Source organism: Bradyrhizobium sp. 164 (genome assembly GCF_023073715.1).
Taxonomy (GTDB): Bacteria; Pseudomonadota; Alphaproteobacteria; order Rhizobiales; family Xanthobacteraceae; genus Bradyrhizobium.
This window is the reverse complement of record NZ_JADPKA010000013.1, coordinates 1-57,671: the sequence shown is the minus strand read 5'-3', so window position 1 is coordinate 57,671 and position 57,671 is coordinate 1. Positions and strand designations below refer to the sequence as shown.

The window sequence follows — 57,671 nt, the reverse complement described above, 5'->3', positions numbered from 1 at the left end:
CGGCTGCCCGCAACTCGGTGCTGAAAATGCTTGCCTCGCAAGCTGCAACTGCGCTGGAAAACAGCCGGTTGTACAGCGAAGTTCAGCAACGGGAGTCAAAAATTCGGCGCTTACTCGACGCTAACATCATCGGAATATTTATCATTCGCGAAGGAGGCGAGATCATCGAGGCAAATCAAACCTTCCTCACGATGGTTGGATACGACCGAGAGGATCTCGTCGCGGGGCGAGTGAACGGTCTCGACCTGACACCGCCAGAATGGCACGAGCGCACACTGGATGCTGGAACAGAAGCAAAACGGACCGGAGCCGTTCAGCAGTTCGAGAAAGAGTATGTCCGCAAGGATGGCAGCCGCGTGCCGGTGCTAATTGGCCTCGCCGTCTTCGATGCGCGAGACGACCAAGGTGTTGGCTTCGTCCTCGACCTGACAGGGCGAAAGAGAGCGGAAGCGGAAGCCCGTGAAAGCGAACGACGGTATCGCGAGACTCTGATGGGGCTGGCACACGCCAATCGGATCACGACAATGGGACAGCTGGCCGCCTCAATCGCCCATGAGGTCAACCAGCCGATTGCCGCGATCAGCAGTAATGCGGGGGCGGGGCTAAATTGGCTCGGTGCTCAGCCGCCAAATCTGGAAGAAGTTCGGCAGACCTTCGGTTTGATCGTCCGTGACAGTATGCGTGCAGGGAACGTGATCCGTCGGATCCGCGCTCTTATGAATAAGGCTCCTATGCAAACGGAGCTTCTCGCAATTGACGAATTGATCTTAGAGGTGCTGGCCCTAGTTCGCGCGGAACTTGCGAAAAATGATGTATGGGTGCAAACGCGACGGACTGAGGCGTTGCCGCTCGTCCGCGCAGATCGCGTCCAAGTCCGGCAGGTGATTCTCAATGTGATCACGAACGCCATCGAGGCCATGAGCGAGATCAACGAAGGTGACCGCGAGTTACTGATCAGTGCGCGGACAGATGACTCGAATAACGTAGTGGTCACTTTTCGGGATACGGGTCCAGGACTTGATCCGAACAGCGCTGACCGCGTGTTCGAGGCGTTTTACACCACCAAGTCCGAAGGGATGGGCATGGGGCTGGCCATTTGCCATTCTATTATTGAGGCGCACGGGGGCCGGATGTGGGCGGGCGCCAATGATCCTCGCGGGGCGGTCTTTCAGTTCAGCATGCCGGTTGCGCCGGAGGGCGTGGATCGGTCGGAACAGGTCGCTTCACCGTCTTAGGCTCGAGTTCGATATCGAGCAGGGCGCTCCGGGAGCCCCGATCATCGTGACACAAGCGAGCGGCGAGACCTCGAGGATTTGAGACATTCGCGTTTCTTACTGCCCATCGAGGAGTGTCGGAGCGAGCGACAGCAACCTCGATCCCGCGGTCTCGCAGATTTTCGCGAATAATCAGAAGATCTACAGTCTGACCGTAACGTCAGATTCAGGACGCTTTGAGGGCTTCCTGCAAGTCTCTTGAGACTTGCAGGGCGTCAAGCGGAATCAGACGAAAGCTGCACACGCAGTGTTCGAGAGAATGACGGCAATCGCCCTCCAAAGCATCTTTGTTTGAGTCGGGAGAGCGACATGATTTACTTTATAATGCATGCAATCGTCGCCTGTGGCTGCGCAGAGTCTCGGTGTGGCTGATCAGCTCGAGCCAATCCCAAGTGCTAAAGTGGTTTAGGAAGGGTTGCTTTGATAACAGTGGAGCCAGCGCAGCACCCTTGAATCCGATCTCAATGCAGAGCATTCCTGTCATGCGCCCCGAAGCAGGCCCCGGATTGCAACCGGTGTACCGCTCTTCTCCGGAGTTGGCCTCAGGGCCTCGCGCCGCTGCTGCCGCTCGCAATAGGCGACGCGCAAGCGATGGCGTCGTGTATGGTTTTCTGTGCTCTGTAAAAGCGCCTGACCCGAGCAGGAACCGACCGGCGCCGGCGCATCGCTGCGCAGAAGGAGAGCAGTCGAGGATATGGAGAAAATGCAGGTGATACCGCGTCGTTCACAATACGTCGTTCGAGTTCGTCATCCTTTCGCAATGAGGTGAGCCACACGACGGTCTTCGTCACGGTCGCTCTTCGATAACCCTTCGATGACGCCGGCGCGATCCGCCGCGTTGCGGTTCTGGCTCATCTTCCGCGTGCCATCGAGGCGTGTAATTTGCAATCGCAGACCGACAATCCCCTTAAGCTCCGTTTTGATGAAATCGGCAGGGGCGTCAGAAACCGCCCAGCGGTCTTTGCCCGAGCGCTCATGCACATCGGTCAGCCGCGTGACCACCGTTCGCAGCCGATCGGCGTCATCGAAGAATTCGACCGCCCCGTAGGCATGCACAGCGACATAGTTCCACGTCGGTACGGCCTCGCCTCTCTCGTGCTTGGTCACGTACCAGGAGGGGCTGACATAGGCCTCCGCTCCAGCGAAAATGGCCATCGCCTCGCCAGTCGGTGTCAGCTTCCACTGCGGATTCGCACGCGCCACGTGGGCGTAAATCGTGCCCATGGAGCCTTCGCGCTCGTCGAGTACTACGGGCAGCATCGTTCTAACAAGCCCTTCGTGAGTAGCGGTGATCAGTGTCGCCGAGCGTGCCTGGCGCATCGTCCGATGAACGTCGGTGATATCGACAACTTGGAAGGAGGGCGGCGTGTACATCGACGAAGCTCCCCGGCAGCCCGAGGGAAAGCCGGGCGACTCATGATTCGGACTGGGGTACACCTCATGCTGGATCATAAAAACGATCAGTTTTGGTGGGTGGTTTCATTCCTCCGCGCGCGCTAGGCCCTGGGGGCAGCAAACCTATGATGCGTCAAAGGTGCAGGTGCACATCGGAGGGTGCGTTTGCACGCTGGTCAGCCGTTGCCTTCTATGCGCCCGCTTGCAGACGAATTCGGCTCTTCGTGCCGATGACTGCAGCACATGAGCAGCTTCACCTTAGGGCTGTGAGTGGGGACGACCAGAATTGCGGCTGAGCCCTGCCGCATCAGCTCGAAGCGCCGCGAGTCGCAGGTTGGCGGTGACTGGCTGTGCTAGATCCGCCCCTGGCACTGGACAGACAATCAAAAACAAGGAAATCGTAGCCATTCCGGCGGCGTGATGATTGCCGGTCATGAAATCGATAGGAGGCGTCCGTCCGTGTGATGTGTCTGGCACGCGACATACGGGGCCAATCTGGCCCATCTATATCGCAGAAGAAGGGGGCCTGACATCCGACGTGCAATCCAGGAAGACGACGATCCCAGCCGCGCCGCCTATCTGTTTCCCGCGGATGCGAATTATCATGCATCACGCGTTCTGGCGCTGGTCGAAAATGCCGAAGAGCTCAAGCGCCTCCCGCCGGTCCAGCAAAACGTCAAGAGCGACGGCCCATCCTCCCAGGCCAGACGTGTTGCGCGCTACAGTATTCCGCTGACGGGGCCTCGAAGCATCGACCGCTGCTTTCATCGGCCGTGATTGGCTCTATGGCTACCCAGATCCATCACAGCTGGCGCGGAGCCTGCGGCTGCACACTTCGGCTGTTGCGTAGCATGGTTCCGATCTTCCGATCCTGCCTTATTGAGGACGATCTGATCGCGTTAACGCCGCATGCTGATGGCCTATTCCAGTTCAGCATTTCAGTTCGAGAGTTCAAGTCCTCGTGCGGATTTTCCGGGTAAGAGAGAGCATATGCCTATGAAGGACACGATGAGCACATCAAGCGGTCGTTGCGCGTGCTCGGTGGACTTGCTGTCGTCGTCGGCGTCTCTTCCGTGCTCGGATCGAACAATGTGCGATCGGAAGCCCTCAAGGGCTTTGGCTCTGCAGCGACGGGCGCCCTTGGAGGCGAGGTAGTTCAGGTCAGATCAACCAAAGCTCTGAAGTATGTGTCGTTCGTACAGCTACGGGCACTGCAATGACAATAGTCCGCGCGAGATCCAGGTAGTCGGAAAGGTACGGAAGGGAAAGGCGAGGGGCAGGGTTGCCAATACGGCCGTGCTTGTTCGGCACCTTACAAGAGTGAGTCCCTTCTCCTTATAGACGGCAACGATGCGCATTGCGATGGCAAGGAGAAGACATTGGTCGGCTTCGACAGGGCCGGCAAGCGCCCGCTGGAGATTGGCTCAAACAAGACGGTGATCGGCGTTGGCCTGAGCGCTACAATCAAAGGGAAGGGGCTACGCCTAAATGGGGTCAGCAACGTCGTTATTCGCAACCTGACCATCAGTGATATCAATCAAGGCGTGATATTTGCCGGCGATGCTATTGCAATTGCACGAGCCGACCTGGTTAGGATCGATCACAACCGATTTCACAATATCGGGCGGCAGATGATTGCCGGCGGTTTTGGCCCTACGACGAATATTACGATTCCTGGAACGACTTCGATGGCAGCGATACCTATTCCTCCTATTGTAACGGGGAGCACCATTGGAATCTCCTGTTTCTTGGTGTCCCGCAGACGATCACCATCGCAAATAACTATTTCCATGAGATCTCAGGGCGGGCGCCGCACATTGACGGAGCGCAGGCTATTATTCATCTCCTTAGCAATTACTTCCGCAACACGAATGCGCAACAGAGCGGCGGATTCTTCCATGCAGTGGATGCTGGACCATCTGTGCAAGTACTGATCGAGGGCAACTACTTTGACAACATTGAAACACCTATCAAGACTGGTAGTGGACATATCTTTGGCTTGTTGAGCAAACCGAGCCGGACCGTGCAGAACATCTGCCTCGCCGTGCTCGGACGTCTGTGCATCGAGAACATCGCGATCCCAGTGCCGCGGATCAATGGCTTTCGCCTCAGCCGTAGTTCATCGTTTGGAGCTCTTCCAAGGTCATCTATTCCTCTTCCATTTCCAGCCGATGATGTTTCGGCAGTGATCACGGCCAGGGCAGGTCCCGGACACCTTGAGAGCCGGTGACGGCCCGTTCGCAGAGGCGGCTCGAGACTGGCCGACTTCCGCAAACTGTTGAGCGGAGGGCGCATACTGGACGAGAACAGCACGCACAGCTGGCTGCCCGACGTTGCACGAGGACCGTATGGCCTTTCTCTTCGGGTGCCGAGCGGTACATTTCTTGTCGATTATGTGCCCTATGCCTTTCGCCGCCAACCCGGGTGGCGTTGGCAAGAGGGTGGAGGTGGCATCGAGTTCCTGGCAAACTGTTTGACTCGAATCCGATCCTGTACCTGACGGACGTTCACAGCTCCGTTTTCCGACTGGCATGGTGCTTGCTCGAGAGTACCCGTAGCGCGAGGCTCGCCTTCGAAACCGAGTCACACGCGCCCTTGTCCGCTTGAAGAATCTGCAAAGCTTGGAAAAATTCGCAATGAAACAAACGGCTTCGACCGAGAGTGTCATTCCACTGACCGACGTCGTCAAGCGCGCACCGCGCATCGGTGTTGAAATCAGAAATATCACGCTCTCGGGTGATTTACCGAGCCAAACTATCGCTGGGATCAACAGCTTGCTGCTCGAACACAAGGTGATCTTCTTCCGTGATCAGGGGCATCTTGATGACGCGGAGCAGGAGCGCTTTGCTGCTTGTTTGGGAAGGCTGGTGCCGCATCCGACACTCGGTACGATCAATGGAACGACCTCGATCATCGAGCTTGATTCCGCGCGCGGAGGTAGCCGGGCTGATGTATGGCACGCCGATGGAACCTTTCTCGCGGCGTATCCTAGACTTGCGGTGCTGCGAGCCATTGTGGTCCCATCGTCCGGTGGCGATACGATTTGGTCAAACGCTGTGGCCGCCTATCTGGATCTTCCGCGGCCGCTCCAACGGCTTGCCGACGAACTCTGGACCGTTCACAGCAACGCCTTCGACTACGCCGGGACCTGCCGTGTTCGCGAAATCGACCAGAAGCATTTTGATGAGGTCTTTACCAAAACGATCTATGAGACGGAGCACCCGGTGGTCCGTGTACATCCCGAGACCAGCGAGCGCGCGCTGGTGCTCGGCGATCTGGTGCAAAGGTTTATTGATATCCCAAAACGCGACGGTCAGAAGCTGTTTGATCTATTCCAGTCTCATATCACGGCACCCGAAAACACCGTACGTTGGAGCTGGAAAGAAGGCGATGTCGCGATCTGGGATAACCGCGCAACGCAGCATTATGCGGTCAACGATTACGGTGACCAGCATCGCGTCGTTCATCGTGCCACAATCGATGGTGACGCGCCCGTCAGCGTCGACGGTCGATGCAGTGTAACGCGCCTCAAGACGACGAAGCACCCGTCCACGAAGGTTGCCTAGCAAGGCTCGGCAAATTCACCGATAATGCACTGCTCTTATCGCATGTTCGCGCGAATAGATGTTTGAGAAGAGAAGGAACCCAGCAGAACGCCACGCGCAATTGGATGGGAGGGCTAACGCGCCGCAGACTCGGGAGGCGACCTCCTTGCTGGAGTAAGATGCTAAAGCTCGTCTCGACCGGCGAAAATGAGTCAGCATTCGAGTGGCGCACGTCATCCGGCCGCGTCCGGTCGATTTGCCGCCGAAGGGGGGCACGTGTCCGCCGACCTCGCGCATCGCCTTTCGGCCAGCGCCACGACCGTCGGACAGATATAGCGATTGCCGTAGTTGGGTAGCTTTGGCACCTGTGTCGCGGTTCCGCTTACCACACCTCTTCGGCGTGAACTAAGCTCCGAGGGCACGATTTCGGCTTGTCATGGCAGAGTACGAGCTCGGACGCGAGTCTGACGAACTGCACCAGCAATCATCCAAAAGCAATGTCGCTGCCGCAAGCTCAGCACTCAATTGAACAAATGAGCATCGAAGATCATTCCGCGGCCGGAGGGTATAGCTCTTGCGCAAGTACGATGTCGGCCTATCGCTCGTAGACCGAAGCAGCAGGCTCTAACCTACCATTCCCAACAGCATGCTACGTTGGATATCACGGCTCAATTTTACGGGGTACCCGGCTTCGCGTCAGGAGCACAGCGGATACCAAAATCGCCGTGATGGGTGGCCCACACCGTTGAAAAGGGCGAGTGGGGATATCGACTACATGACGGTCCGCGCAGTCCTGAGAGCCTAGAAGAATACCGACGTAGATACCAATATATTCAGGGCGTGTCCTGTTTGCGGCGTGTAGGTAATGCTTGTCGGGTGATTGATGTACGTCAGTCCTACGGTTGTATATATCCCGGGCGCCAGATGCGCCGTATACAGTCCCGAAATTGCTGTGCTGTCCCGGTGCGCCAGCTGCTCTTTCGCCAATGCAGCGTCCACCGCGAAATGGCTCCAGATGGTGTTGTTGACAACAAGACTCATCTGATCAGTGGGCCGGCTGTCAAACAGGCCCTTCGCATACAGGCGAAGCTCGTAGTACTGACTAGCCCTATTTAGGTCAGGCGGAGCGTACATCGCAGAGAACCCGCCATAGATTCCGCGAGATGCCGAGCCATGGACGGCAGACTGCCAGAATTGCCTATCCGCAGCTACATAGTAGACGCTGTTCGCCTTGGCTGTCGGTTGCGTCGGATGCTGTAGGTCCGTGTAGCTGCTGTTGTTAAAGCCCGCGCCAGCCCGCAGCCAAGTCTCGGGTACCCCGGGAGCAGGCTTGTTCTTATAGCAAACTTCATCAAGTAAAAGAATGCCCGCGTCGCGCGTGCTCCAGTTCAAGCCAGTGGGATTTTCGCTTACATGCGTATATTGACCGGCTGGACTAAGCGAGCGCTGGATTGAGAGCTTGTTATATAAGCGATCGTCAAAATTGTACTTCAGATTAAAAGCCGGCGTTGGCGCCCAATTGTTGCTCATGCCTGCTTGGAACAGCATCTTCGACGAGGGTCCAAAAACTTTTTCTCCGGCACCCGCAAACTCATGTTGGTTCCTGAGGTAACCCACTTTGAGTTCGATCTTCCTTTCGAAGAACGTTTGATAGTAGGAAACTGCATTAATTCCCAGTCGGTCTGGCCCGGCGCTCTTCCATGTCCAATATTGATGCTCGGCTCCCACGACGATCTGACCGTCGGGAATTCCAAACCGAGCGAGGTCATAGGTCACGATCATAGAGTTGACCGTACTAAATGTCGGATTCTGGCCGACATATTGTTGATTGGCGATGGTGCTTCTGGCGGCATTACCGAGTTGATTGTTGACGAACGTGTTTAGGGTCCAGCCGGCGAATCCAATCCCGAGATCCGAAAGCTCGGATCTGACAGAAGCTGTATCCTGATCTATGGTGTCCGCAGGACCAGGCCCAGTGAACGCCGCACCTTTTTCGCGGAGCTTCTCGAATTTTGCGAATGGGTCAATCTGCTTTTGACTTCTGCTCTTGGCGGTGACCTCCGCACTGTCGCGCGTTGTGGTAGACCTAGCTGCTTTTGGCAGCGAGTTCCCAGAAAGGCGCGCTGCTCCTTTGGGCCGGCCGCTTCGGAAGGTTACAGCCGGATTCGAGATTGTTTGGCTTCTTGCTTCGGCGAGCTCATCGGGGCTGTGACTTCTAGGGCCAGAGATATCACCAGGTTCTGCCTCCGCCGAACTGCAGGCGAGACTAGCTATCAGGGAAAGGAGAATACGCCCTCTTGACTTCGCACTTGGTCGAGAGATGAAAGCAACTTCGCCAGCCGAGTATGTCCGCATGGATACTGGCGCTATACCGCAACAATGCATCGTGATTTCCACGTCCGTCGATTTGAATAAGGTGCACGTCCATCTGACGGTCTAGACCGGTTCGGGATCCTAGTGCTCAAGGCGGACTAGGTGACGCTTGAGGCCAGGCGGCATCTCTATGCCAACGAGACCCGCTCAGCCTTCCGCGCTATCACCACTGCTGGCGCAGCTTGGCCAACGTGGTGGTACCCAGCGCGACGCAACCCAGCCGCTCGATCGCTAATCGAGTGCAAGCATCTGCTGCACCGTGTCGAGACGGGGTGTGGCCTGCTCGATGTGACGTTCGCTGGCAAGAGATTGGCGGCCAGCGCCGGAGCCCAGGGATTCTCGCGACAAATCCGCTGCCACGAGGATGTTCTTCAACAGAGAGCCGCGCTAGCTGAGCTCGCATAAGAACACGCCGGACCCTAGAAACGCCCGCAGCTCGGTCCATGGGATGAAGCACAGGCGGGCAGAAGGGGCTAACATCTTTTGACGCCCGTAAGCTCGCTGAGGCCGGCACGAGGCCTTGATTGGCTCTCATGGGAAGATGGAGAGCGCGATTGGAGGCGTTTTGATAGCTGCGGGACCAGACAGAACATCCATCAGCTCGATTGGAGTTACCGGATCTATATCGCATCGCGACTTCGTCCTTGATGTGGCCCGAGCGAGTTTCACCGGCACTGACTGGCATGTGTCCGTCATCTCCATCAATTGCTAGGTTTGGTAGGTTGACCGGGCGCGGGACGTCGGCCTCGCTGTGCGAATCTGTCGTGCCGCTCGGCGCGAGACCGTCCCGGCGTCAGGGACGAACTCCGGTATGGCAGCATCGAGGGGTGCCATTCGGGAAGGTCGCTTCGATTGCGGTTGCGCGAGGCTCTTACGGGAAACTTGTTTCGATCCCGCGGGATCCGGTTCTAACTGTGGTGCTCGATTATCGTTGGCGCCGTGTCGCGCCGGCGCCGGTCCTTTTGTGCTCTTTGGTCTAGCTCATCGCGTCGACCAGCTGCTGCTCTGGATTGCACGCAGCGATCCGTAGCGATTCCGGTCGAGCGGCGACCATGCACATCAATAGGATCCGTCGTGCATCACCACGAAGCGCTCCTCTTTGCTGGGAGTTCGTATCCAGCGTAGACCGCAGGCTGATTGCGGTATCCCGGGCTGCCAGCGCTTGAGGAGGTCGAAACATCCTCGTACATCCGGACGAGCTCGATCAGGTTTTCGATACCGAAGTCGCTGAACGCCTACATCTCATCTTCTCCGACGCGGTAGACCCAAATGAAGCGATCGCCATTTTGTTGGCGACGTCCCGCAGCCAGTCGTCGTCCTGGTCGAGGTCCGCGGCCACACGGGCAATGGTGGTGATGTGATGAACTTTGTCGGTCACGCCGCTTGAGCGGACTGCGTTGCAGTCGGGGGCGTCCAATTCCCGGCAGCAACTCGCCTAGCTGACTTCGCGGCTAGGGCCGGGCCGGCTCTCGTCGCACAGCTGCGCACGGCGTCCTTTACGAATTTGGCGCTGTACGTGAGTGCACCAGGTGAGCGAAACTCGTTACCCGGGCTTCTGGGCGCGTAACGGAAGGTAATGCATTCATACGATCAGCGCTCCTTGGCTGGCCTTAACAGAGCGGCGCGCCGAGATAAGCATCGAATGCGGCGGCCACAGCGCGAGTTAGAAAACGATGCTCCTGCCTCACGCGGATGAATCCCTTGTCCACCTCCACGATCCCATCCTCGGCGAGCATTGCCAAGCGTTCGGGTGAACCGAGGAACGGGACCGGGTCAAATCCATGAGCAATGCAAATTGCCGGCACGTCGACCTCGAAATCGCACATCAGCCGCTCGATGATTGCGGCCCGGACGCGGTCTTCGAGGCTGAGACAGTAGCCCTTTGACGTCGCCAGACGGCCGGCTTTGATTTGGCCGCTGTAAGAACCCGCTGCAACTTCATTCTGGACGTAACCATCGCCAACTCGGCCGATGGCCGACGGGCCGAAACCGATGACTTTATGGCAGGTGTCGGCCGAGTAACCCAGTGAGTTCCGCCGCAGGCGACCGGCTTTCTGCGCCAGCGCGAGCTCATCGTCCGGCAAGGCGAAATGGTCAAGTCCGATTTGGCGGTAGCCCGCAGCAATCAGTGTATTGGCCATTGCCGCGGCCTGTTCTGCACGGGCAGGGCTGTCTGGCAGCGCTGCCTCGTCGATCAGGCGCTGATTCTTCTTAAAGGAAGGAACGTGCGCGTAGCCAAATACCGCAAGCCGGTCTGGTCGCATGGCCACCGCCGTAGTCGCGGTCTGAACGCAGGACTGCACCGTCTGATTTGGCAGACCGTAGATGAGGTCGAAGTTGATGCGCATTACTCCATGCTGCCGCAGCATTTCGACAGCGCGCTCTGTTTGTGCCTCACTCTGAACGCGGTTAATGGCCTTTTGAACAATTGGATCGAAGCTCTGGACGCCCAGGCTCGCGCGGTTCACGCCGGCAGCCGCTAACGCTTCGGATGTGGCGAGCGTGAACGTGCGCGGGTCGATCTCAACAGCGATGGCGGCCGTTTTCGAAACCGCAAAGCGGCGGCGCAGAAGTTCCATCAGTGCCCCGAACTGCGCGGGCTCGATGAGGGTCGGCGTTCCACCGCCGAAGTGCACGTCGCTCACAGGCAGCCGTTGCGGCACCTGCGCGGCGACCAACTCGATCTCCTTACGAAGAACCGCCAAATATTCTAGGATGGGTGAATCCCGGCGAGTGATGCTTCGAGCGAAGCCGCAATACCAGCAAATCGATCGACAGAACGGAACGTGGAAATAGAGCGACACGGACTCATTAACCGGCAGGCGCTGCAGCCATTTCTCAGAGGCTTCGGCGCCGACCACCGTGGAGAACTGGGCTACAGTTGGATAGATGGTGTACCAAGGAAGGCGAGCATCGCAATACTTTTCCAGGACCGAGGTCTGCAACGATTGTTATCCTATGTTTACGAAGTTTGTGGTCGCAAGCGAAGTCTTTTGCATTCCTTTTTGCCGACAGTAGTCCGGAATGTCGCTAGACAATTGGAAGCTTGCGTGACGGCCGATCTGCTGACGAAACGCGGTGTGGGATAGCAAGCCGTTCCTCTCGAAGACAGAGAACAACTGCTGCAGGCGAGATACTCGAATCAACACGGCCACGGCGGGGCCCCAGATTCAACTCCGCTTCGCTAATCTCCGACGTTCGCCAACGAGACATCCACCGGGGCTGTTGACGCTGCTAGAGCTCGAACTGCTCCACGACCTGACTCGTGCGAGGTTCATCGATCAAAATTGATACGTCGCCTCGCAATCTTCATCAACTTACAAGGTTTGGTAGTTGACTTCTGCCTGGCGTATTCCCCATCCACCCAGGGATCCTGCGCCGCCTCGGGGACATCCCGGTACATAGTCGAACTTCACCAATGCGAGGATCGTCGGTGTCGCGCGGCGCCACGGCTGTTGGCGTGAGTGTGTTCTCGCAGTTGGTATGGAAAAAGTAATGAGCCGGGTAGGCGAGCGAGAAGTGATCGATGCAATTGAACAGCCGTTTCAGACTTGCCACCGGGTGCACAGATCGTCAAGGCACCTATGGTGGGTGGTGGTCGTCTTCGCGTGTCTGGGCACTGCAGGAGTCTATTTTTGACCGACGTCAGACAATATGTCGAGAGCTCGGCGGTCCGTGAAGTTGCTCCAAGGCTGAGCTTGTCACCGACGCCGGGGCGGTACCTGTCGGAGGTTCCATCGGGACAGGCTCACGGTCAAGCGGCTTCACCCGAGCTCGCGTCCTCGTCGGGCACGGAGTGTGCAGAAACTTCCAAACACGGCGCAACCAGGACGTCGGGCCCCGAAGACGCATAGCCGAAAACGAGGCTCAAGAACCAGAACGCATTCTTCTTCTAATTCAGTGCATCCAGCCTCTTGAGATTGGATGACTTGACCTACGATCGAGCCTCCGCCGCGAACATTCTACTCGACGCCACTGTTCGTCCCATAGCCACAAAGCGCGCAAACCAACAAGCAAATCGTCCGGATGGACCAAGTACGGCGCATAGCCCGGGAGATCGCGGCGCGCCTGATAGTTCTACGCGGTATTCCTGACTGCCTCAGCTAGCATCGCGTAAAGCTGCCGCTTGCTCATTTCCTGAGGCTGGCTATCTAGCGCCTTTTGCGACAGCTTCTTTCCGACGCAATCGCGACCAGCCGCCATCGCCGTCGGCCCTCGCTTCGGGGCGGGTCTAATCTTGGGTTTTGCTGTTGGTGGCTTGTGACCTCGAGTGAGGCCCAACCGAGCTAGCCTGCCGCAAACTGCGTTGCGACTGCACTCGAGATGACGCGCGATCTGCGCGGCACTCCGTCCCGCGGCCCAGAGCTTTTCCAGCTGTGCCAATTCTCTTTTATTCCAGCGCATGGACGCTACTTTAGTGCCAGTTGTGACGTCAGGTTAGTTTACTCTTCGTCCGGCTCGCGCACGATCGCCGGTTTGGTCTCCTGTTCATTCATTCTACGAAAGCCCGCATCGCGAGTGAAGGAAACGAGTGTCCTTGGCAAACCGCGCTCTCTTCTTAGTCCCTACCGTGATTAGGGTCCCATCTGCTCGCGCAATATAAGTAGTCGAGTGGCAACCGGGCGTGCCGCTGGGTGCCATCGCGGCGAGTGCTTGCGCCTGATGTTGACTACCACAAAAGCGAGTTCGCGCGCCTCCCCAATCTTGATAGGGGAGCTTCGCTCGCCTTTCCACTATTCTTTATCGACGGGGGCCGAACCAAGTTCCCAAGTAACTTCGGCCGTAAGGTAATTTCAGAGTTCTGACGATTGTGCGAGCTCTCGCGAAGCCGAGCCATGGACATGCGTCACACATTGTTACTGTAGGGCCCAGCTCGTTGTGTTTCGACCGAGCTTCCATGCGAGTGCAAATAGCGCATGAGCCGAGCTTTCAAAATTGCCGCCAATGTCCGCGAGACAATCATGACAGACTTATCGGCAGAGAACGCTTGCGAGGAGGCTGACATCCCGCTGAGCCGCCTTGATGTAAGCGAGCCCAAGCGCTTTGAAGATGATACCGTTTGGTCTTGTTTCGAGCGGCTGAGAAGGGAAGATCCCGTCCATTATTGCGAAGACAGCCCGTACGGTCCATATTGGTCGATAACGAAATACCGCGACATCGTAGCCGTGGATTCAAATCACACAATATTCTCGTCAGAGCGAAGCGTCACAATTGTGGACCCGCCGCAGAAGTATTGGAGTCCCAGTTTTATTAAGATGAGTCCTCCTGTCCATGCTCAGCAGCGTAAGACTGTCAGTCCGATCGCGGCATCGGAGAACCTGGCGAAGCTTGAAGGCTTGATCCGCTCGCGGGTTCAGAAGATCTTGGACGGTTTGCCGCGCAATGATACCTTCAACTGGGTCGATAGAGTCTCCATCGAGACGACCCAAATGCTGGCCACGCTGTTCGACTTTCCATTTCAAGATCGACGGCTGCTGACCTACTGGTCGGACGTAGCCGCCTTGAGTCCACAAATGGGCCACCAGATCGACAGCTGGGAAAAGCGAAAGGCGGTGCTGTCCGAGTGCTTGGACTATTTCACACGGCTTTGGAGCGAACGGGCAAAATCCGAGCCGCGCGCTGACCTAATCTCTATGATGGCGCATTCACCGGCGACCCGAAACATGGAGCCATGTGAGTTCCTGGGCAACCTCATTCTGCTGATTGTTGGAGGTAACGATACTACGCGCAACTCAATTACGGGTGGCGTCTTGTTCATGAGTCAAAATCCGTCCCAACTGCGAAAACTCCGCGATGATGCTTCGCTAATGCCGGGGGCGGTATCCGAGATTATACGATACCAAACGCCTATCGCGCATATGCGCCGGACCGCTGTGGACGATTTCACGATAGGGCACAAGCAAATCAGGCGAGGCGATAAAGTTGTGATGTGGTACATCTCTGGCAACCGAGACGACGACGCTATTGCTAGCCCCAACAGCTTCATCATCGATCGAGAACATGTACGGCAACATCTCTCTTTTGGCTTTGGGATTCATCGTTGCATGGGTAGGCATCTTGCAGAGCTGCAGCTGAAAGTCCTGTGGCAGGAGATGCTGAAGCGATCTCTGGAGGTAAAGGTGGTCGGCGAACCGGAGCGAGTTCAATCCAATTTTGTGCACGGTTATTCCGCACTGCCGGTGCAGATTCCAGGTTAGTCTCGGTTGCGAGCGACATTCAACACTGGTTATATCGTGCAGAACCAGTTAGGACCTCGTGGAGACCAGTTGTCTCGGTAAGTTCACCGGGGTTGCCTTGCGGGCTTCTGGGTGTTTTGACGATTGCCGGCAGGGCCACAGCGTCGCTATCCCGCCGAAGACCTGGCCGGGCGGTTGCGATATTCATCGCGCCACCCCCTGGTGCCACCTCCGACGGCCTCGCTTTCTGTGTCCTGGTTGTGCTCCGCCGAGCGGCCCTCTCGCCTTGTTCTGGGCGAAACGGTCGCTCGCGTTCACCTTGGAGGGATGGTGAGCGGATCGGCTCTCTCCGAGAAGCCCCAAGTGGCGGACCGATCCGTAATGGCTTTGTTTCCATGGGCGATCGCCTGCCGGAACTTTCCGCCCCGGTCGCTTGGCTTCAAAAAGCGCGTCCCACCCGACAGTTCTGTCATGCGATATCCCCTCGACATGCCTGAGCGGGCAAGGCCTTTTTGGCGGTAGGCTGATCGCGCTTAAGCGGCGTGAGCGGCGCTCTGAGGCTGTTCGATGCCCAGATTGACGACCGGGTGCTGATGGAAGCTTGCCGTGAGGCCGCGTCGTGGAACCGACTCTTGAGGATCGCCGTCAACGTCTCGGCCGCGCAATTCCGCAGGGAGAACCTCGATGCGCAAGTCCGAAAGGCGCTGGGCGAAAGCGGGCTGTCGCTGGCCGGCCTCGAGCTCGAGATCACCGAAGGCGTGCTGATCGAGGATGTCTTGCGCGCGAAGAAGACGATGCAATCGCTCAAGAGCCTCGGCATCCTGATCGCGCTGGACGACTTCGGGACCGGGTATTCCTCGTTGTCCTACCATCGAGGCCTTCCCTCTCGACCGGATCAAGATCTATCGGGCATCCGTTGCCTCGCTTGGACAGAACGAGCGATCGTTGGCCATCGTTCGCGCTGTCATCGGCTCGCTCAGGGTCTTGGCGTGCCGGTGCTTGCTGAAGGGATCGAAACGAAGGTCCAAATGTCGCTCCTTGTCCAGGAGGGCTCTGATGAGATGCAAGGCTACTTGATCGGACGCCCGTAGCGTCTTGCGGCGGAAAGTCGGTCCAAGCCGAGGGTCCCATCTGTCGTCCAGTCGGCCTCATAGGGGAGATTGCGGCGGGCTCGACAAAGTTGTCTTCAGGATTCGGCATTGAAGGACCCGGACTGAGATCCAGACCAGCGTCACTGGTGCGAGAGCTGCCAGCAGGCCCAGTACCGCGAAAATCAGGATGATCTAGAGGACGTCAACATCCGCGCCGCATTCGCCTGCGCGCACCGTAACGTCAGGCCGGCTGCTAGGCCACAACCTGATGGGAGAGGTCGAACCGGTTTGGTCGTTTTGGGCTTCAACTCCGCCGGAGCAGTTGGCACACGTTTTGGCAACTCTGATCCTCTTGGCCGGAAACGCAGCCCGCGGCTTGATTGCGGCAAGAAAGGCCCACCAAAATGCGTTCGGCGGGCCAAGTCGGAGAGGAGAAACGCGGCCGGGTGAAAGCGATCAGGCATCGAGATTGTGCAGGCGCTGGCGGTTGCGCAGTACGATCTGGCGGGCGCCGGAGAAGCCGAGTATGCGCTTTGCGTGAAGCTGCGAGAGCGCGCGCGACACGGTCTCGAGCGTGAGGCCGAGATAGTCGCCGATATCGCGCCGACACATCGGCAGTGCCATCATGCCGGCGACGGCGAGGCGGCGATCCATTTCGAGCAGGAAGGTTGCAACACGCTCCATCGCCGTCTTGCGCCCCAGCAGCAACATGTGATCTTCGGCGTGACGCAGCTCGCCCGCCGTCATGACCCAGAGCTTGCGCGCGACCTGTACGTCGGTGCTGGCGGACCTTTCGAGGCTGGCTCGCTCCACGAGGCGTACGCTGGTAGCGATAATCGCTTCGGCCGCAAGGCGATGCGTCTGGCCGGGTTCGAGGCCGAACACGTCACCGGGAAGATGGAACGCGCCGATCTGACGGCGGCCGTCGGAGAGCAGCTTGTAGCTGCGCACCGCGCCGGAGACGACCTGATAGACATATTCGGCGGGCTCATCCCCGCCATAGATCTCCTCGTCCTTGCGATAAGAGAACTCGGTGGCAACGAGGCCGGCATGTCCGGCGATCGCGCCGAATTGTTCGGAAACGGAACGCGCGGGAGCGATCTTACCGCCGGTTTGCGTCTTAATCGCCTGGGTCTTGAGCGTCTGGGTCAGCATCTGCGCCATCTCCGTTGTGATGGTGCATTGGTACGCGGGATCGCGCGATCCGGAAATTTCGAGCGATATCTTAAGGAGGTTTACCTACGGAGAATCCCGTAGGTCAGTGGCCGCGCCTGTCCTGGATGGCGTGGCGGATGCATTTCGCCAGGTTTTCATCGAGGAGCGGCTTCAAAATCACGTCCGTGATCCCTGCCGCCGCTGCCTTTACCGAGATATTTCCGTCGGGATAGCCGGTGATCAGGATCACGGGCCTGTCGGCGTCGGATTGGCGCAGCCGCCAGGCCAACTCGATGCCATTGATGTCAGGCATCTTGTAGTCGATCACGTAGCAGTCCGCGCCGGGCGGGGTCGTCGCATTGAGCAGCGCCGGAGCGCTCCTGAAGGTCCGCACGGCAAAGCCCTCGGTTTCCAGCAGGAAGCGCAGGGATCCCAGCACAGCGGCATCGTCGTCGACCACGTAGACGGTGGGCTTTGCCGATGCGCCTGGGGGCCGCTGATGGGGCGAGCCGATCTCGATCATGCCTGCGTGGCTACCACAGGCCCGCACACGTGCCTTGACCTGCCTCAATCCTTCAGCATGCCGGCGCGCATCGCCAGCCGGACCAGTTCCGAGAGGCTGTTGGCCTGCATCTTGGTCATCACATTGGCCCGGTAGACCTCGATCGTGCGCGGGCTGATGTCGTATTCGCGGGCGATCAGCTTATTGGAGAGACCTGCGATCAGCCCCTCCATGATCTGGTGCTCGCGCGGGCTCAACGAGGCCACACGGGCGGCCATATCCTGCGCGATAGCCTCGTTCTTGGCGACCGGTTCGGCCCGGCGGATCGCGGCCTCGATCATGGTGACGAGGCGGTCGTCCTCGAACGGCTTTTCCAGGAAGTCGACCGCACCAAGCTTCATCGCTTCGACTGCGAGCGGCACGTCGCCGTGACCGGTCATGATCACGATCGGGAACGGACTGTGCTGCGCCTTCATGCACTTGAGAAGCTCGATTCCGTCAACGCCCGGCATGCGGATGTCCGAGACCACGCAGCCGAAGGCGAGGCCGGGCAGGCCGCCGAGGAAGCCTTGCGCATTGTCGAATAGGGTGACGCCGAAGCCGCAGGAATCCAGCAGGAAGTTCAGCGAGTCCCGCATCGCCTCGTCGTCGTCGATGACGTAGACATGTCCCTTGGTTGTCATGAATCAGTTCTCGTCGGCTGCCGGGAGGGTGAAGCGGAATGTTGCGCCACCCGATGCGTTGCTCTCGGCCCACATGCGGCCGCCGTGAGCCTCGATGATGGAGCGGCTGATGGACAGTCCCACGCCCATGCCGGTCTCCTTGGTGGTGAAGAAGGTTTGAAACAGGTTTGAAATGACGTCGCCCTGGAAGCCGGACCCGCTGTCGGACACCTCCACTTCGATCACATCATCGGCGATGCGGCTGTTGCCAATAACGAGCTCGCGCCGCGGCGACTGCGCCATCGCTTCCAGCGCATTGCGAAACAGATTGACCAGGACTTGCTGGATCTGCACCCGGTCGGCGAGGACGAGATCGGCGTCCGGATCGAGATTGAAGCGGAGCTGCACGTTCTGCTCGCGGGCGCCGGCAAGCCCAAGCGCGCCGGCTTCCTCGATCAGCTTGGACAGGCTCTCGACCCGCTTCTCGGACTCGCCGCGAGACACGAAGTCGCGTAAGCGCCGGATGATCTGGCCGGCGCGCAACGCCTGTTCGGCGGCGCGGTCCAGCGCGCTTTCGATCTTCCGTGTGTTCGGATCGCTGCTGCCGGCGAGCAGCCGTCGTGAGCCCTTCATATAATTGCTGATCGCCGCCAGCGGCTGGTTGAGCTCGTGGGCGAGCGCAGAGGCCATCTCGCCCATCGCGGTCAGCCGCGAGACATGGACGAGCTCGGACTGCAATTCCTGGAGCCGCGCCTGGGTCTGTTGATGCTCGGTGAGGTCGCGGATGAATCCGGTGAAATAAGGCTCGGCGCCCGACTGCATCTCGCCGATCGCCAGATGCATCGGAAAGGTGATTCCGTCGCGGCGCTTGCCTGTCACGATACGCCCGATGCCGATGATATGCGGATCTCCGGTGGTGCGGTAGCGCGCGATGTAGCCGTCGTGGCGGGTGCAGTCGGGCTCAGGCATCAGGATGCTGACGTTCTGGCCGATGGCCTCCTGCTCGGGCCAGCCGAACAGGCGCTCGGCCGCCGTGCTGAAGAGCTGGATGATGCCGTGGCCGTCGATGACGATCATTGCATCGGGAATGGTCTGGAGGATCGACTGGAGGTGAGTCTCGCGGGTGCGCAGTGCCTCCTCAACCTGTTTCTCCTCGTTGACGTCGAGAAAGATGCCGCTGAGATGGCGGGCGGCACCGGCGTCGTCCCGGATGAGACCTGCCCGGGCGCGAATCCAGCGCCCCAGGCCTGAGGCATTGGCAACTCTGAAGGATACGTCGAAGCCGCCGCCGTGGTCGACGACATGCTCGATCGCGCTCTCCAGGCGCGCGCGGTCCGCGGGACCGAGGCGCGAGAGAAGGAGTTCATAGCTCGCCGGTTGATTCCGTTCGATGCCGAGCAGCATTCTCGCGGTTTCCGACCACTCCAGCTCGCGCATCCTGAGATCGAGATCCCAGGTGCCGACGCCAAAGCCTTCGATCCGGACGCCGAAATGCTCGCCGCGAGCGTCCTCTGGCGGATGCGTTACGCGGCTCAGCGACAAGCTATTGCTCCCATTCTCCCGCGGAGGGGTCCCGTGGCGGCAATTTCGCCCAAGGCCGGACCGGAGGCAAGTTCGGATGTCTGATCGGCGGATTTCTCCCAACTGGGCGCCGAAAATTGATCTACCTCATCCTGCCTTGCGTCGGCGCGGCTAGATTTCCACAGCAACGTACTGCCCGGAGGCTCCCGATGACATATCCGACCGTGGTGGTCAGCCTGGCGCTCGATCAGCCCAACGAGGCACGTCTTCAGGTCGCGGGCGAACTCGCCGAGCGGTTCGAGGCGACCATTGTCGGCGTTGCCGCGGCGCAGTTCGCTCCGCCGCTCTATTTCGCAGATGGCGCCGAGGCCCTAGGCTGATCGATCGGGAGCAGGCTTCCGTCAGGAACGCCTTGCCGAGCTGGAGGCGCAATCCGCGCCGCGACGAAGGCGCGCGGCGGACACTCGGAATGGCGCAGCGCCCTGGATTTTCCCAGGCGGTTTGTCCTGGCGCAGGTGCGGTGCGCCGACATCGTCGTCAGCGGCGGATATAGCCCGCTTTCTCCGATGCCTTTTCGCTTGCAAGCCTGAAGGATCTGGTAATGCAGGCTGGCCGGCCGCTCCTGATGATAACCGACGGAGTCAACTGGCTCGATGTGCGTAGCGTGCTCATAGTCTGGAAGGACACGCCCGAGGCACGGCGGGCGGTTGTCGATGCATTGCCGAGGCTGCGCAACGCGAAGGACATAACCATCGTCGAGCTTTCGGAATACGCTGGCGACGGCTCGGCCGCGATGGGGCGCGTCACGGACGTTGCCACATGGCTCGCTCGCCACGGCCTCGCTGCGATCGCGCGCATCCCGGAAGCCGCGAGAAACCAAACCGCCGCCGCGCAATTAGAGAAGATCGCCTATAACATCGGCGCCGGCTTGATCGTCGCCGGCGCCTACGGTCATTCGCGCTTCCGCGAGCTGATCCTCGGCGGCGCCACGCATCATCTGATGACGCAATCGGCCCGCTGCATGTTCCTGTCGCACCGACGGCCGGCGAACCCAGACCAATCCAGGAGGACGCGCCGTGTACAAGTCTCTTGAACAGACCGTCGGCGGCTACATGACACGCAACGTACGGACGGCTCAGTGCGATCTCGACCTGCTCGAACTCAGCGAGATGTTCGAGCGCGACGATTTCAACTCCTATCCAGTCGAGGATGACGGGCAGGTGGTCGGCATCGTCACCAAATTCGACATCCTGAAGTGTTTCGCCTTCACGCCGAGCCAGATGCTGCCGCGCTATCCCGACCTGATGAGCCGCAAGATCGGCGACGTCATGACGCCCGAGTTCATCTATGTCAGCCCCGACACAACGCTGACGCGCGTGCTCCAGATCATGGTCGAGCATCGCATCAGGAGCATCATCGTGCTCGACGGCGCAAGGAAGCTGGTCGGCATCATCGCCCGCGAGGACGTCATCGCGGCGCTCAAGGCGACGGCGCGGTACTGACGAAACTGCCTTGATTCCCGCGATTTCAAGCTCCGTGATCTCCCGGAGGCAATGCTTCGCGGTGTGCGCCGTGCCGTGCGCAAGCAATTGATACTACTCCCTGATCCGCATCGGTCTCACGTCAACGGAAATCCAGCTAGCTTGATTTCAATCAATTCCCCGCGAGGGCGGATGTGGTTTCTGGCGGCGTGTTCTTTCAGAGAGAATCCGCATGAGCCAGCCCGCCCTCTCCAAATCCATGACGTCAGGTGAAAGCGGCCTGGCTGTCGTGTTCGCAATCACCGCCTTCTTGTGCGTGATCGCCTCGGCCAAGGCGCTCGACGCGCCCTTCGCCTTCCACGCTGCGCTCAGCGCGGCGGCGAGCCTGGCGGCGGTGTTCTGCATAATCAACCGGTACTTCGATCGCCCGGCGGCATTGCCGCCGGCGGAGATCAACGGCCGCCCCAACTACAACATGGGCCCGATCAAGTTTTCCTCCTTCATGGCGATGTTCTGGGGCATCGCAGGCTTCCTCGTCGGCCTGATCATCGCCTCGCAACTGGCCTGGCCGGCGCTGAACTTCGATCTGCCCTGGACCAGCTTCGGCCGTCTGCGTCCTCTGCACACCTCCGCGGTGATCTTCGCCTTCGGCGGCAACGTGCTGATCGCGACGTCCTTCTACGTCGTCCAGAAGAGCTGCCGCGTGCGCTTGGCCGGCGACCTCGCGCCCTGGTTCGTCGTGATCGGCTACAATTTCTTCATCCTGACCGCCGGCACCGGCTATCTGCTCGGCGTCACCCAGTCGAAGGAATATGCCGAGCCGGAATGGTACGCCGATCTCTGGCTGACGATTGTGTGGGTAGCCTATCTGCTCGTCTTCCTTGCCACCATCATCAAGCGCAAGGAACCGCACATCTTCGTCGCAAACTGGTTCTATCTCGCCTTCATCGTGACGATCGCGGTCCTGCATCTCGGCAACAATCCGGCCCTCCCGGTCTCGGTGTTCGGCTCCAAATCCTACGTCGCCTGGGGCGGCATCCAGGACGCCATGTTCCAGTGGTGGTACGGCCATAACGCGGTCGGCTTCTTCCTGACCGCCGGCTTCCTCGCCATCATGTACTACTTCATCCCGAAGCGCGCCGAGCGGCCGATCTATTCCTATCGGCTGTCGATCATCCACTTCTGGGCGCTGATCTTCCTCTATATCTGGGCCGGTCCGCATCATCTGCACTATACGGCGCTGCCGGACTGGACGCAGACGCTGGGCATGACCTTCTCGATCATGCTGTGGATGCCCTCCTGGGGCGGCATGATCAACGGCCTTATGACGCTGTCGGGCGCCTGGGACAAGCTGCGCACCGACCCTGTGCTGCGCATGCTCGTCGTCTCCGTCGCCTTCTACGGCATGTCGACCTTCGAAGGCCCGATGATGTCGATCAAGGTGGTCAACTCGCTCAGCCACTACACCGACTGGACCATCGGTCACGTGCATTCCGGCGCGCTCGGCTGGGTCGGCTTCGTCTCCTTCGGCGCGCTCTACTGCCTGGTGCCGTGGGTCTGGAATCGCAAGGGCCTCTACAGCCTGAAGCTCGTCAACTGGCACTTCTGGATCGCAACCCTCGGCATCGTTCTCTACATCTCGGCGATGTGGGTGTCGGGCATCCTCCAGGGTCTGATGTGGCGCGCCTACACCTCGCTCGGCTTCCTCGAATATTCCTTCATTGAGACGGTCGAGGCGATGCATCCCTTCTACATCATCCGCGCCGCCGGCGGCGCCCTGTTCCTGATCGGCGCGATGATCATGGCCTACAATCTCTGGATGACGGTTCGCGTCGGCGAAGCGGAAGTCCAGAGGCCCGTCGCTCTTCAGCCGGCGGAATGAGGAGTTTTCCATGTCGTTCTGGACACGCCATCAAGTCTTCGAAAAGAACTCGATCATCCTGATCGTCGGCATCCTGCTGGTGATCGCGATCGGCGGTCTCGTCGAGATCACGCCGCTGTTCTACCTCAAGAGCACGATCGAGGCGGTCGACGGTGTCAGGCCCTATACGCCACTGGAGCTCGCAGGCCGCAACGTCTACGTCCGCGAAGGCTGTTATCTCTGCCACTCGCAGATGATCCGCCCCCTGCGCGACGAGGTCGAGCGCTACGGCCACTTCTCGCTCGCCGCCGAGAGCATGTTCGACCACCCGTTCCAGTGGGGCTCCAAGCGCACCGGTCCCGATCTTGCCCGCGTCGGCGCCAAATATTCCGACGACTGGCACGTCACCCATCTCACCAACCCGCGCGCGATCGTGCCGCAGTCGGTGATGCCGGGCTATCCGTTCCTCAGTCAGACGGAGGTCGATCCCGACATGATCGCCGACCACATGCGTACGCTGAGAACCGTCGGGGTGCCCTACACCGACGATCAGATCGCGAGCGCCGGCGCCGATATGAAGGCCCAGGCCGATCCGGACAATTCCGGCAGCGATGCCTTCAGCAAGCGCTACGCCAAGGCCGTCGTGCGCAATTTCGACGGCAAGACCGGCACGCCGACCGAGATGGACGCGCTGATCGCATATTTGCAGATGCTCGGCACGCTGGTCGACTTCAAGATCTACAACGAGAAAGCCAATTTTCGCTGAGAAGGCATCAACGATGAAAGCCATCCTGACACTCGACAATCTTGCGTCCGGTCTCGTGACCACGATCTGGACGCCGGTCTTCATCGCGATCTTTCTCGCGATCATCGCCTACGCATTTTGGCCTCGCAACAAGCCCGCTTTCGACGAAGCGGCACACCTGCCGTTGCGGGAGGAGTGAGAGATCATGACCGATCATCATAGCGACATCGATTCCGTCACCGGCAGGTCCACGACCGGGCACGAGTGGGACGGCATCAAGGAGCTCAACACGCCGCTGCCGCGCTGGTGGGTAGTCACCTTCTACCTCACCATCGTCTGGGCGATCGGCTACTGGCTCGTCTATCCGGCCTGGCCGCTGATCTCCAGCAACACCACGGGCATGTTCGGATTCTCGTCCCGCGCCGACGTCGCAGTCGAGCTCGCCAATCTCGAGAAGATCCGCGGCGACAAGATGGTGGCGCTCGGCGCGGCCTCACTCGCCGACATCGAAAAGGATCCGGCCTTGCTGGCGCTTGCCCGCGCCAAGGGGAAAACCGTGTTCGGCGACAATTGCGCACCGTGTCACGGCAGCGGCGGCGCCGGCGCGAAAGGCTATCCGAACCTGAACGACGACGACTGGCTGTGGGGCGGCACGCTCGACCAGATCATGCAGACCATCCAGTTCGGCGCGCGTTCCGGTCACGCCAAGGCGCATGAGGGCCAAATGCTCGCCTTCGGCAAGGACGGCGTGCTGAAGGGCGACGAGATCGTCACCGTCGCCAATTACGTGCGGTCGGTATCGGGCTTGTCGACCCGCAAGGGCTACGACGCGGCGAAGGGCGAAAAGATCTTCGCGGAGAATTGCGTCGCCTGCCATGGCGACGGCGGAAAGGGCAACCCCGAGATGGGCGCGCCGAATCTCACCGACAAGATCTGGCTCTATGGCTCGGACGAGGCGAGCCTGATCGAAACCATCAGCCTGGGCCGCGGCGGCGTCATGCCGGCCTGGGAGGGGCGGCTCGATCCGGCCACCATCAAGGCCATGGCGGTCTATGTCCACTCGCTGGGCGGTGGAAAATAGCCCATTGACGGAAGACGGGGGCGAACAAAACGCCCCCGTTTGCGCTGGATCAATGGACGGCGCCGCGTCGGGTCTAGGTTTAATCGCACCTGTCAAAAAGTACCAGGCGATGAACAAGATCGTGAACCCGAACGAACTCACATCGGACGACGATTACGGGCCGCTCTACGCTGCCCGGAAGAAGGTCTATCCCCAGAGCGTCTCCGGCACGTTCCGCCGGATCAAATGGGGCCTAATGGCGTTCTGTCTCGGCTTCTACTACTTGCTGCCCTTCGTGCGCTGGAACCGCGGTCTCGGCGCCCCCAGCCAGGCGGTGCTGATCGATCTGCCCAACAGCCGCTTCTACTTCTTCTTCATCGAGCTGTGGCCGCAGGAGGTCTACTACTTCACGGGCCTGTTGATCGTCGCCGCGGTGGCGTTGTTCCTGATGAACTCGGTCGGCGGCCGCATCTGGTGCGGCTATCTCTGTCCGCAGACGGTCTGGACCGACCTGTTCTACGCTGTCGAGCGCCTGATCCAAGGCGATCGGCGCGAGCGGATGAAGAAGGACAAATCGTCCGATCCGATGAGGCTCGAGCGCATCTTGGAGATCGTGCTCAAGCATTCGATCTGGCTCCTGATTGCCTGGTGGACCGGCGGCGCCTGGGTGCTCTACTTCAACGACGCGCCGACGCTGGTGAAGGAGCTCGTCACCTTTCAGGCGCCGATGATCGCCTACGCCTGGATCGGCATCCTCACCGCGACGACCAATGTGCTCGCCGGATTCATGCGCGAGCAGGTCTGCGTCTATATGTGCCCCTGGCCGCGGATCCAGGCGGCGCTCACCGACGAATGGGCGCTCAACGTCACCTACCGCTACGATTGCGGCGAGAAGCGTACCTCGGTCAAGAAGGCCGCCGAGCTGCGTGCGCTCGGCGAGCAGGTCGGAGATTGCATCGACTGCTACCAGTGCGTCGCGGTTTGCCCCACCGGCATCGACATCCGCAACGGACCGCAGATGGAATGCATCCAGTGCGGGCTCTGCATCGACGCCTGCGACAACGTGATGGCCAAGATCGGCCGGCCGAAGCGGCTGATCGGCTACGACAACGACATCAACATCCATCGCCGCCAGGAAGGCAAGGCGCCGGTCTACCGCATCGTCCGGCCCCGCACGGTCGCCTACAGCGCGATCATCGCGGGCGTCGGCGGCATCATGATCTACACCCTCGCGACCCGCAGCCTGCTCGATGTCAACGTGCTGCACGACCGCAATCCGGTCGCGGTCAGGCTCAGCGACGGCTCGATCCGCAACGCCTACACGGTCCGGCTGCTGAACAAGAGCGGCTATGACCGCGTCATCGCCATCGACGCCAACGGCCCAGTCAACGCGACCATTCACGTCATCGGCGTCGACTCCGTGACGCCGGACCGGCCGATGATCGTGATCCCCCGCGACTCCACCAGCGAGCTGCGCATGCTCGTGACCGCGCCGGCGCAGAGCAATCCGGAGAAGTCGATTCTCGTCCGCTTCCACGTCACCGATATCGGGCTCGGCGAGGCCGCATCCGCCACCGACAATTTCGTCGCGCCGTAAGTCCAGGAGACACCCATGGCATCCAAGCCGCTCACCGGGACCAAGGTGTTCCTGATGCTGGTCGCCTTCTTCGGCGTCGTGATCGGCGTCAACGTCACCATGATGAAGCTCGCGATCGCGACGCTGCCCGGCACCGACGTCGACAGCCCCTATGCCGCAGGCCTCACTTATGACCGCGAGATCTCGGCGGCGCAGGATCAAGCCGCGCGCAAATGGCAGGTTAACGCTCATATCGAGCGGCGCGCCGATGGCAATGCCGTGCTCCAGGTCGAAGCGCGCGACGCTGCCGGGCAGCCGGTGAGCGGGTTGAGGTTCGGCGGACGCCTGGAGCGGCCGACCGACAAGCGCGCTGATCTCGCCGTCGAGCTCACCGAGGCGGGCATCGGCCTCTATCGCGGCGATGCCGCGTCCCTCGCGCCGGGCCAGTGGGACCTGGTGATCGCGGGTGAGGCGCGGGGGACGCGCGTCTTCCTGTCACGCAACCGCGTGATTCTGAACTGAAGGATTTCGCCATGCGGATCACGCGGGACTTTTCGCACTACGTCCGGACCGCGGGCGAAGGCGTCCAGCACATCGATCTCGCCGTCGACGGCGTTCACTGCGCCGGATGCATGGCCAGGATCGAGCGCGGACTGTCGGCGATTCCCGACGTCACGCTGGCGCGGGTGAACCTCACCGACCGGCGCGTCGCGCTGGAATGGAAGCAGGGCACGCTCGACCCAAGCCGTCTCATCGATCGGCTGGAAGAGCTCGGCTACAAGGCCTACCCTTACGAGACCGAGAGCGCGGAGGCGACTGAAGTTGCCGAATCGCGCTTCCTGCTGCGCTGTCTCGGCGTCGCCGCGTTCGCCACCATGAACGTGATGATGCTGTCGATCCCGGTGTGGTCCGGCAATGTCTCGGACATGTTGCCGGAGCAGCGCGACTTCTTCCACTGGCTGTCGGCGCTGATCGCGCTGCCGGCGGCAGCCTATGCCGGCCAGCCGTTCTTCCGTTCGGCCTGGCGCGCGCTGTCGCACAAGACCACCAACATGGACGTGCCGATCTCGATCGGCGTGTGCCTCGCGCTGGGCATGTCCGTGGTCGAGACCATCCACCACGCCGAGCACGCCTATTTCGACGCGGCGATCATGCTGCTCACGTTTCTTTTGGTCGGCCGCTTCCTCGACCAGAACATGCGGCGGCGGACCCGCGCGGTCGCGGGCAATCTCGCCGCGCTGAAGGCGGAGACCGCGGCGAAGTTCGTCGGCCCCGATGAAATTTCGCAGGTACCGGCGGCGGCGATTCATCCCGGCGATATCGTGCTGTTGCGGCCCGGCGAGCGCTGCGCGGTCGACGGCACCGTGATCGAGGGGCGCTCCGAGATTGACCAGAGCCTGATCACCGGCGAGACGCTCTATGTCACCGCCGAGCAGGGCACGCCGGTCTATGCGGGATCGATGAACATCTCGGGCACGTTGCGGGTGCGGGTCTCGGCGGCCTCAGAGGCGACGCTGCTCGCGGAGATCACGCGGCTGCTCGACAACGCGCTCCAGGCCCGCTCGCGCTACATGCGGCTCGCCGACCGCGCCTCGCGGCTCTACGCGCCGGTGGTGCATGCAACTGCGCTCTTCACCATCCTCGGCTGGATCATCGCAGGCGCGGGCTGGCATGATGCGATCGTGACAGGCGTTGCCGTCTTGATCATCACCTGTCCCTGCGCGCTCGGCCTTGCGATTCCCACGGTGCAGACTGTCGCTTCCGGCGCCATGTTCAAATCCGGCGTGCTGCTCAATTCCGGCGACGCCATCGAGCGGCTGGCCGAAGCCGATCATGTCATCTTCGACAAGACCGGCACGCTCACCCTGCCCGATCTAGAGGTGACGAATGCGGCCGACATCCCCGCAGACATGTTCGACCTCGCCGGTCGACTTGCACTGTCGAGCCATCATCCGGTGGCCGCCGCGGTCGCGCAGGCCGCCGTCGCCAAATCGCCGATCGTGGGTGCAATCGAGGAGGCCGGGCAGGGCGTGCGGGCAACGGTCGACGGCGTCGAGATTCGTCTCGGCCGTCCGTCGTTCTGCGGCGCCGATGCCTTGGTCGGCGACGGTGCCGGTCTAGATCCCGAAGCCTCCAGCGTGGCTTTCTGCAAGGGGGCCGAAAAATTCATCCTTTCGGTGCGTCAGGGCCTCCGCCCGGATGCGCAAGCCGTGATCGCGGCGCTGAAGGCGCGCAACATCGGCGTCGAAATTCTCTCCGGCGATCGCGAGCCGGCGGTGAGGGCGGCGGCCTATTCTCTCGGCGTTCCCGAGTGGCGCGCCGGCGTCACGCCCGCTGACAAGATCGCGCGGATCGAGGAATTGAAGCGGCGCGGCGCCAAGGTGCTGATGGTCGGCGACGGCATGAACGATGCGCCGTCGCTAGCGGCCGCTCATGTCTCGATGTCGCCGATCTCGGCCGCGCATCTCAGCCAGGCGACCGCCGATCTCATCTTCCTCGGCCGGCCGCTGGCGCCGGTCGTCGCGGCCATCGATTCCGCGCGCAAGGCGCTGCGCCTGATGCTGCAAAACCTCTGGCTCGCGATCGCTTATAATGTCCTGGCGGTGCCGATCGCGATCAGCGGCGTCGTGACGCCCCTGATCGCAGCAGCCGCGATGAGCGGCTCGTCGATCCTGGTCATGCTGAATTCGCTGCGGGGGCGTAGCGCGTCGCGGGAGATTGCGTGATGGAAATCCTGGTGATCCTAGTCCCGCTGGCGCTGGCACTCGGAGGTGCAGGCCTCGTCGCCTTCCTCTGGTCGCTTCGGAGCGGTCAGTATGACGACTTCGACGGCGCAGCGTGGCGGGCAATTGCCGACGACGAGCCGCCGCAAGAGGCCCCGGCTAAGCCGTAAAGCGGTAGCCTTCCGCACGAGGTGCGGCGGACTTCCAGTGAATGGGAGAGCATCCCTGTCGTCGTTGATAGACAGGGCTCGCGAGACCGTCTCCAAGATGAGGCCGATATAGTCGCCGATGTCACGGCGGCACTCGGACGGCCATCAGGCCGGCGGCCGCGGTGCGGGATGTCCGTCTCGAGCAGGAAGGTCACGACCCTCCATGGCGTTCCTGCGGCCGAGCAGCAGCATGTGGTCCTCCGCGGTGGCCGCCGATCGGCAAGGAACCCGGTTATGCCTACGCTTACCGAGTCCTCCTGAACACATCGAGGCCCATCGGGCCGGATCCTGACGGGCGCGCCGGCGTTCCGAGCCAGGCGCCATGGCCAGGGCGTTGCGGCGGGCCCGCGCAATTGACCCTTCTCCTCAAGGATTCAAAATCGAGCTGCGTCATCGAAGGCGAGAAGCCGCCGCAGGATCTTATCCAGCGGTGGGATAGGGTCATCGGCGAAGCAGGATGGACGCCGCTCGATGAGACGGTGTTTCTTGCGGCTGCACCGCATTGTCATCGGTGATGAGCGTTTCGTGAAGCTCGGCTTTCGGAAGGAAGGCGGTTTCGTCGGTGAGCATGACCACGAGACGCAGAGACCCATTCCGGACCATATCAGCGCGCATCACGAAGATATCGCTTCCCTCGTCCACGGATTGATCGCGTTCGACCAGGCCTCGTCAATTGAGCTTGACCCCGTCGTGGCTGCCGCCGTGCTGGCCTTCGAGTTCGTCTACATCCATCCATTCGAGGACGGCAATGGCCGCACCGGGTACGACGGATTCAATCCGCCGGCATCCACTTTCCGGTTTTTCAGCCGCCATCCTAAGACAAAATCGCCGCACGCGGAGTTTCTGTACGAATGCGTGCAGAGGACCATCGAACAGGATCTTCCGAAGGAAATCCGGTTCTTGCGGAGCTTCGATACATTCCGGGCGGGCGTCGAAAACATGATCGACATGCCGGAGCGCACCCTCAACAATCTCTTCGGATTCTTGCAACAGAATGAAGGGCGACTCAAAGCGCGCCCGTGACAACGAATTCTCCCAATTAACGCCAGACGAACGAAGATTGAGGAGCTTTATCAAACGGCCTTCTCGAACGACTCCGGAACAGCGAGCTGAGCCTCTGTCATCCCCATTGGATCATAGCCTGGATGTCGAATCAGAATCCTCTTCAGCGGCCGCCACAAAATGATCCAAAGGCTCGCCGCGTGCGTGAGTTTTGATCCTAGACGAGACCGACGAGCTGGTCGATGCCCTCATCGTATTTTCCGACTACTCGTCGATCGTGCTCCAGAGCGAAAGCGATGAGTTCGAGAAGCTCTACGCATTGCCGCCCCCTCACGTTCGATCCGATGAGGTGCAGGCTCAGACAGCCGAAGAAATCGACCGCATCAGGCGCATGGCGGCGGATGGTCCGCGCGTCCCGAACAGATGAAGACTCAGATCGCCGAAACGGAAGCAAGCATTGTGGCCTTTGCTGAACAAGCGAAGTCTGGGGAGACATTCGCGGAGCGCGATGAAGGACGGATTGGTCTCTCACAGGCCAAAGAGCGTTGATCAATGAGCGTGCCGCTCTGAACCGCGAGCTTCCAAGCCGACAGGTCGGGTATCGCCGATCGATCTGTGGAGCAGGGCTGCTCCCATGAGACCAGCCAAGCTGGCGACCGGCATTGAACAGGCCGATGCCGGATGCGCGGTTGCGGTCATTGAGGTTGCTGAAGCGATCAGGGTGATCGACAGGAAAACGAAATGACCGATCGTCGACATGAGCGGCTTCGGGGTCGACAGATTGAACATCAGCCCGAACCGACCTTCGGGACCAGTCTTGTCCAGCTCGTCCATCAGCTCGTAGAGATCGATCCACTCGATGAACGAATGCTGAGAGAACTTCGCCAGCATCGCATCTAGGTTTGAGTTACAGGCCGACATCGAGGCAGACGTCGAGGTGTTGACGAAGGGTGCGTCGTAGATCTCGGCGCCGTTCATCTCATTGATGGCGACTGGAACGCCGTAGCTCGATAGCTTTGTGAACAGGTTGAAGTTGGGACGAACTCCGCCCCCAGTAGTTCGTCGGGTCCACGCCGGCATGCTCGTCTAGTGATAGCCGAGCACATCGATCTTGACGCCATTCGCCTTCATGAAGTCGATGTAGCTGAACATCGTCGATGTGGTGCCGACGATGCGCCGAAGGTTTCTGCCGGTGTCGCGGCGTACCTGCTCGATCGCGTCCGACATTCCCCGCAAGAGATTGGCGAAGTCGGCCATCGACGGATATGCAGCGAACTCGGCAGAGGTCCATCCCTTGCCGAACAATGGAGAGCCGTTGCCATCACGGAAGGTCAGATTGATCTCGTTACCAAGTTCTCAGTCGCCGACTGAAGATGCGAACTGGCGAACGAATGCCAGGGTCCGATTGTGGCCCTGGGAGTAGATCGCAGCAGCGTCGCCGGCAGGATACTTGCCAGCATCGGTCTTGTCGCCCCACGTTAGCGGAAGCGCCAGAACAGGTTCAAGAATGACGCCATAGTTGGCGGCAAGGCCTACGATCGAGGTGAAGCGCGTCGCTACCCATGGATCAGTGTCAGCCGCCAGAGGAATAGTCAGGCGGTATCGCTTGAGTTTATGTGCGGCGAGCGTCTTGAAGACGTCCTCTCATTGATCTGGCGGTACGCTGGTCGTGGCCGTCGGCCTTGCGCCAGCGTCGCCGCCTCGCTGTGCTACAATTTCTTCTTCCTGCCGTCGGTCTACACCTTCATGATCACCGAACCGACCAACGTCGCCGCCTTCTTCTTCTTCATGCTGATTGCGATCCTGGTCTCGAATGTCGCGGCGCGGGTCCGCACCCAGGCGGTTACGGCGATCGGCAGGCTCCGCACCACCGAATCCCTGTACGCCTTCAGCCGCAAGCTCGCGGGCACCGCGACACTGGACGACGTGCTGTGGGCGACCGCCTGTCAGACCGCGCTGATGCTGAAAGTACGCGTCGTGCTGCTGCTGCCGGAAGACGGCGTGCTCACCGTAAATCCGGCTATCCGCCCGAGGATGAACTCGACAGGGCCGACCTGCAGCGGCGAACTGGACCTGGTCCAACGATCGCCCGGCCGGACGCGGCTCGGATACGCTGCCGGGCGCCAAGCGGCTGTTTTTGCCGATGCGAACCGGCCGCGGGCTGATCGGCGTCATCGGCACCCTCGTCGACTGCGTCGAGCGGCCCGACCTGGCGGCGGGCACCGAAGAACTCTCTAACGCGCTACCGACCGTGCGCGCCCTCGACGTGACCAAGCTCGTCGAGTTGACGACAGCTCGCGAGAACCAGTCGCTCGCTGGTATCCTCGGTTGCTGGCTGGAGAGCCGTCGCGAAGACCTCTTCGTCGACGACGAGATGCTGAAGGATTTTGAAACGGTTGGCACCGTCGTCGCCGCGCGCGGTGCTAGGCACGACGTCCCAGGCCGGCGAGGCGCATCCGGAATGGAACGTGGTGCTGCCTAGCGAATTCCACATCCTTCGTTCGAAGGTGGCTCTCCGGAGATGGCGCCATGATCTCGGTAGAACCCCTGGAGAAGCTTTCCAATGAACTGTCGTTCGAAGCCGCGACAATCGAACGCGTGGTCCGCTCATAGACGTGCTCGACCGACTCACCAAGGACAGGGAGATCGGCCATCTGTTCGCTTTGAAAGGAGGTACGGCGCTCAACCTGTTCTATCTCGGTCTCGATCGTCTGTCGGTGGATATCGACTTGAACTACGTCGGTGCCGAAGATCGGAAAAACGATGCTCGCCGACAAGGCGCTCATCATGAAGCGTCTGCCACTCCTTATGGGGAACTACAGCTACGAACTTTTCCGAACCCCGCGCGACGAACACGGCGGCGAAAAGTGGCGCTTCAGGTACGTTTCGGCCCATCGGCGGCCCGGCACGATCGAGGTCGACGTCAACTACATGTACCGCACGCCGTTCTTCGGGACGTCGCTAATGAATTCCGTTCCTCTGGGCGGCTACACCGCGAAGAAAATCCCCGTTGTGGATCTGCGCGAGATCGCCGCCGGAAAAAGCGTCGCGATGGCCGCGCGCTGCGCATCGCGCGATCTCTAGGACGCATCGCGCCTGCTGCACGTCCGCGGGCTGGATTGGAAACAGGTCAAGCTCGCTACGCTCGCGATCGGGGCGGACCTGAACTGGCGGACGGCCTCGCTGAACGGATATAGCTACGACACCAACGAACTCCGCGGAAAATTGCTGACCGTCGTGAAGAGCGACATGTTCGACAAGGACGGCCGCCCGGAAGCCTGGTGCGAGCTCGTGCTGGCCGAATGGCAAGAACGACTGGCGCCCTTGTTCGAACATGATCGCGGCGAGATGTCGTTCCTTGATGCTCTCTACGAAGAGGGACGGATCGACGTCAGCAGTCTCCAAGGCGATGCCGCCGTCAAGCACGCGATAGGGAACTTCCCCCGCGCTGCAATGGAAGGCTCTGAACATCAGGAATCACAACGCCAGTCTTCCGCACTTGTGGGCAGGGTCCGACGTTACGCCAGAGGGAGAGTAGAATTTCTCCTTATTTGTCACACCAGGACGAAACGGGAGGGCGGGAGAACGGCGGCGGATGCCCGTTTCAGCCGTCAGCGGGTTCGTGCACCGTTAAACCGAGACGCCTCGCATGATCGAGCAGATGCTCGACCGACGAGGCCGCCCATTGCCAGCCGCCGCGCGGCGTCCGCTCCCGCATTGTCTCGAGCTGTGCCGCGATCGCCCGCAGACTGAGGTCCGGATCGGCAATGGCAATGCGGGCGACGAGTGTCATCAATCGATCCTCCGGCTGTCGTCGCGGCGCGCGCTGGACAAGTTCAGGCTTCGCGAGGCCTTCCCGCACAGCGATGCATCGGTCGAGCAGCCAGGCGTTGAGTTCCTCCAGGTTTTTGAAGCGGAGCCTCGGCGTGAAGAAGCGCTCGCGCACAGCCCGACCTGGTTCTCGACCTGGCCCTTCTCCCAGCCCGACGCCGGCGTGCAGGCCACCGGCTCGACAAGATAGTGGCGGCGCATCTGCTGGAAGCGGCGGTTGTATTGCCTCTCCTTCCCGATGAAGATCGTCTCCACAGCCGTCTTCATGTTGTCATAGATGCCGCGCGTGCAGGTGCCCCGGAAGAAGGCAAACGCCCGATCCTGCGCGTCGAACACCATCTCCTGGCTTTCGCGCAGATAGCCCTGACGAAGAACATCCGGCTATGGCACAGCCGCGTATGCGCCAACTTCACCGTCGCGTCACCCCGTTCAGAACAACGATCTCGTGGCTCCAGTCGAACTGGTAGGCTTCGCCCGGCGCGAAGATTAGCGGAACATACGCATCGGCGGCGGCGCTGCCCCGTTCTTCCTCAAAGGCCCGCGTATGCCCCCAGACCGAGCTGTAGCTGCCGTCATAGCCCAGATCGCGAAGCTGCTCAAAAATCCGGATCAGCGTCAGCTGTTCCCGCGACGGCTTCGTCGCATTGGTCGCCAAAAGCCGCTCAAGCTCATCGCGCCATGCACCCACCCGAGGCAACGGCTGGTGCTTGCGCACGTAGCGGAACTCCGTTTGCCCCGAACGCAGGACCTTGCGGACCACCTCCCGAGAGACCTTCAATTCCCGGCAGATCTGCTTGATCGATTTGCGCTGAACCAGCGAAAGCCGGCGTATCTTTGCAATCGGCTTCACAACCAACATCAAAACAAATGCCTCCGATGAAACCGGAAGCAGTGTCGCGCCCCTGCGTTAAGGGGGGGTCCCGTTTGGATGAAAACGACCCCTCAAGCAGGGTCCCTATCCATGAACAATCACACTGCGGTCCTATTGAGCGGCGAAACGGCAGGTCATGCCGGATGCCGAGCACCGCGCACAGGGGCTTCAACAACAGGGCCGAGAATTCCCATGTGCCGCTGCGAAAGCGGGAGCGGACGATGCAGGGCTTCCGTTCGCCGGGGAAGCCTGCAGCGCTTCGTCTCGATATTCTCAACCTTCCGTAATCTCTTCGTCCCAGCCAGCTCAAGACGCTCCTCAGATAGACAGCGCCCGATCGCAGGCCCAGGCGGCCTGACCTGCGGCCTTCGCCGGCCGGTGTAGGCCGCAGCCCGATTCATCAACGCTTGAGCCAGGTCTCGGATTTTCTTTATCGGTCCGGGAGAACGCCTTCGTCAGCCAATCGTCAGCCAGGCGGTCTATCTAGGCCTGCCGCGCCTCATCAGCCCGAACCCAATGCAAACGCAGGAGTGCGAATCATCATGTATGGTCGAATTGGTGCCTCGTTCGATGTCCACTAGAGTGGCGAAGCTGACGAAGCGAATCAGTCGGGTGCCCGGATGCATTTAGCCGGAGTGGTACTACCGGCAATTCATCTTCGCGTACGTGGACGAAGAACGGTCCCGGTGAATGGCAGCGAAAACTGAGGATAGCGAGTGCGGCGCGATGCGATCGCGTGCCAGTCTCGGCCGATCTTGGGCTGCTGGCGTGTACTTTGGCCAGGATGTAGGCCACGCCGTCTTGGGTCCGGGCTGACCATGACGGTTGACGAAAACATGCCGCAGGTTCCTCAGACCTCATGCCATGCGCCATCTGGGCGATTGCACTTATGGGCCAAAGCCTTGATACGCCATGGCTGAGCGACATCAGCCCGCAACATCATAAGCAGCGATTCTCGCCTTTATCAGAGATGGAATATGACGGGCATTGGCCGATCTGGCAGATCGCGCATTGGGGATGCTGGAGCCGGATCGAGCAGTTCACGCTCGCACTCAAGTCTAGCCCCTGGGGAAGGCAGTCAATCGTTCGATTCCGTCGTGGAGCGGATGCGCTCTGGGCCTCAAGATAGAGGCACGCCCTCCGCTAGCATGGCGCGCGGTGCCGACGATGCTCTTGGCGACAGGTCTTCCGGTCTCTCGGTTGGCCCAGATCGAATCCTAGGCGCTGCGCCACGTGCAGCCGCTGCGCCACGTGCAGTCACTGCGCGGCGGCGCGGCTTTCCCTCAGTGTCGGAGGGTGGAGACACGACGCCGGTCGCCAGCCAGCCGCCAACTTTGGGTGTGGCAGTCTCCATTTCCTCATCAGAGGAAGAAATCAACGCAACCAAGCGACACAGGGATTGCCTGGTTGAGGAACTTGACGCTTGCCGTAATGCGGCCATGCACGCCCAGAACCCGGAGGAGGCGCAAGAGCTGACCGATCGGTTCGTCAAAGCAGGCTCAGCAGTTCTGGACTACTACGCGAGCCTGCGCCCGGCCGTGGCGCGGAGCATTCTGTCCGACGCTGAGGCCCGTGGATACCGCTATGCCGTGCTCGATGCGGCCCACCAATGCAACGCACTGGCCTCATCGACTATCGCCGCCTTGGAAGAGCGCAGAAAGAATTCGGCAGACCTGTTCCAGCGGATTTTCGAATCTAACGCTACCCCCGACCAGCTGAGCCGAGTGGCTTCCAGTGTGGCGAAGGAGCATGTGGCTTGCATGGAGTGGTGGGGAAAGAAGCTGTTGCGCTCGGAACGGATGGTGTCCGTCTGCGAGGCCACCGCCAACTTGCCAAGCACGACGCCCGAGATGCGGAAGCCCGAAGAGGCCGCACTACGCCTGAATACCGGGTTGGTACTTCATGCGAGGTACAAGTGTCTGCAATCGCGGATTGCGCTCGCGCGACTTATGATTGAGTCTCAGGCGAGCACGTTTGAACCAGCCGTGAGGGACGCCCTCATGGGTGACAACGGGGGGGTGCGTCTGCTCGGGACTTTTGTCGAGGATGTTTTTCCGGCATTCCTCTCGACGGAGGAAGCCGTTCTGCACAAGGACGGAGCGGCACTCGACGCAGAGCACTGCACCGTTCTGGAAGGAGTCATGGAACGGCTTTCGGAATTTGCGTTGTCGTTGCACGACGACATCCTTGCCAAGCTAAGCGATAACCGAACAGGTGCCAGCCTCCCATTGGAACTGTTGGGCCAGATCGTGGACGACTCACGGATCACTGCGCACGAGGTCATGCACTTCCTGGCACTGCAGCTGAAAACGTCAGCCATCATTGCACCGCCGGCCGACGCTGGCGCTACGATACCGGCCGACACTGCCGGCAAGGCAGCGGTGGCCAAAGGCACCGCTGCGCGCAGGGAGGGGAAAGGCAACCGCAAGCCGGCTGCTGACGCCGCGAGTTCGGCCGGGCGGCCCGAGCCGCAAGTCGCCGCGGGCGACAGCGACACGGCGCCAGCGGACAAGGTTCTCGTGCGCTCGGATCTAGGTACGAAGAAGCTTGTGAGCGCCAAGGAGGCGCATGCAAGTGCGTCGTCGGCGGCGGCACACTCGGCGGTCTGGCAGGCCCCGGCGTCGACGGAGGCGTTGGCGCCACTGATCAAGCGGTTGGACGAACTTTTGCAGTTCGATCTGGCTGGTCAGCAAAGGACCGTCTCGCAAGCGCGCCAGATGAAGCCCGAGGACGCCGATCACGTAGTGGGCATCGTGGTCGAGCGCCTGCAGACGCAGGCCGCCGAGATGCAGGCCTGTCTGGACGCGCTGGAAGAGCCTCGTCGACGCGCCCTGCTCACGCTTGCGCATGTGCACGAAGTGCACGAGAAAACAGTCCGGCTCAAGATGATGTTGTCCGAGGCGCAGGGACTGGCGAAGGCGGCGAACTCGGAATCAAGTCTTGCCCCTGGGCAAGGCAGCCAATCGTTCGATTCCGTCCTGGAGCGGATGCACTCTGGGCCTCAAGATAGAAGGACGTCCTTCGCTCGCATTGCGCGCGGTGCCGATGATGCCCTTGGCGACAGATCTTCCGGACCCTCCGTTGGCGCACATCGGATCCTGGGCGCTGCGCCACGTGAAGCCACTGCGCGACGGTGCGGTTTTCCCCCAGTGCCGGAGGGTGGAGCGCCAGGTCGAGAAGAAACCTCTTTAGGTTCTGATGACAAACCCTGGCTCGGCAATCAAGGATCCAGAAGCTCGCAACCAGACACCGTGCCACCCCATAGGCAAACGGAGTCCGACCCGGGTGCAGGACCGGGAAGGCGGCGTTTCGTCCATGTAGCCGAACAGAGCTTCAAGCGTGGATACTCGGAAAACCTACTTAATAACGCTTTACATGACATTTCTTTCGCTGGCGACATCACTAAATTCTCATGCGCTGTGGTGGAGTATGACAGGAAGCTGCAGGGTCGAGCGGACCACGCAACATTCCTGCAAAAGGCCGCTTCCGAGTTCAAACGCGAATTTGTCCCAAGATGGGAACAAGATATCCGCGCCCGGAATACATGGGGGTACGCCACCTCATGCAACACGATGAGCCGGGAGGCTGGAGGTCAGGCAGGCGTGGAAGCTTGCAGGGCCATGGCAGCTCAGGTGTCGAGCCTCGGCAATGCGCTAAACGACGTCGAAAGCAAAACGCTTTCCCTATTCGTATTGTCGTTCAGTCGATATCCCCGGGTGGCGGAATGTCGCAATGGAATGATCCGAATCGCCGGGTTTTTTCGTGAGCAACGCGGAGCGCTTTCGGAGCTCAACGCTCAAAGTCTCGCCCTGCTGGTCAACGGCTTCAGCAAGTGGCCGGAACAGGAGAACTCTCGTGAGGCCACAATAGCAGTTGCAGCTGAGATTCGCCGCCGCGCTCCCGGGCTCTCTGATTTTGGTCCGCAGAGCCTGGCTATCGTGGTGAACGGTTTGAGCAAGTGGCCGGAAGAGGCGGAGTGTCGCGGTGCTATAAGGGCAATCGCCAGCGAGGTCCGTCACCGCGCGGGCCGCCGCGATGTCTGGCTCTCTGACTTTGGTCCGCAGAACCTGGCTACCGTGGTGAACGGTTTGAGCAAGTGGCCGGAAGAGGCGGAGTGTCGCGGTGCGATGAGGGCAATCGCCGTCGAGGTCCGTCGCCGCGCGGGTCGCCGCGATGTCTGCCTCGCTGATTTTGATCCACAGGCGTTGGCGAACCTGGTGAACGGCTTCAGCAAGTGGCCGCAGGACTGCCGAGACGCTATAGTTCAAATCGCCGTCGAGGTGCGTTACCGCGCGGGCCGCCGCGATGTCGGGCTCTCTGATTTTGATCCACAGGCGTTGGGGAACTTGGTAAACGGCTTCAGCAAGTGGCCGCAGAACTGCCGAGACGCTATAGTTCAAATCGCCGACGAGGTCCATCACCGCGGCGACCGGCTCTCCAATTTTACTCCCCAGCACTTGTCGAACCTCGTGAACGGCTTCAGCAGGTGGCCCGAGGGGGCGAAGTGCAACGACGCTATACTTGCAATCGCCGACGAGGTTCGTCGCCGCGCTGGCCGAGCGGACCGGCTCTCCAGTTTTACTCCCCAGCACTTGTCGAGCTTGGTGAACGGCTTCAGCAGGTGGCCGGAAAGGACAGACTGCCGCAGCGCTATAGTTGAAATAGCCGACGAGGTCCGTCGCCGCGCCGACCGGCTGTCTGGGTTTGATCCGCAGGGTCTGGCGAACCTGGTGAACGGTTTCAGCAAGTGGCCTGACGAGACGGGCTGTGACGAGGCCACGCTGGCGATCGCCGGTGAGGTCTGTCGCCGCGCCGACCGGCTTTCTGGGTTTGATCCGCAGGGTCTGGCGAACCTGGTGAACGGTTTCAGCAAGTGGCCTGACGAGACGGGCTGTGGCGACGCCATGCTGGCGATCGCCGATGAGGTCCGTCGCCGCGCCGACCGGCTTTCTGGGTTTGATCCGCAGGGTCTGGCGAACCTGGTGAACGGTTTCAGCAAGTGGCCACAAGAGGAGAACTCACGTCACGCCATCGCTGTGATCGCCGGTGAGGTGCTTCGCCGCGCCGACCGGCTCTCCGATTTTACCTCTCAGCACCTAGCGAATCTGGTGAACGGCTTTAGCAAGTGCCCACAAGAGGAGAACTCACGTCAGGCCACCCTTGTAATCGCCCATGAGGTCCTTCGCGCCGACCGGCTGTCTGATTTCACTCCGCAGGGTCTAGCGAACCTGGTGAACGGTTTCAGCAAGTGGCTGCAAGAGCAGGACGCTCGCCAAGCCACAGTCGCGATTGCCAACGAGGTCTCTCGCCGTGACAACCGGCTCTCTGATTTTACTCCGCGGGAACTGGCGATCCTGGTGAACGGCTTTAGCAAGTGGCCGGAAGAGGCGGTGTGCCATGGGGCGATAATCGACATAGTGGGCAAACTCGGCTCGGGAGACCTCCGATTCGGAGCGTTCACCACAACTCAGCTCAGCATGATAGCCAATGCTCTGGGGCGAGGTGTCACGAGGGGAGAGGGCACTGGAGAGATTATAGAGACCGCTCTGCTGAAGAATCGGCTGCACGATCTGGCCCACTACCTTCACTATGCCAGTGATCGCCTGGAGCAGACCCAGGTTCTGAACATCGCCATGATTTTCAAAGCGCTGGCTAAGGCTCAATTGTTTGACGATCTCGGTTTGCTCGCACGCACCGGGTTAGACCGGCTGACGGAACTGCATCGTGGCCCTGATTTTGCCGCTGAGAACGACCTCGAAATCATGGGTACTCTCTGCATCGCTCTGCTGCCGCTGGCGCGCAGCCCGCACCTGCGCTGGCACCGGAGGCGGGCTTTAAACTTGCTGAACGACATTCAACCGATCGTCGAGCACAAGATCGAGGGGCATCTCAAAGCAAGCGATGCCGAGCGAGCCCGAGGGCCGTACTCGAGCCGTGGCCCCGCCTTGTCGATCTATCAAACGCTCAAGGCCCGTGCGGTTTTGGCGGCATTGTTCCGCCGGCCCTATGTCGAAGGCAAGAAGTCCGATTTGCGGGTGAGGCAGGAAGAGCTGCAGCGCAAGACTAAGGAGATTTTGGACAAAACGGGCGGCCTCGTCGAACGCGATCTTTCCAACATGAGCTGGAACCTGATGGCGGAGATCGCGGCGGAGAGTCCGGTGGATGCGCTGGACACGTTCTTGGCGCAGAATGCGGCGACGGTCCAGGCCCAACATCCAGCGTCCGTGTTCGACGTCCATCAAGTGTTGCGAACCATGGCCCACGAGCCCAGACCTCCGCAGGGTGACGCGGGACTGATGCAGTTGTCAGTGGTGGACATGCAGGGCCGGCCAGTGGCCACGGAGCCCGAGACACGCTATTCGATTTTTCATCGCCTGACCTCGGGGGTTTTGCCCGTCGTCGCGGTCCAGCTGCCAGGAAAGCCGAGCGCGTTCATGCTGGCGCGTACGGTCACCGTCGAGGGTGTGCCATACCGCATGGACCTGTTCGGCGGAAGCAAGTTAAAGCCGCCCAAAAAGCCCGTGTCGCAGATCGCCGCCCGCCTTCCAGGTGGGGCGAGGGCAGAGTCTTCCGGGGGAAAGCTGCTGGCGATTCCGTATGCCGAAACGGCGCCGGGCACAGCGTTCGAGCAGCTGTCGCGTGCCTGGGCCCCTTTCAAGGAGGCATACTATTACACTCAGCGCAGGGGTTTTGCCGCGCCGCCGGCAATCAAGGACCTAGGTCCTCGGGACTACGCGCTGGAGGGCGCCTTCAAACTGTCGCTGCTGCCGGACCGTCCTGCCGGCGAGGAGCATCCCTTTAAGCTGGCTGGGCCAGAAGGCCCGATCGCCTTGCGGCCGCATGATGGTTGCGGTTTCATCAAGGCCTCGTTGGCCAACCGTATGCCAGCTGTAAATCGCGCCCGCCGACAGGAAGGTCCTGATCGGGTGCCTGCCTTTGGTGAGGGAAGAAGAATGTCCGTTCCCGCATCGGCGCTGCAACACTATCCCCGAAGCGAGCCGGTGACCGATGAGGCGCGGGAGAAGGCCAAAACCTGGCTCGAGAGCAGACAAGGGCGAGAGTTGACGTCTGAAGAGTTGTTTCGCACCGTGACGGCCGGACACATCGACGGTCCCGGCGCGGTTGCCGTACCGTCCAGCGATGACTGTCTCCATGTGCCGACGCTCAAGAGCGAGACGTTGATGGGGGCGAGCGGCGTGCTGATCGGGCGCTCGCCCTACGACAAGCCCAATCTGCGCCCGTTTGCCGCCGAGCGAGTCAAGTCGGCCGTTAAAGGGGACCCGACCGCTGTGTTCCTCGAAAACTGCACAGCCATCCAATACAGCTTCAATGTCGCTCAGAAGTCGGGGAAGGAACTGGCGGGCGACGATCCGACTTTTTTTGCCAAAGGCATTCTGATGGTTGTGCCGGATAAGATGTGGCCGGCCGGCTACGCCGACCGTGGGCTGGTCATGTCTGCCGAGGACGTCAAATGCCATTCGAGCTGGACCTCGAGCAAGGACCGCGCCAAGCTGGACACGCCGCTCGAGTGCGTCGGCATCCTGCAGGCTACCGAGGTGTTCGCTCCGGGCTCGTTGGTTGCCGTCCCGATCGGTGAACAGAAAAAACTTGACGGGGACTTCGACGGGGACACCGTCGTCATCATCGGCGACCGGCCGCAGCTTTATGAGCATGTGCGCCAGTTCGATCGCAAGGAGCAAGCTCTCGGACTTCCGTCGCTGAAGCCGCCAAAGTCGCATACCCCGGCGCTTGACGGCGACAATTACCAGTTCGGTCGCGCCCGCCAGATCCTCGCCGCCACGCAGGATGTCCTGGAAACCTATAGCTGCCTGCAGCGAAACTTTCTGGCTCAATCCCATGAAGCACAACGCTGGTTTGCCGAGCGTGCTGTCTTTGGCACCTATGAGGGCGTTCACCACGAGCTCAGGCGAGAGATCCGTCAGCTGTTGGGCCAGGAAGAGGTGAGTAGCCAGGATATCCAGAACACGTTTGCGAGAGCGAGGAGCGAGATTGAGGTCGCCAAACATCTGGTTGCTCGCGAAATGGCCGAGTTGCTCGTCGACGACCTAGCGGCATGGGCAGTGAAGCCGAATGAGCAACCCCTGCCCGAAACAATCGAAAGCTCGAACGCCGCAAACCCGAGCCTCAGCGCAAGGCTCTGCAATCTTTTCCCGGATCTGGCGGAGACCTATCCGGCAACGCCTCAGCCACGAGACCGCATCCAGCTTTTACTCGACCACTATCCTCCCCGCATCGATCCCCGCCCGGATGGTTACAATGCGGACGATCTCGTAAAAAGCGCAAACAACTTGCTGAGCCTCGGCATCAAGGTCGGCACTGATGCCTATAAATCCGATACTGGCGCCAACCTCTTTTTCCAGAAAAGCAGTCACCTTCAGCGGCTCCTCTACGAGACGCCGGGCTTGAAGTCCGTGCCCTACGTCAAGGGCGTGGCGGCGACCCTCGCCCACGGAAGGTTTGATGTCGATGCGACCTTGGAGGATCTGAGGGACAACCCCACTCTGGCGGCTTCAATCATGGAGACCTCGATCAAACTCGCTGCGGAGCAGGGCATTTTGCGCAAACCCTCCGGCTTCCGGCCCGCCGCCGACGATGCTGAGATGATCACGCTGACCCGCGAGGAGGCCTCAGAACGCGCCCGAAATGAGGCTGACCGAGCTATAGCCGAAGAGAGGAAAATCACCGCAGCGGCACGCGAGATTGCCGGAATCCTTGCGGAAGCCGGCATCGAAGTGAAGATGCCCCATCTGGAGCGCCGCTTGAAATCGCATGCCTCCATGACAGATCAGCTCACCGGCATGAGCATCCCGCCCGGCAGCGCCCCACAGCTCTTCAGCAACGCCGTACGCCACGTCTTAGAAATTCCTGACAAGGATTTTACACGTGCCTTCAAGAAAGCCATGCTGGCCTTTGAGGAGCGGGACTACACCGAACGCCAGACAACCAACTGGTTCAGAATGCGCAGTCCGACTTTCGTCGGCATCAAGACAGTCCTCACCACGGCGGAAGCTTATCGCTTCGAAGTGGAGTTCCACACGCCAGGCAGCTATCAAGCCAAGCTTGCCAATCACGACACCTATAAAATTCTCGGCAGGCTGCGGCGGCAATCAAGCGAGGATGCTTTGGAGCAAGCTAAGGCCGAGAAACTGGTGCAGCGGACGAGAGAGGTCTGCACACACATTGCGATCCCCGACGGCGCCCTGGGCATACACCACTGGGGAGCCGAAGGAGATGCGGCATTTGGATTGCGAGCTTTCGAACAGTCAAGAATGCCCGAGATCGCCAGGTCAACGGAGGCAAGCGAGATTATCGCGGCCCTCGGCGTGCGGCCGATCGTGCTTGTCGGCATGCCGAGCGCCGGAAAATCCACCATTGGCCCGGCCATCGCCGAGCGACTGCGGCTGCCCTTCATCGATACCGACCAAAAGATCCAAAAAGAGGCCGGTAAAATGATACCGCAGATTTTCGATACCCATGGCGAGGAGTGGTTCAGGGAGCTCGAAGCGAGGGTAATCGCGCGTGTGCTCAAGGAAGGGCCCGCGGTGATCGCGACTGGTGGCGGCTCGATCATGCATGAGCCGACCCGGCGTCTCGTCGGGGAGAAAGCCGTCTCGATCTGGCTCAACACCGACTTCGACGTGATCCAACATCGCCTTAGGAAAGGTATCAACCGGCCGCTGCTGCAAGGCCCCGACCGGGATCAGACAATCAGCCGACTGATGCGCGAGCGCACGCCGCTTTATGCACAAGCCGATATCACGTTCGTGCCGCCCCGCAAACAAGACAAAAAGAATGCGGATCCCTGCGTGAAGGCGCTGCACGCCTATCTTCGCGGCGAGGCGGCCGCCACTCAGCCAGCCTCCAATACCAACGAGCTTGTTGGCTGACTCACTTGAGATTCCCAAAGCGGAAAAGGTCTAATTCGCTGCCCTGATAGGTGGTGGTTTGAGCGAGCTCCGGCTTATCCGCAGCAGGTTATGCCAACCAACCTCGCGCTCGGGTACCTCGAGCGCATCCTATGTGCTCGACGAGATCGTCCAGCTGCCCGCAAGGCCAAGGCTGCCAAGCGCCCGCCGACCCGGTTGCTGAAGAAGCGGGGCTGCGGGCCCAGGCGCATGACCACGACAAATTGCGGGCGCGGCAAAGACCCAGATGCCGCAAGTCGAGCATCGCTGGCACAAGGGGCTGACGATCGCGTTGAGCATTCGCATGTGCCGCTGCGAAAACGGGAACGAATCGTGCAGGGCTTCCGAACCACCGGTTTGCAACGGTTCGTGTCGCACTTCCCAGCCTCGCGAATCGAAGCATATCGCGGCCATCGCCACTGCGCGCAAGCCGAGAGGGCGGGAGCTGCATACACAGCAGCGACTTCCCCATGGCGGACTCGGCCCGGCAAGACGAAGGTTGTGGAAAAGGCGGCATTCTGAGCCGATAGGGCTATTCTACAACATCCGTCTGCATCGGCTTGCCTGGCGGGATGTAGTGCCATTCGATCCCGTGATCCTTCATGCAAGGATGGCGTTCGAGGTGAATTCGGTGCGTGGTCGGAGACGATGATGCCTGGCTTGCCGCGCTGGGCGATCAGTTCCGTCAGCTCGCGAGCAACCCGATGGCCGGAATCGAGGTGTCCGGGATCGCGGCATTCGCGCGTCACGTCGTCGACGATGTTGAGCAAAGCGTTGCTGCCGGCATTGTCAGCAGTGTTAGCATCCGCTCGTTCCACTTCTGCGGCCCAAAGGCGTCATTGAGCACCTTCTTCGCCGGCGCCCAATGAGCTGCAAGTATGACATGCGCCGAGCGAATCTCCTCTGAACCAATCCGAACGCCGCATACACCGCCCTCTTGAAGAATCAACGAGGTGACGGCCGCGCCCCGATCGACAACTCCGCCGCGCACGCGAATGCTTTGGGCGACCGGATTAGCCATGACCTCCGTCATTCTGCCCGAGAATGCAGCAAGACCAGAACTTGCGCGTGCACTGTTCGCCGCTGGGCACGTCGAGGTTATGGTCAGGGCTCTCCAAAAGAGGCTCAATGTTGACTAGCGCGAACTGGGTTCGGGAGCACAAAAGGCCCAACTGGCCTCGCTGGCGGGCTCCTGCACGCGGTTGTGATGAGCATTGAGGAAGCCGTGTGATGTAGTTCACAAGCGGCAGGTATCACCAGGGATAGCGTGCGCGCCTCAACTGGAGGGAATCGCCATGCAATTTAATTGGACAACCTCTCGAATGCTCGCTCTGACGGCCGTTGTTTTGGTGGCGGCTGGCACCACTATGGCAATCGGTACTCCTCGCGCACTCTTTGAGCCGACTTTGGGACAAGATTGGCAATGCAGCCGAACCATGCTGCTCGTGACCACTTGTTCACACAGCGCAAAACCAGGGTGAGCCGGCCGCTCCCTGTGCCGTTCCTGATCGGAACGGTATCGCCAATGTGCGGAAGCGAACAGAACAGCCGTTTGACCTGTGAGTAAGCTCGCGCTCGCTTGGCCTTCTAAGGTTCAAGCGCCTCCAGCGGCCCCGGCCTCCGCGACCCCAAAAGCCCCATGGCCAGGGCCGTCTTTAAGGCTACCGATGGCCCATGCCGCCGATGGACCCTTCGACATTCAAATGGAAATTTCCGAACCTCGGCGCCGAGCCGGCCACAGACGCCTCAAACGAACCGCGGCTCGATGTCCGACAGCCGCATGTCGTCGGGCCAGCGATCGACCGGAAGCGCCACGCTATGGCTGCACCAGTCCTCTACGGCCGCCTTAAGAAAGCTCTGCAAGCCGTAGGAAGTTTGCGAACAGTACGTCCCCTTGTGGGGTGAGTATCGACTCCGGATGGAACTGCACGCCATATGTTGGTTGATCGCGATGGGCGAGGGCCATGAGTTCTCCATCATCCGAGAGCGCTGTCACCGTGAGGTGACGGGCAGATGACGCATCCAATTCGACGATAAGCGAATGGTAGCGCCCCACACAAAGTGGAGACGGTAGTTCTTTGAAAAGCCCGCCGCCTTCATGTGTGACATACGAGGACCGACCGTGCATAGGACGACGTGCGCGCGTTACGCGTGCGCCGAATACGGTCCCAATACACTGGTGTCCGAGACAAATCCCGAGAATTGGCACCTGACCCGAAAGTTCACGAACGACGGCTGTCGATATTCCAGCCTCAATTGGAGTGCAAGGACCGGGGGAGATGACAACCGCGCGGGGCCTGAGGTCAGCAAGTTCGCCCACATCCATCGCGTCGTTCCGGACGACACGTGTTGCTGCACCAAGCTTGCGAAAATATCGCGCAATGTTGAAGACAAAAGAGTCGTAGTTGTCGATAATGACAATCAAGATGCACCGGCGTCTTCAGCAATGAATGCGCGAAAAATGCGCTCTGCTTTTGCAAGGCTCTCCTCATATTCGGCGGCCGGATCGGACATTGCCGTTATCCCGGCACCTGCATGGAAGACGGCCTGGCCGTCGTCGATCGTTACGGTGCGAATGGCAATATTTACATCCATAAGTCCATTGAATCCTATGTAGCCTATGGCCCCGCAATACACCTCTCGCGACACACGTTCGATATCCAGGATAATTTCCATCGAGCGTACCTTGGGAGCTCCGGTAACTGAGCCGCCGGGAAAGCAGGCCCTAAGTAGGCCCACGGCATCCTCTCCCTGTGCTAGCTCACCCGTAACGATGGACACGAGATGGTGCACCGAGGCATAGGACTCGAGATTGCACAAGGACAGGACGTGGACTGATTCAGGCCTGCAAACGCGCGAGAGATCATTGCGCAGGAGGTCGACGATCATGGTGTTCTCGGCGCGGTCTTTTTCCGAACCTAGCAGCGTCTCAGCGCGACGCCGGTCTTCCTCGCAATCAGCAGAACGCGCCACCGTCCCCTTGATAGGTCGCGTTTCGACCTGTCGCCCGTGAAGCTTTAGGAAACGCTCGGGCGAGCTCGATGCAATGGTGAGCTTGCCATACCGAAGAAGGGCGGCAAAGGGAGCCGGATTCATTTTCCGCAGCTGACAATAGAAGGCTATCGGATCGAACGAGTTCGCCAGGCGGGCGCTGAAGCGCTGCGCAATGTTGACCTGGAAGGCGTCACCCGACAGAATGAGATCAATCACGCGCTGTACCGCCGCGATGTATCCCTGGCGACTGAAGTTTGAATGCCATGAGCCGGCCTCGCCTGGTGTAAAATCAGGAGGAGGGGCTGAGACTGTAAGCAGCCCAACAAATTCTTCGGCTCTTTGGCGAGCTCTCTCACGCCGGCGAGCTGGATCCTGCTCCGGCCACCCGGTAGAAAGGATCCAGCATCTATTATGGCGGTGATCGAAGCTTATCACGACGTCGTAAAGATGTAGGAGTGCCTGAGGCAAGCGATGCCCCCCGATGGTCGGCACCGGCAATCGCTCCAGCGTCCTGTTCAGCTCGTATCCAAAAAAGCCGGCGGCGCCGCCCTGGAATGCCGGGAGATCGGCGCGATGTATTTGCGGATAGTTGGCTAGCAGAGCGCGAAGTGCCGCCCACGGATCGCCCACAATGGACTCTCCGTTGCAAATACCTCTCCCGTCCGCGATTATGTAAGTGCTGAAGGGATCGCACGTCACATACGAGTACTGCCCGAGCACCGCGTGTCTCGATGCGCTATCCAGGAACGTGAGGTGCCTCCGATGCGAGAGGCGTCGCATGGCTGTGACGGGCTCAATCCACTGCAGTTCCAATACGTGCATTAGTCTGTCGCTCAGCGATACATGGTCGATTGTAATCCCGTCCGGCGAAGGCGAGCCTCATGGGCACCCAAAAACCCCTACGTGCCTGCCAGGTTAATTACGCTTGCGGGTAGGGCCTGCCAAATGGCTCCGCATCTGTTGACATGCTGTAATCGGCCGCGAGACGTAGCTCTCGGAGCGGCCTGACCTGCCGGATCGATTCCTGGTAAAGCTCGTGCGCTTTATAGGCTTCGAGTTCGACTTCGTTGTCGAATTCACCGTAGACGATCACGTCAATTTCGTTGCCAAGCCGGTCACTCTTACGGTTGCGAGCGACCTCAAGCCGGCGTGCGTGCGGGATTTTGGCGAGAACGGAAAGGCCGTCGACTATTTTGTCGACATGCGCCTTATCTTTTGCGGTGAAGAATACGATGTGTCGAATCATAGATGACCGTCGGTAATCGCGAACATTGCGGTTTGACCTCGCACAAAGCGACAGAAGCCTCATCGCAAAGTCTGCAAGGCTCGCGCAGCCGCTCAGATGCCACTGCACGGCAGGCTCCCTGCACGATCGCGCTGGCCGGTGTTTAGCTCGAGTCTTCCTCCGCTATTACGCAAGGTAGACAGTCTCTGAGACGAATTTCTGCATCGAAGTAAGGAACCGCCTGATCATCAGTCGCTAGGACAACTTTCAGTGGATGTCCGACGGTCATTAGCTTCGCGCGGATCTCGTGCATGAAACGGTCTCACTTGCAGGATCGCCGCATAAGAACTGCAGCAAAATGCGTTCTTTCGTTGAATACAGGCTGGTCATAAAACAGAAGGGGGAAGGCCGCCGCCAGCCCCCGAAGCGTTGACATCGACACGTGACTTCAAGGTTGAATCCGCTCTTTGGCTGATCATCGCAGAGAGATCGATCGTGAAACTCTTTCATCGCGGAACGTGGCGATAGTCTCAGCCATACATGGCGCCTGGGAGGAGCTTATCGTCTCGGCCGGACGGCAAGCGCACCGGCGCCTCAGGTCAGCGACGCCTCTAAGCGGCTCGCCTGACAAGTCTGTACGCTCGGGTTATCCACACGCCATCGAATTAGCGGCGGCAGACGCGCGTCTGCATAGCTTTCACGATCTGCTGCGCTGGAAAGCACTCCCATGCTTGCATTTGACGAAGGCGAGGGCGGTCACTCCGAGCTCGTTTGAAGAATTTCATCGCGGAATTACGCCCAGACGCAATTTTCGGCCGACAGGCAGGTGTTCATCGAACCAACCGATCGCGATATGCCGCTACAACAGAGGGTGAGCGCGAGGCCTGTTTCGGGAGCTGGAAAATGCCGAGTATCCTGGAGAAGGGATTGGAGCAGGGCATGGTACGCAATTTCTATCAGCTCCGTATGGGGAAGTATGCCGGAGCGTTGATTCAGCGCAGCAGGTGTGAGCGGCAACAGATCCTCTGGCTACAGTTGAACTTGATGAGGCTCGGAAACGAACTTGCTCCGGTAGAGTATTGCCTCCGTGGCAAAGCCAGCCAGTCCGACACGCACGAGATGCGGTTAAGACAATGCCGCACGCAAATTGCGTCAGAATGATCCCATCGGCGCGTCCTGACGCCCAGCGTGACGCAAGGCGCTTCCAAATGACAATTTCAATCTGGGGAGTTCTTGCTTGATGGTCGCGCGACCATTGGATTCTTTATGCACGCGCCTGCTACTTTGGAGACGTATGTTTCCGTTTCACGGTTGACAGTTTTCATTCGTCCGCCATAGAAAAAGGGTGGTCCCGCGGGCTCAATGGCTTCGGTCGCAAGAATCGGATTACCGTTCGGCTAGCATATTCGGTGACGCGGGGACTTCGTGAGGGCGATGGCTTCAAAATCGTAGGCGACACAGGTGAGATCAAATCAGTATCGCTTCGAGCTGCGAAATCGACCTGAGGCCATCTGACGGAACGGATCGAAAATGAGCCACGCTTCGGAAGTGTCAGTTGAGCGGATCACGATTCCAATCCTGCAGCGATGGAAGCAGGAGCGGCGGCGTGTCGCCATGACCACCGCCTACGATGCGGTTACGGCAGGCATCGCTGACCCCATCGTCGACATCATTCTTGTCGGCGACAGTGTTGGCAATGTCTGCCTCGGTTTCGACAACACGTTGCCAGTCAGCATGGCGATGATGAACCATCATCTCGAAGCTGTTGCGCGCACAAGGCCCCGTGCCCTGCTCGTGGCCGATATGCCGTTTCTTAGCTTTCACCTCAGTCCGGAGGAGACGATACGCAACGCCGGAGGATTCCTGCAGCGAGGCGCAGATGCAGTGAAACTCGAGGGCGGAGCCAAGCGCGTGGAAATCGTGCGTGCCCTGGTCGATTGCGAAATTCCCGTCATGGGCCATCTCGGCCTCACCCCGCAGAGCGTCAATATCATGGGGGGATTCAAGGTGCAGGGCCGAAAAGCCGATGACGCTTTGCGGCTCCTTGATGACGCTCACCGTCTGCAGGAGGCCGGATGCTTCGCGTTGGTGCTTGAAGGCATTCCGGCCGAGCTAGCCCAGCGAGCGACCGAATCGCTGTCGATACCAACTATTGGAATCGGCGCGGGTCCCGGGTGCTCGGGCCAAGTGCTCGTATTCCATGACGTGCTGGGGCTGACCGAAGGTCATCGGCCCAAATTTGTTCGCGCCTATGCAGATGGTTTTCAGCTGTTGCAGGACGCGCTGTCGCGCTGGGCTACCGATGTCCGCAGTGGAGCGTTCCCGGCGCCGCAAGAGTCCTATCGGCTTCCTGAAAGCCTGGGTAACATCATCGCAAACTGGGCTCCTCCCAACCCAACCTGATGTAAGGTGCTACGATGCAGACGATTACGACGGTCGCTGAGCTTCGTAGTGAGCTCGCGAAGGCTTGCAGCGCGGGCAAACGCGTCGGGCTCGTGCCGACAATGGGCTATTTGCACGATGGCCATCTGGCCCTGGTTAAGGCGAGCCGAGCGCAATGCGACGTCACCGTCGTTAGCATCTTCGTCAATCCGACTCAGTTCGGACCAAACGAGGATCTCAGCAGCTATCCTCGCGATTTCCTGCGCGATGAAAAACTGTGCCGCGATGCCGGTGTTGCGATTGTCTTCGCGCCGGGTGCACAGGAAGTCTACCCGGCTCAATTCGAGACCTTCGTCGAACCGGGCGAATTGGCTAAGCCACTATGCGGGGCTTTCAGGCGTGGGCATTTTCGCGGCGTCGCAACCGTCGTATGCAAGCTGTTCAACATGGTGCATCCGGACGTCGTGTTTTTCGGGCAAAAGGATTTTCAGCAATGCGCGGTCGTGCGTCGCATGGCAACTGATCTCAATCTTCCCATCGAGATCGTCACCGTGCCAACCGTTCGGGAACCGGACGGGCTCGCGATGAGCAGTCGCAATCGGTATCTCAGCGAGGAAGAACGTCGACGAGCCGTTGCCATCAGTCGTGGGCTGTTCGCCGCGGCGGATGAGTTCCGCTCAGGAGTGCGCGAGGTGGACAAGCTGATTGCGATCGCCGAGCGGCATCTTGAGACAGTTGATCGGCTGCAATACCTTGAACTTGTCGATGGTGATACGCTCAAGCGCGCCGCGAGTCCGCTGCGGCTTCCGGCGGCGCTCTGTGCCGCAGCCTACGTCGGTTCGACCCGGCTGATCGACAACGTACTGCTCGCGTTGCCAACTCTGTAGCGCAATTCAGAACCAAATCGATAAACTGTTTTCTTTTTATCCGTTTCGCCCGCGTCGTCGGTGCCTGGGAGTTCCGACGCAGCCGCCCCTCGCGCTTCGCCGCGGCAAGATTTGTCGGCGGGGTAGGGCGAAGTGGTCGAAACTAATGCGCACGTAGCCCGCGTCGACAAGGGCTTCCGCAATCAATTCCGACTGAAAATGACGCACGACTTCTGGGGCAGGGCGTATTCGCCGATCTTGCACTGCTGCTTCTTGAAGTAGGGAATAGGCGCGTAACCGAACACCGGACAGGCGATCCGGACGGAGTTCGATGCATTTGGCGACCGTGTCTAGCACTACAGTCGCAATTTTCGGGGTGGTTCTGACTCTATGGGCGACCATGATTCGGCATTTGATGATTGGTGGAGCGCCGGCCGAAGATACGCGACGCCGTGGGCTTCTTTGTTGGAGTCGTCAATGGCGAGCCGTGAGTCTACCAGGCACATAAGCTGCGTGCCTTCCATGATCAAAGTGTTTATGTCGGCGTCTACACCGCGCTGTCGGTTGCCACAACGTTTTGGCAGGCTACGCAAGCCCAGAGTAACCGGGTTGCAAACCCATCGCCTCGCATTGAGACCGATTGCGATCGGCAGATGGAATTTCATCTTGTTGTCAGCTTTGCGACTGAGCCATATTGATTTGTCGCGGATATGACTACGGGAGGCGAGGCCGCGTTGAAGGGCGCCACGGCGCAGTCTCGGCGCGCACTCGGGTGGTTCGTGCTCCTTCAGTGCGCGACCGCGCTCATCAATCAGCAAGTAACAAGCTTGTTGAGAGCCCCCAACGCTCCATGCCTAGCCGGCACAGTTGCCCGATCGTATCGAGTTCGGATCGAGACGTCACGTGCGTTTTCGCGGTGGCATCGTATTTGCTATCAAAGATGTCGTCGCGGATCGAACTAGAAGAGTGACGATCGACGCGATCCGATATCACGCGCTGAACGTCCGGCATGGCGGATTGCGCCAACAAACGATGTCCTCTCGACCGCCGAACCTGCGCACTCTCTGTCGCTCGGGAGTCCGCCGCTGGTACAGCGCCCGCGGGTCGTCTATCAATAAGGTCCCTGTCATGGCGTCTGCTGGTCAACCATCCTCTCGGTTAGCAACGTGTCTTGCATTCTTCGTTCCCGGGGTCGGCTTCGGGGTCTGGGCCCCGCTCGTACCATTTGCAAAAGACCGGCTGGCGGTCGATGACGGCGTGCTTGGCCTACTACTGCTCTGCCTGGGTGCTGGATCCATCATCGCGATGCTTCTGACCGGTGTTTTGAGCGCCCGCTACGGCGTCAGGCTGATCATTCTTGTGGGTGGGCTTAGTCTCGCGATCGTCCTGCCGTGCCTCACGATAGCTAGCAAGTTGGCGCTCGGCGTCGCGCTATTCGCCTTAGGCGCCTCGATAGGCTCGATTAGCGTGGCCGCGAACATTCATGCGATCGAGGTGGAGCGCACGGCGGAGTGCCCGCTGATGTCCAGCTTCCACGCTCAATTCAGCATCGGGGGACTTGTGGGGTCTGCAGCCATGACCGCTTTTCTCTCGCTGCAGATTGATGCATTTGTTTCGACTGTGGTCTGCTCGGGATTGATAGTGATAGCGATCATGCTGGCGTGGCCGCGATTGGTGCCAACGGCGCAGGCGGACCAGGGACCGTCGTTCGTTCTGCCGCGTTCCATCGTGCTCCTTCTAGCCGCGATTGCGGCGATCGCCTTCCTTATCGAAGGCGCGATGCTCGATTGGGCTGCGTTGTTGGTCGTCGGCGCTGGTCTTGCTCCAAAGACGCAGAGCGGCTTAGCGTATGTACTGTTCTCCATAGCCATGACGGTGGGACGCCTTGCTGGCGACGCCGTCGTCGAACGCGCGGGGGACCGCGCGACACTTATGTTCGGAAGTCTACTGGCCTTGGCCGGTTTCGGAGCTCTGCTGGCCGCACCGGTAGCCGTCATCGCCATGGCCGGCTTGCTGCTCATTGGTCTTGGCCTATCGAATGTCGCCCCGATTCTGTTCCGGCGCGCCGGCACGCAGGAGGCGATGCCCGTTGGTCCGGCGATTGCCGCGATCATGACGGTTGGCTATGCCGGAATTCTCATTGGACCGGCTGGTATGGGGTTACTGGCCAAGTACGTGGGACTGCCGGCCGCATTTGGGGTCCTAGCCGGGCTCATGTGCCTCGTCGTGCTCTTGGCGCCCATCGTGACGGCGAACACACGGTGAATGCGTTTGAAAGGTGACAGAGCGGCACCTGGTGCGCAAGAGAAGCTTCGATCGCGGCTTGTCTCTGATCGAGCAGACGGCAATGAGTTGGCTAGCTGATATCTGCCTGGCGCCGATGATCGGCTACTTTTTGCTGGTCCCAAAGCGGTGCGCTTCTCCGGAAGTGATTCAGGCCCGGCGATTGGTGGTCCGCGCTCTTCCAGAGATCTGCCTTCATGCCTACGATGGGTCGCTTGCTGCGCTTGCTGTTCGCCCAATCATTGCTTCATCCCAGGCTTCTATACCTGAGTGAATGCGCGCTTTCGGCTGTTCGCAAGCTCGAGTTTTCAACCCGATTGCGCAAAGCGGATGTTCGCCGAGCAGACGTTGATGCCTAAGGGACTTGGAAACACCGGTGTCTGGTATCTCGCAGCCCATGGACAGGTTTGTGCGGTGGCCTCGGACGGCAGACTTTCGCCCGCTGGAAACCGCAGCAGTTCAAGGCGTAAGGTCGGCGGCAGCGGCGCAGAGCTTAGCGCCAGGATCAGAGCGCATGGCTGCTGTGGCTCAATTCGCTCGACATCTCTCCTGATTTGGTGTCTTCGACTTGGCCGAGACACCTTATCTCCCTCAGATTGGCGCATCAAACGGCGAAATCACTTCGGACCGGCCTGATGGTGAACATTGGTGCCTTGTTACTAAGCACCTCGCGGATCCAGTCGAATTGTCGGTTTCGCTCGGCTGAGGCTTGACCTTTTCCGCAGCGGTCCGTTTGCCTTCGCTCCTTGCTCCACCGCCTGCCCAAACACATGAATGCCAGCGGATCTGGGCATTACATGAAGTCACCATCCTCTTCGGAATCTGCTGCAACCTCAGTATCACTGTCGACCTTGGAGAGATAAAGCTGAGATTTAGTTGCGCGCTGCCATTCACCAAGGCTGTTTTTTGTCCACTGGGCGGACTGAGTGGGGTCAAGTACCATGTCGTCCTCATCCACTTCAACGAAGCCCATTGTCTTTGCGCGGGCCTTCGCTTCTGCATTAGCAGGACGCCAGTTCACCAATGGTCGTTCGCCGTCTTGCCGAAGTTGATGTTCGAGCAGAATATCGCCGGCGTTTGCGACAAGCGGATGAGCAACCTGAAAATCCACAATTGAGGTGACTTCACTTCGTCCAGGGAACTGTTCTCGCCACTTATCGCTTTCGAACTCAGTCATGTTGAATCCGGCCTCCGTTCTTTGGAGGCCGACGCTCACATTTCCTAATTGGTAGCTGTAATATCGGGCGTCTTCTGAATCTCTTCTGATACCGTATTCCTTAGCGACCTCTGCTGTGCGCTTAGCTCTTGCGGATACAAATTCCGAGTACTCGTGTGGATTGTTGGCGATGCGGTTGATTGCGTCGCCATGAAAGGTCCTCACTTCAGTCCTGAACGTAGCTCTGTCGATCTCGACCACAGGAGGTTTCCGAACGAGGGAATAACTCGGTTGCGAAGGTGAGCTGCCAGCAGACTCCTGCAATCGCGTTCTAGCGAACGCATCGGCGAAGCCCTGGCTTTCGGCACCCGCTTCCTCAGCGTTGGCTGCCCGATGATATCTTTCTTCGGCCGGAATATCGGGCCAATTGTTAACTCGACCGTACATGACGACTGCACCTGGATCATACATCTTGCATTGTTTCAGGTCGTTAGACCTTACCCGCTTGATAGACAGCTTAGCTGTCCGTGAGCTGACGCCAGCGCATAAAGGAAAAATCCCGCCACGCCTTTGGGCAGCTCGACCGCGTATCGTCGAGGCGTTGCGCGATGCAGGCTTCCACGTTATCCACCCAGAACGAGGCGCGGAGGTGCCGGACTGGTGCAAGCGGCGCGTGGCAAGGGGAACACGATGCGGGACACTCGGACCCGCCGAGGCGTCGAGCGCGCCGCGAGGAAAGCGACTTCCACCGCCCGAGCGTCTCGTGCGCTGGATGGCTTGCTCGACCTGGTGGCACTCCCAGTCCGAGGCAGCGAACTGCACGCAGTGTCGACCGGATATTCGGGTGGGCGCGTGGCGCGCAACGCGATCGCGAGAGTGACTCCGGATGACGTCACCTGCTACGTGGCACTGCCGTTCGACGAGCGCCTGATCGGCGGTTGGCGCAGGAAGGGGCGCGCCGCGCCCGAACTCATGGAAGCTCCGCCTTCCGAAGCCGAGTCGGAAAGACAGGCAGCCCGAGCTGAGCCATCGACTACATGCCCGCGGCTCGTCTTCCGGTCTCGAGCCAGCTCTGCTGGGATTATTGGCGGACGACGGTCTGGCCGCCGGCGAAGTGGTAGATTGCCTGAGCGCAAACGCAGCTCTTGTGCTCGCCGAAGCGCTCTCGCGGAAGCCGCGCATGCTCGTGGCGATCGCCTTCGCGACCAAGATGGCTCGGACGATTTGGGCATGGCCAATCGGAAGGTGGATTATCGGGAACCCAGCGCAGGCAGTGACGGCATCATGACGAATGCGGCACGAAAGAGCCTGATGTTGGTGAAGGGTGCGAGCAGGAGACGACCCTAATGGGCGGAACGATCGAACAGATCTGGATCAGGAAAACCAGTTAGAGCCGAAAGCGCCGAGGTGCTCGGAGATGAGAATTGGACTTGATCCGCGGATCACCATACCGGCCAGCGGCTTCTGAGAGCCTGACTCAAAAAGCGCGTGGACGCTATCAAGATCTGGCTAAACGGCGAATTAGGAGCCTTAGATGGGCGGCGAGCAGCCAAGCGAGCTCGGTAGCGGCAGAGCCTTCGAAGTCTTTGGACAGGCGCCGGCATCTTCCGAACCATGCAAAGGTGCGCTCGACGACCCAGCGCCTGGGCAGGAGCTGGAAACCTTTGACGCCGTGCGGTCGCTCGAGGATCTCGATTGTCCAGGGCCCGCAGTCTGAGAGTGCGTTGACGAGCTGTTTGCCGCGATAGATTCGGTCGGCAAAGACATGCTGAAGCCTCGGAAAGCG

39 protein-coding genes and 7 pseudogenes (1 of these 46 running past the window's edge) are annotated in these 57,671 nt (G+C 60.1%); 25 read left to right on the top strand and 21 right to left on the bottom strand.

The features are described 5' to 3' along the window. Positions 1-1,235, top strand: the 3' portion of a protein-coding gene (locus tag IVB01_RS04720; RefSeq protein WP_247494266.1) for a trifunctional serine/threonine-protein kinase/ATP-binding protein/sensor histidine kinase. 4,330 nt of this gene lie to the left of the window's left edge; only the last 1,235 of its 5,565 coding nucleotides appear in the window; its start codon lies off the left edge, out of view; it ends in the stop codon at positions 1,233-1,235. A gap of 786 nt (positions 1,236-2,021) precedes the next feature. Here the strand turns inward: IVB01_RS04720 and IVB01_RS04715 are convergent. Next, entirely contained in the window at positions 2,022-2,648 is a 627-nt protein-coding gene (locus IVB01_RS04715) for an FMN-binding negative transcriptional regulator (protein WP_247494265.1), read from the bottom strand. A gap of 1,400 nt (positions 2,649-4,048) precedes the next feature. Between IVB01_RS04715 and IVB01_RS04710 the strand changes: the two genes are divergently transcribed. Next, positions 4,049-4,603 (top strand): hypothetical protein, encoded by a 555-nt coding sequence (locus IVB01_RS04710; protein WP_247333140.1) that lies wholly within the window; start codon positions 4,049-4,051, stop codon positions 4,601-4,603. A gap of 702 nt (positions 4,604-5,305) precedes the next feature. Beyond that, a complete protein-coding gene (locus IVB01_RS04705; RefSeq protein WP_247333277.1) occupies positions 5,306-6,235 on the top strand; it encodes a TauD/TfdA family dioxygenase in 930 nt (309 codons plus the stop codon). Positions 6,236-7,015: 780 nt separating this feature from the next. Here the strand turns inward: IVB01_RS04705 and IVB01_RS04700 are convergent. The 4 genes from IVB01_RS04700 to IVB01_RS04685 form a co-directional block, all read right to left on the bottom strand. Further along, positions 7,016-8,569, bottom strand: coding sequence for a carbohydrate porin (locus IVB01_RS04700; protein WP_247333139.1), 1,554 nt, complete (start codon positions 8,567-8,569; stop codon positions 7,016-7,018). A gap of 249 nt (positions 8,570-8,818) precedes the next feature. Beyond that, positions 8,819-8,962, bottom strand: a complete 144-nt coding sequence (locus tag IVB01_RS04695) for a hypothetical protein (RefSeq protein WP_247333138.1) — start codon at positions 8,960-8,962, stop codon at positions 8,819-8,821. Between the two features lie 1,235 nt (positions 8,963-10,197). Next, a complete protein-coding gene (gene hemN, locus IVB01_RS04690; protein ID WP_247333137.1) occupies positions 10,198-11,532 on the bottom strand; it encodes an oxygen-independent coproporphyrinogen III oxidase in 1,335 nt (444 codons plus the stop codon). Between the two features lie 1,132 nt (positions 11,533-12,664). Next, positions 12,665-12,991, bottom strand: a complete 327-nt coding sequence (locus IVB01_RS04685) for a GcrA family cell cycle regulator (protein ID WP_247333135.1) — start codon at positions 12,989-12,991, stop codon at positions 12,665-12,667. Positions 12,992-13,548: 557 nt separating this feature from the next. Here IVB01_RS04685 and IVB01_RS04680 point away from each other — a divergent pair. Further along, positions 13,549-14,784, top strand: coding sequence for a cytochrome P450 (locus IVB01_RS04680; protein WP_247333276.1), 1,236 nt, complete (start codon positions 13,549-13,551; stop codon positions 14,782-14,784). A gap of 521 nt (positions 14,785-15,305) precedes the next feature. Further along, entirely contained in the window at positions 15,306-15,854 is a 549-nt protein-coding gene (locus IVB01_RS04675) for an EAL domain-containing protein (protein ID WP_346658342.1), read from the top strand. Positions 15,855-16,310: 456 nt separating this feature from the next. On the opposite strand, the gene IVB01_RS04670 is transcribed toward IVB01_RS04675, so the two are convergent. The 4 genes from IVB01_RS04670 to fixL all read right to left on the bottom strand — a co-directional run bounded on the left by IVB01_RS04670 (position 16,311) and on the right by fixL (position 19,715). Beyond that, positions 16,311-17,009 (bottom strand): helix-turn-helix domain-containing protein, encoded by a 699-nt coding sequence (locus tag IVB01_RS04670; RefSeq protein ID WP_247333133.1) that lies wholly within the window; start codon positions 17,007-17,009, stop codon positions 16,311-16,313. Between the two features lie 103 nt (positions 17,010-17,112). Beyond that, the gene (locus IVB01_RS04665) at positions 17,113-17,532 is read right to left on the bottom strand and encodes a response regulator (RefSeq protein ID WP_247278990.1); all 420 of its coding nucleotides are present in this window, start codon (positions 17,530-17,532) and stop codon (positions 17,113-17,115) included. Between the two features lie 44 nt (positions 17,533-17,576). Further along, positions 17,577-18,194, bottom strand: a complete 618-nt coding sequence (fixJ, locus tag IVB01_RS04660; RefSeq protein ID WP_247333131.1) for a response regulator FixJ — start codon at positions 18,192-18,194, stop codon at positions 17,577-17,579. Between the two features lie 3 nt (positions 18,195-18,197). Next, positions 18,198-19,715 (bottom strand): sensor protein FixL, encoded by a 1,518-nt coding sequence (gene fixL, locus IVB01_RS04655; RefSeq protein ID WP_247333129.1) that lies wholly within the window; start codon positions 19,713-19,715, stop codon positions 18,198-18,200. A 188-nt stretch (positions 19,716-19,903) separates the two neighbouring features. On the opposite strand from fixL, the pseudogene IVB01_RS04650 reads away from it, so the two are divergent. From IVB01_RS04650 to ccoS, 10 genes and pseudogenes are all read left to right on the top strand, one after another. After that, positions 19,904-20,787, top strand: a pseudogene (locus IVB01_RS04650) (universal stress protein). Beyond that, complete coding sequence (locus tag IVB01_RS04645; RefSeq protein ID WP_247302481.1) at positions 20,771-21,196, top strand: CBS domain-containing protein; 426 nt, start codon at positions 20,771-20,773, stop codon at positions 21,194-21,196. The pseudogene IVB01_RS04650 and the gene IVB01_RS04645 overlap by 17 nt, the downstream one beginning before the upstream one ends. A 211-nt stretch (positions 21,197-21,407) precedes the next feature. After that, positions 21,408-23,057, top strand: coding sequence for a cytochrome-c oxidase, cbb3-type subunit I (ccoN, locus tag IVB01_RS04640; RefSeq protein WP_247333127.1), 1,650 nt, complete (start codon positions 21,408-21,410; stop codon positions 23,055-23,057). A gap of 10 nt (positions 23,058-23,067) precedes the next feature. Further along, positions 23,068-23,802, top strand: a complete 735-nt coding sequence (gene ccoO / locus IVB01_RS04635; protein WP_247333124.1) for a cytochrome-c oxidase, cbb3-type subunit II — start codon at positions 23,068-23,070, stop codon at positions 23,800-23,802. Positions 23,803-23,815: 13 nt separating this feature from the next. After that, entirely contained in the window at positions 23,816-23,980 is a 165-nt protein-coding gene (locus tag IVB01_RS04630) for a cbb3-type cytochrome c oxidase subunit 3 (protein WP_247278982.1), read from the top strand. 6 nt (positions 23,981-23,986) lie between these two features. Continuing rightward, positions 23,987-24,862 (top strand): cytochrome-c oxidase, cbb3-type subunit III, encoded by an 876-nt coding sequence (gene ccoP, locus IVB01_RS04625; RefSeq protein WP_247333122.1) that lies wholly within the window; start codon positions 23,987-23,989, stop codon positions 24,860-24,862. Between the two features lie 109 nt (positions 24,863-24,971). Beyond that, the gene (gene ccoG, locus IVB01_RS04620) at positions 24,972-26,438 is read left to right on the top strand and encodes a cytochrome c oxidase accessory protein CcoG (protein WP_247333119.1); all 1,467 of its coding nucleotides are present in this window, start codon (positions 24,972-24,974) and stop codon (positions 26,436-26,438) included. Positions 26,439-26,453: 15 nt separating this feature from the next. Further along, the gene (locus IVB01_RS04615; RefSeq protein WP_247278979.1) at positions 26,454-26,939 is read left to right on the top strand and encodes a FixH family protein; all 486 of its coding nucleotides are present in this window, start codon (positions 26,454-26,456) and stop codon (positions 26,937-26,939) included. A gap of 11 nt (positions 26,940-26,950) precedes the next feature. Beyond that, positions 26,951-29,143, top strand: a complete 2,193-nt coding sequence (locus IVB01_RS04610; protein ID WP_247333118.1) for a cation-translocating P-type ATPase — start codon at positions 26,951-26,953, stop codon at positions 29,141-29,143. Further along, positions 29,143-29,310 carry a cbb3-type cytochrome oxidase assembly protein CcoS gene (gene ccoS / locus IVB01_RS04605; RefSeq protein WP_247279006.1) on the top strand — a complete coding sequence of 56 codons (168 nt, stop codon included), beginning with the start codon at positions 29,143-29,145 and terminating at the stop codon, positions 29,308-29,310. Before IVB01_RS04610 ends, ccoS begins: the two co-directional genes overlap by 1 nt. Before the next feature lie 69 nt (positions 29,311-29,379). Here ccoS and fixK read toward each other — a convergent pair. Beyond that, a pseudogene (fixK, locus tag IVB01_RS04600) lies at positions 29,380-29,553 on the bottom strand (nitrogen fixation protein FixK); the annotation flags it as partial. A 282-nt stretch (positions 29,554-29,835) separates the two neighbouring features. Between fixK and IVB01_RS04595 the strand changes: the two are divergent. Together IVB01_RS04595 and IVB01_RS04590 are read left to right on the top strand one after the other, a co-directional pair. Next, positions 29,836-30,372 (top strand): Fic family protein, encoded by a 537-nt coding sequence (locus IVB01_RS04595; protein WP_247333117.1) that lies wholly within the window; start codon positions 29,836-29,838, stop codon positions 30,370-30,372. A 190-nt stretch (positions 30,373-30,562) separates the two neighbouring features. Continuing rightward, a complete protein-coding gene (locus tag IVB01_RS04590; RefSeq protein ID WP_247333116.1) occupies positions 30,563-30,778 on the top strand; it encodes a hypothetical protein in 216 nt (71 codons plus the stop codon). 122 nt (positions 30,779-30,900) lie between these two features. On the opposite strand, the gene IVB01_RS04585 is transcribed toward IVB01_RS04590, so the two are convergent. Together IVB01_RS04585 and IVB01_RS04580 are read right to left on the bottom strand one after the other, a co-directional pair. Then, positions 30,901-31,431, bottom strand: a complete 531-nt coding sequence (locus tag IVB01_RS04585) for a hypothetical protein (RefSeq protein ID WP_247494264.1) — start codon at positions 31,429-31,431, stop codon at positions 30,901-30,903. Positions 31,432-31,437: 6 nt separating this feature from the next. After that, entirely contained in the window at positions 31,438-31,608 is a 171-nt protein-coding gene (locus tag IVB01_RS04580) for a hypothetical protein (RefSeq protein ID WP_247333114.1), read from the bottom strand. 429 nt (positions 31,609-32,037) lie between these two features. Here IVB01_RS04580 and IVB01_RS04575 point away from each other — a divergent pair. From IVB01_RS04575 to IVB01_RS35635, 3 genes and pseudogenes are all read left to right on the top strand, one after another. After that, positions 32,038-32,530 (top strand): annotated as a pseudogene (locus tag IVB01_RS04575) (DUF4118 domain-containing protein); the annotation flags it as partial. Positions 32,531-32,617: 87 nt separating this feature from the next. Beyond that, positions 32,618-32,833, top strand: coding sequence for a hypothetical protein (locus tag IVB01_RS04570; protein WP_247333287.1), 216 nt, complete (start codon positions 32,618-32,620; stop codon positions 32,831-32,833). A 127-nt stretch (positions 32,834-32,960) separates the two neighbouring features. Next, positions 32,961-33,548, top strand: a complete 588-nt coding sequence (locus IVB01_RS35635; RefSeq protein ID WP_346658344.1) for a nucleotidyl transferase AbiEii/AbiGii toxin family protein — start codon at positions 32,961-32,963, stop codon at positions 33,546-33,548. Positions 33,549-33,955: 407 nt separating this feature from the next. On the opposite strand, the pseudogene IVB01_RS04555 reads toward IVB01_RS35635, so the two are convergent. After that, positions 33,956-34,213 (bottom strand): annotated as a pseudogene (locus IVB01_RS04555) (recombinase family protein); the annotation flags it as partial. 12 nt (positions 34,214-34,225) lie between these two features. Next, a pseudogene (istA, locus tag IVB01_RS04550) lies at positions 34,226-35,041 on the bottom strand (IS21 family transposase); the annotation flags it as partial. A 115-nt stretch (positions 35,042-35,156) separates the two neighbouring features. On the opposite strand from istA, the pseudogene IVB01_RS04545 reads away from it, so the two are divergent. Together IVB01_RS04545 and IVB01_RS04540 are read left to right on the top strand one after the other, a co-directional pair. Further along, positions 35,157-35,320, top strand: a pseudogene (locus IVB01_RS04545) (DDE-type integrase/transposase/recombinase); the annotation flags it as partial. 1,172 nt (positions 35,321-36,492) lie between these two features. After that, positions 36,493-44,961, top strand: coding sequence for a shikimate kinase (locus IVB01_RS04540; RefSeq protein WP_247494263.1), 8,469 nt, complete (start codon positions 36,493-36,495; stop codon positions 44,959-44,961). A gap of 568 nt (positions 44,962-45,529) precedes the next feature. Here the strand turns inward: IVB01_RS04540 and IVB01_RS04535 are convergent. From IVB01_RS04535 to IVB01_RS04515, 5 genes and pseudogenes are all read right to left on the bottom strand, one after another. Continuing rightward, positions 45,530-45,749: pseudogene (locus tag IVB01_RS04535) on the bottom strand (DDE-type integrase/transposase/recombinase); the annotation flags it as partial. After that, positions 45,725-46,000: a hypothetical protein gene (locus tag IVB01_RS04530; protein WP_247333111.1), complete on the bottom strand. Its 276-nt coding sequence runs from the start codon at positions 45,998-46,000 to the stop codon at positions 45,725-45,727. The pseudogene IVB01_RS04535 and the gene IVB01_RS04530, both read right to left, overlap by 25 nt. Positions 46,001-46,825: 825 nt before the next feature. Further along, positions 46,826-47,404: an aminodeoxychorismate/anthranilate synthase component II gene (locus tag IVB01_RS04525; RefSeq protein ID WP_247494262.1), complete on the bottom strand. Its 579-nt coding sequence runs from the start codon at positions 47,402-47,404 to the stop codon at positions 46,826-46,828. Beyond that, positions 47,401-48,795 carry an aminodeoxychorismate synthase component I gene (gene pabB, locus IVB01_RS04520; protein WP_247333106.1) on the bottom strand — a complete coding sequence of 465 codons (1,395 nt, stop codon included), beginning with the start codon at positions 48,793-48,795 and terminating at the stop codon, positions 47,401-47,403. Before pabB ends, IVB01_RS04525 begins: the two co-directional genes overlap by 4 nt. A gap of 97 nt (positions 48,796-48,892) precedes the next feature. Then, positions 48,893-49,219: a Dabb family protein gene (locus IVB01_RS04515; protein WP_247333274.1), complete on the bottom strand. Its 327-nt coding sequence runs from the start codon at positions 49,217-49,219 to the stop codon at positions 48,893-48,895. A 1,509-nt stretch (positions 49,220-50,728) separates the two neighbouring features. On the opposite strand from IVB01_RS04515, the gene panB reads away from it, so the two are divergent. The 3 genes from panB to IVB01_RS04500 all read left to right on the top strand — a co-directional run bounded on the left by panB (position 50,729) and on the right by IVB01_RS04500 (position 54,711). Then, positions 50,729-51,601 carry a 3-methyl-2-oxobutanoate hydroxymethyltransferase gene (gene panB / locus IVB01_RS04510; protein ID WP_247302516.1) on the top strand — a complete coding sequence of 291 codons (873 nt, stop codon included), beginning with the start codon at positions 50,729-50,731 and terminating at the stop codon, positions 51,599-51,601. A 14-nt stretch (positions 51,602-51,615) separates the two neighbouring features. Then, positions 51,616-52,467 carry a pantoate--beta-alanine ligase gene (gene panC, locus IVB01_RS04505; protein WP_247333104.1) on the top strand — a complete coding sequence of 284 codons (852 nt, stop codon included), beginning with the start codon at positions 51,616-51,618 and terminating at the stop codon, positions 52,465-52,467. Between the two features lie 1,107 nt (positions 52,468-53,574). Then, positions 53,575-54,711 (top strand): MFS transporter, encoded by a 1,137-nt coding sequence (locus tag IVB01_RS04500; protein ID WP_247302590.1) that lies wholly within the window; start codon positions 53,575-53,577, stop codon positions 54,709-54,711. Positions 54,712-55,522: 811 nt separating this feature from the next. On the opposite strand, the gene IVB01_RS04495 is transcribed toward IVB01_RS04500, so the two are convergent. Both IVB01_RS04495 and IVB01_RS04490 read right to left on the bottom strand, forming a co-directional pair. Continuing rightward, a complete protein-coding gene (locus IVB01_RS04495) occupies positions 55,523-56,356 on the bottom strand; it encodes an effector protein NopP (protein WP_275974762.1) in 834 nt (277 codons plus the stop codon). Positions 56,357-57,383: 1,027 nt separating this feature from the next. Next, a partial coding sequence (locus IVB01_RS04490; protein WP_247448942.1) for a transposase occupies positions 57,384-57,671 on the bottom strand: 288 nt, incomplete at its 5' end.

What these genes read in the sequence shown, in the direction of transcription:
- IVB01_RS04715 (WP_247494265.1), bottom strand. Translation starts at nt 2,648, where the DNA reads ATGTACACGCCGCCCTCCTTCCAAGTTGTCGATATCACCGACGTTCAT.
- IVB01_RS04705 (WP_247333277.1), top strand. Translation starts at nt 5,306, where the DNA reads ATGAAACAAACGGCTTCGACCGAGAGTGTCATTCCACTGACCGACGTC.
- IVB01_RS04700 (WP_247333139.1), bottom strand. Translation starts at nt 8,569, where the DNA reads ATGCGGACATACTCGGCTGGCGAAGTTGCTTTCATCTCTCGACCAAGT.
- IVB01_RS04685 (WP_247333135.1), bottom strand. Translation starts at nt 12,991, where the DNA reads ATGCGCTGGAATAAAAGAGAATTGGCACAGCTGGAAAAGCTCTGGGCC.
- IVB01_RS04680 (WP_247333276.1), top strand. Translation starts at nt 13,549, where the DNA reads ATGACAGACTTATCGGCAGAGAACGCTTGCGAGGAGGCTGACATCCCG.
- IVB01_RS04670 (WP_247333133.1), bottom strand. Translation starts at nt 17,009, where the DNA reads ATGCTGACCCAGACGCTCAAGACCCAGGCGATTAAGACGCAAACCGGC.
- IVB01_RS04665 (WP_247278990.1), bottom strand. Translation starts at nt 17,532, where the DNA reads ATGATCGAGATCGGCTCGCCCCATCAGCGGCCCCCAGGCGCATCGGCA.
- fixJ (WP_247333131.1), bottom strand. Translation starts at nt 18,194, where the DNA reads ATGACAACCAAGGGACATGTCTACGTCATCGACGACGACGAGGCGATG.
- ccoN (WP_247333127.1), top strand. Translation starts at nt 21,408, where the DNA reads ATGAGCCAGCCCGCCCTCTCCAAATCCATGACGTCAGGTGAAAGCGGC.
- ccoO (WP_247333124.1), top strand. Translation starts at nt 23,068, where the DNA reads ATGTCGTTCTGGACACGCCATCAAGTCTTCGAAAAGAACTCGATCATC.
- IVB01_RS04630 (WP_247278982.1), top strand. Translation starts at nt 23,816, where the DNA reads ATGAAAGCCATCCTGACACTCGACAATCTTGCGTCCGGTCTCGTGACC.
- ccoP (WP_247333122.1), top strand. Translation starts at nt 23,987, where the DNA reads ATGACCGATCATCATAGCGACATCGATTCCGTCACCGGCAGGTCCACG.
- ccoG (WP_247333119.1), top strand. Translation starts at nt 24,972, where the DNA reads ATGAACAAGATCGTGAACCCGAACGAACTCACATCGGACGACGATTAC.
- IVB01_RS04615 (WP_247278979.1), top strand. Translation starts at nt 26,454, where the DNA reads ATGGCATCCAAGCCGCTCACCGGGACCAAGGTGTTCCTGATGCTGGTC.
- IVB01_RS04610 (WP_247333118.1), top strand. Translation starts at nt 26,951, where the DNA reads ATGCGGATCACGCGGGACTTTTCGCACTACGTCCGGACCGCGGGCGAA.
- ccoS (WP_247279006.1), top strand. Translation starts at nt 29,143, where the DNA reads ATGGAAATCCTGGTGATCCTAGTCCCGCTGGCGCTGGCACTCGGAGGT.
- IVB01_RS04585 (WP_247494264.1), bottom strand. Translation starts at nt 31,431, where the DNA reads ATGCCGGCGTGGACCCGACGAACTACTGGGGGCGGAGTTCGTCCCAAC.
- IVB01_RS04580 (WP_247333114.1), bottom strand. Translation starts at nt 31,608, where the DNA reads ATGGCCGACTTCGCCAATCTCTTGCGGGGAATGTCGGACGCGATCGAG.
- IVB01_RS04540 (WP_247494263.1), top strand. Translation starts at nt 36,493, where the DNA reads ATGCACGCCCAGAACCCGGAGGAGGCGCAAGAGCTGACCGATCGGTTC.
- IVB01_RS04530 (WP_247333111.1), bottom strand. Translation starts at nt 46,000, where the DNA reads ATGGCTAATCCGGTCGCCCAAAGCATTCGCGTGCGCGGCGGAGTTGTC.
- pabB (WP_247333106.1), bottom strand. Translation starts at nt 48,795, where the DNA reads ATGCACGTATTGGAACTGCAGTGGATTGAGCCCGTCACAGCCATGCGA.
- IVB01_RS04515 (WP_247333274.1), bottom strand. Translation starts at nt 49,219, where the DNA reads ATGATTCGACACATCGTATTCTTCACCGCAAAAGATAAGGCGCATGTC.
- panB (WP_247302516.1), top strand. Translation starts at nt 50,729, where the DNA reads ATGAGCCACGCTTCGGAAGTGTCAGTTGAGCGGATCACGATTCCAATC.
- panC (WP_247333104.1), top strand. Translation starts at nt 51,616, where the DNA reads ATGCAGACGATTACGACGGTCGCTGAGCTTCGTAGTGAGCTCGCGAAG.
- IVB01_RS04500 (WP_247302590.1), top strand. Translation starts at nt 53,575, where the DNA reads ATGGCGTCTGCTGGTCAACCATCCTCTCGGTTAGCAACGTGTCTTGCA.
- IVB01_RS04495 (WP_275974762.1), bottom strand. Translation starts at nt 56,356, where the DNA reads ATGTATGATCCAGGTGCAGTCGTCATGTACGGTCGAGTTAACAATTGG.